This is a genomic window from Streptomyces sp. NBC_00212, from assembly GCF_045206365.1.
Classification (GTDB): domain Bacteria; phylum Actinomycetota; class Actinomycetes; order Streptomycetales; family Streptomycetaceae; genus Streptomyces.
In genome coordinates, this window is sequence record NZ_CP108115.1 from 1473176 (window position 1) to 1529547 (window position 56372).

The window sequence follows — 56372 nt, forward strand, 5'->3', positions numbered from 1 at the left end:
ACCGTTCAGCAGATGCTGCAGCCCCGCGGGATCACGATGGCCTGCGTACTCCGCCAGCTGCCAGCCGTTCTTCCGGCTCACCGGCGCCAGCAGCCCCCGCACGTAATCCCGCATCCGCCACCGCAGATCAGCCCGCCCGAACCGGCCCGCCACCCGAGCGAACACCGACTCCAACTCCGCTGCCCAGCAATCGACTTCACCCATCCCCACCATGACTGGACAACGAGAAGAACCAGCTCAGGACACGAATTCTCACTGGAGTATTAGACGGTGTCCTACGTGGTGAGGCGGACGCATCGCTTGTAGCAGCAGATGGCGGCGGCGAGGCCGAGAAAGGCCAGGTAGTTGCGGGGGCGGCGTTCGTAGCGGGGGCTGAGTCGGCGGTAGCCGGACAGCCAACTCATGGTGCGCTCGATCACCCAACGGTGGCGCCCCAGACGCTCGCTGAACTCGGTGCCCTTGCGTGCAATACGCACGCCAATGCGCTTGCCGCGGACCCATTTCCGCAGGTCGGGCTGGTCGTACGCCTTGTCGGCATGAAGCTTGCGCGGCTTGTAGTACCGTCCCCGGTCGGGGTCGTGTCTCGATTGGAGACCGGCGATCTTGGGCTTCAGCCCTTGACTGTCGTGGGTGTTGCCACTTGAGATACCGACCACGAGAGGCAGTCCCGTCCGGTCGGACAGGACATGCATCTTGGAACCGGGTTTACCCCGGTCCACGGGGCTCGGACCTGTAAGTTCGCCCCTTTTTTAGCCCGCACGTGGGCGGTGTCCAATACGACGCGGGAGAGGTCGAGCAGGTCTTTCTCGGCGAGTCTGTCGAGCACGGCCGGTGCAGCCGGCCCCACACACCCGCCCGCGACCAGACCAGGAACCGACGGTGGGCGGTCGACTTCGAGATACCGAAGCACGGCGGCAGAACCCGCCAGGCGCAACCGCTGACCAGCACATAGACGATGGCCGCGAACAGCGTCTCATCAGGCGTGTCCTGGGTTCCGCCGCCCTGAAGCCGCACCTTGGACAGCGGAATCAACGGCTTCGCGATCTCCCACAACCCGTCCGGAACAATCCAACTCCACGCCCCCTGCCCCATATTGAGGTCCTACCCCGCCCCACCACACAGGACACCGTCTTAGCCATGAACTCGTTGAACCGGTCGCCTCACCCCCCCTTAGAGGTGCACAGACTCGGGGCCCCGCAGCCGTAGCGGGGCCCCGAGTCGTTTCCGGACCCGCCAAGGGCCGCAAGTTGGCCTGGCATCGCGCGGACACCCCGTGGCCGCGCGATCCCGGCATCACAGCTGAGGATCAGGCTGAGCGGGCACTCCCGTTGCTTGGTGGCCTCGTTCCAGTAGGCGTTGGAGGGTGCGGTTGTCGGCTGCTGTCACGGAGATCAGGACAGCGGGGCCGACGAGGGGTGTGAGGACGGCCTCGCCATGGTCGGAGTCGGTGGAGAGAAGCTGGGGTGGTGGTTTGTGGTGGGTGAATCCGGGCGTGACGATGAGGAGTTGGCCGGTCATGCGGTAGTCCGCGAGGACGGCCGGGCCCGACCAGCCGGGGGCGCCGGGGCCGAGAGAGAGCTCCTGGTCGAGCAGGGGGCGTTCGGCCAGTTTGACGGCCAGGCGGGTGCGTAGCCGTCCCGGGGGTTCGCTGGTGCGGCCGAGTACCTGCTCTTCTCGCAGGACCAGTCGGGCTCTGGGGGCCAGTTCGGCTCGGGTGGTCGTCACCAGGTCGCTGCCCTTGACGGAGATCAGGGGATCCGGCTGGTAGTACAGTTCCGCGTCGTCCTCCACGCGGAGCAGTACATCGTTGGTGGCGGTGCCGCCGTGGGGGCCCGGCAGGGCGAGGGTGGAGCCGATCGTGTCGAGGTGCAGGCGTGCGCCGGTACGTACGTCGATGTGGAGGCCGAGCCGGTCGCCGCCGAGAGGTGCGCTCACGGCGCCGGTGAGGGCGACTCGGGCGTAGGTGCCGGAGGCGTTGAGGCGGCGAGGGATGAGAGCCCGTCGTCCGTGCAGCATGGGCAGGGCGGTGCCGCCGCGCGGGTCGGGGACGGCGACGATTCGCGCGACGGAGGTAACCCCAGGAGTGGGTGCGGCAGGTGCGGCCGCGTGATGTGGGGGCTCGGGGGGTGCGAGGGTCATGCGGCGTCCGTGGTCCAGTCGGCCAGGCGTGCGCGCACCCAGTCGGAGACGGGTTGGATGCCCGCTTGGGTGGTGAGCGTGGTGAAGGCGACGGGGAGTTCGCCGCGCTGCGCCTTCGCGTCGCGGGCCATGCCCTCCAAGTCCGCGCCGACGTAGGGGGCGAGGTCGGTCTTGTTGATGACGAGGAGGTCGGCGGTGGTGACGCCGGGGCCGCCCTTGCGTGGAATGTCGTCCCCGCCCGCCACATCGATCACGAAGATCTGGAAGTCGACCAGGCCCTTGGAGAAGGTCGCGGTCAGGTTGTCGCCGCCGGACTCCACCAGTACCAGGTCCAGCGGCCCGACCCCCTCTTCCAGGTCCTCGACCGCCTCCAGGTTGGCGGAGATGTCATCGCGGATGGCGGTGTGCGGGCAGGCGCCGGTCTCCACCGCGCTGATCCGCTCGGGGGGCAGCACCGCCTCTCGCAGCAGGAACTCGGCATCCTCACGGGTGTAGATGTCATTGGTGACCACCGCGATGGACAACTCCTCGCGCAGTGACCGGCACAGCGCCGCAACGGTGGCGGTTTTGCCGGTGCCCACCGGCCCGCCCAGGCCGATGCGCAGCGCCCGGCGGTTTCCGTCGGGGCGCGTGGGGTCGGCGGCGCTGTAGGTGTGCCGCTCGGGGAAGGTCTGCGAGTGGTCGAGGTGCATGGGCGCTCCGATGTTTCGTGGTCGGTGGGGGCGGGGTCAGGAGGCGAAGAGGCGTACCGGCCAGGCCGCGTGCTGCTCGGCCGTGATGTCCAGCAGCGGCACGGATGCGGCAGGCAGCGCGTCGGCTCCTTCCAGCGGGACGCGTTCGGCGGCCTGCGCCGCCTGCGCGGCGACCCGGTCGAGGTCGTCGGCCAGGCGCGCCAGGACGGCGGTGGCCTCGAAGGGGTCCAGGCTCAGCAGGCGTACGACGGCGGTGGCCGGGCCGCTGACGTTCTCGTACGCCACCGCGTACGCGGCGTCCAGCGGTGCCAACCCGGCCGAACGGGCTGCAAGCCCCGTCACGACGGGCTGGTGAGCGCCGCGCGGGCGGGCCGCGGCCAGCGCGTCCAGCTCGGCCGAGGGCCAGGTCGCGCGGGCGGCCCGCATCATCTGCCGCCCCAGCCTGCGGGCCACAACCCGCAGGGCAGGGGCGGGGGTTCGGGCGTCGGCGGCCTCGTCCAGCAGGAGCGGATCGCAGCCGGACGCCGCCGCGGCGGCCAGGCTCGCGCCGACCAGTCCCGCGGTGTGCAGCCGGCCCCGGCAGAATGCCTCCAGGGTGGGGGTGTCCTTGATACGGCCCGCGGTGACGGCCGCTTCGGCGCCCCCGGAGTGCGCATGCCCTCCGGCGGGGAACCGGCCATCGGCGAGCACCAAAAGTGCCGCGCGGCTCATCGCGATTCCCCACGGTGACTGCAGTGGCGGTGGTATCGGTGGTGACTCATCGGCGGGTTCGCCGCAGTCCTCCGCACGGCGTTCACAGCGGCCATCAGACGATGAAGTACCGCTGGGCGAGCGGAAGTTCCTTCAGTTCGTCCTCCGGGCACATCTGCTCCACGTCCTTGCCGTCAATGGTGACCTTGAACGAGTCGGGGTTGACGACGATGTCGGGCCTCGCGTCGTTCTCCTTCATGTCGGCCTTGGTGATGTTCCGGGTGCTCTCGATCTCGTGGAATGGTTTGGCCACGCCGAGCCGTTCCACCAGGCCGTCCTCCAGCGCGAAATGCGTGACGAAGTTCAGCGAGAGCGATGCCGGCGCCCGACCGACCGCGCCGTAGGCGGGACGAGGCAGCACGGGCTGCGGGGTGGGGATGGAGGCGTTGGCGTCGCCCAGCTGCGCGTACGCGATCTGTCCGCCTTTGATGACCAGGTGCGGCCTGACGCCGAAGAACTTCGGCTCCCACAGCACCAGGTCGGCAAGTTTGCCCGCTTCCACCGATCCGATGATGTCGCCGACGCCGTGGGTGATGGCCGGGTTGATGGTGTACTTGGCGACATAGCGGCGTACCCGGTGGTTGTCGCAGGAGCTGGTGTCGCGGGCCGCGGCGCCGATGCGCTCCTTCATGACGTGTGCGAGCTGCCAGGTGCGCAGGATGGTTTCACCCGCGCGCCCCATCGCCTGGGCGTCCGAGGACGTCATCGACATCGCGCCGAGGTCATGCAGGATGTCTTCGGCGAGCATGGTGGCCGGCCGAATCCGCGAACCAGCGAATTTCACGTCCTCGTCGACGTTCGGGTTGAGGTGGTGGGCGACCATGAGCATGTCGAAATGCTCTTCCTCGGTGTTGTACGTGTACGGAATGCTCGGATTGGTGGAGGAGGGCAGCACATTGGAGCAGCGGGCCACAGTGATGATGTCCGGGGCGTGCCCGCCGCCCGCACCCTCGGCGTGGTACACGTGGATGCCCCGGCCGTCGATGGCCTCCAGGGTGCTGCCCACGTAGCCGGCCTCGTTCAAGGTGTCAGCGTGCAGGGCGAGTTGGGCTCCGCTCTCCTGGCACACCTCCAGAGCGGCGTGGATCGCGGCGGGGGTTGCCCCCCAGTCCTCATGGATCTTGAACCCGAAGGCTCCGGCGCGCAGTTGGTCGCGCATCGACTCCTTGTTGACCGTACTGCCTTTGCCCGTCAGGCCGATATTGACCGGGTAGGCATCCAGCGCTTCGAACATCCGGGCCAGGTACCAGGCCCCCGGAGTAACGGTGGTGGCCTTGCTGCCCTCGCCGGGTCCGGCGCCGCCGCCGATGAGGGTGGTGACGCCGGAACCCAGTGCCTCGGGAATGACCTGCGGGTCGACGAAGTGCACATGCGTGTCCACGGCACCCGCGGTGAGAATCTTGCCGTTGCCTGCGATGATCTCCGTCTCGGGCCCGATGACGAGGTCCGGGTGGATTCCGTCCATGATGTCGGGGTTGCCGGCCTTGCCCAGTGCGACGATCCTGCCCTCGCGGATGCCCACATCGGCCTTGATGATGCCCCAGTGATCGACGATCACCACGCCGGTGATGACGGCGTCGGGCGCTCCGTCCTTACGGCTGAGCAGGGACTGTCCCATGGACTCGCGCAGTACCTTGCCGCCGCCGAAGACCGCTTCGTCCCCCGCCCGTCCCGGTCCTCCGGAGAGGTCCTTCTCGATGCGGATCCACAGATTGGTGTCGGCAAGCCGGATGCGGTCACCGGCCGTCGGGCCGAACAGCTCGGCGTACTTCTGCCGGGGCAGCTCCAGCCTGTGCCGGGAATTCTCGGTCATCGCCCCTCCCCCGATTCCGCGCCGCTGTCCACAGCTTCCGCGTTGCCGCCCACCGGTCCCGCGGTCTCGCCACGCAGCCCCGGCACCACCCTCTTGCCCGCGAGCGGTACCAGTTCGATGTCGCAGTCCGTATTGGTCTCGAAGCGCTTCGCCGTTCCCGCCGCGACATGCAGCCGCAGCCCGCGCGCCGCGCTGCGCGGCAGCTCCTCGTCCCCCGAGAAGAACTTCAGGCTGTGATTGACCTCGGCGAAATGGTAGTGAGAGCCGACCTGAACAGGCCGGTCCCCTTCATTCTTCACTTTCAGGACTGTTACCGGCCTACCCTCATTGATGACGATGCCGGGGCCGTCGAACTCGATTTCTCCAGGAATCACGATTGCACTCCTAGAGCCATCGAGGCGGGCTCGGGTTCAGGGCCGGGCAGGTCCACCAAGCTGCGAGGCACCAACTCACGTACGGAGCACAGCTTGCTCCCGTCCGGGAAGGTCGCCTCCACCTGGAGGTCGCGGACCATCTCGAAGACGCCCTCCATCAGCTCCTCTGGCTCGAACAACCGGGCCGCATCCGCGGCCAGGTCCAGCACCGGCTTCCCCCGGCGCGCCCCTTCCATGATGTACCGGCTGATCAGTGCGATCGCCTCGGGGTAGTTGAGCTGTACGCGCTCGGAGTGGTGGAACCTTTCGGGATCCTTCGGCCACCGTTTCTCCGCGATGTCGGCGGCCACGTAAATGAGCAGCTTCTCTTGTTCATGGGGGGTCAGATGCATCCACTCCACCTTGCGGTTCGCCCGGCCCGCCGTGGCTCAGCAGCGGGTGCGCGAACGCTATGGGGAACACACGGGCGCGGCACACCCCACCGGCACGGAAAGTGGTCATACGCCCTACTGGTTCCTCGTCTTCTGCTATGAGTCAAGGCGCCGTGGCCGGTTGGACTGGGAGCGGCTATCGAGACCGCCACCGGCAGGCGTCGGCTCGGGTGGGACCGACTACGGAGCCATGCGTACCCGGCACCCTCCCGGTTAGATGTTCTTTATATCCCTTATCACCGCAATTTTCGGCCGATAGAGATGACCGGTTACCGCCGTCAAACCCGGACCGACTCCCCCACGAACGGGTGAAATTAGCGGGTTGCGCGGCTGGTGTGAAGGGCGGGAGTTCTGGGCGGCCGGCCTGCACGACCAGGGCCTGGAGTTCGACGAACCAGCGCGGGATCTGGTCGGGCATCAGAGCCCAGTCGTTGTCCCAGAGGCAGTGGACGCGGCAGATGTCCTGACCGCCGTAATAGGCATACAGGAACGTCACAGCTGCTCCCCGGATCTACGGAGATGGCGAGGGTCTGCCCCGATGAACGCTGTTGAAAAAGGGCCTGAGCTCATGACGTCGGTCCCATCACCTACAACCAGGGGATGGGACCGACGTCTGTTGGACGGGACCGGTACGTCGAGGACCTCAGCGATGGCGGCGAACAGGTCGGTAACCGGCTCAGGGAGGCCACTCGGGAGATGCGTTCAGTACTCATCGGCGGGCCCCCTTACGGATGACGCCGGTGACGCTGGCCTCAGCGATGTGACGCTGATCTTGAGCCTGATAGCGCCGGTGCCTGGTGAGAGAGGCAATCAGGGGGACGGTGCCGACGAATGCCGGCTTACGCGGCTTGTACGCGGCGAGCAGCGTGCTCACCTGGCCGAGGGCCTAGTGGGCGACGGCCTGAGTGTGACGGCCCCCGGCAGCAGTCCACTGAGGTCCCCAAGCAGCACACGCCCCCGACTGATCCGGATCCCAGACCCTCTCTGGTATGCCTTTGGACGGGTGTGCGGGCGACTGAGCACTGACCGGACGAACAATGCCCTGGAGCCCATGAAGGGTCGCGTACTGGAGCACGGCACCGACGGAGCCCGGGCTCCGTTAAGGCCGAGCGGGAGCTTGCTGAGCGCGGCTCCCGCAGGGGGCCGGCCGAAGCTCCCCGCGACTGGCAGTTGATTCGCTGAGCGGGCGCTGTCTCACACAGCCCCTATGAGCGGGGTCCTGGCCATAGCTGTCTGACCAGGTGGAAGACCTCGCGGGCCGCGTAGCGTTTGAGGCAACGGACGATTTCGCGCCGGGTCTCTCCCTCTTTGATCCGGCGCTCGAAGTAGTCCTGGGTGCGCAGGTCGACCCGCAAGCGGGTGAACACGATGCGGTGGAGCGCGGCGTTGGCCTGACGGTCGCCGCCGCGGTTGAGACGACGGTACTGTCGACTGCCGGAGGAGCGCTCGACGGGGCTGACTCCACACAGCGCGGCGAAGGACGCCTCTCTGTCCAGCCGTTCCGGGTTGTCCCCCACCGTGATCAGCAAGGTGACGGCCGTGTCCGGACCGATGCCCACCAGTTCGAGCAGTTGTGGGGCATGGTGTTCCACGAGCCGGGTCATTCGGTCTTCCACGTCCCGGATCTGCTCGGTAAGCTGGCCGATCCGGGATGCCAGCAGGCCCAGCGTGATCCGGGTGGCCTGCAGCACCGTCTCCTTGCCGACCTCCTCGCGGCTGCTCGCGTCAGCAAATCGCGCACAGGTACGGAAGAGTTCGGCATTGCCCAGTCCGGCCAGATCTTCTCTCAAGGCGGGGTCGGCAGTGATGAGGACGGCCTTGAGCTGGTTGATGGCCTGTGTGCGGGCTTTGACGGCCGACGCCTTCGTGAGTTTATACATTCTCGCGATTTGAACCGGTCCGTCGCCCGTTTTGGCCTGGGCGCGGGCCCGGCCGCTCAACACGGCTCGCGCCGCGTTCTGGGCATCGAGCGGATCCGATTTCCCGCGCCGGCGGCGATCTGCCCGGTCCATCCGATTCACGTCAAACACGTCCACGCCCTGGGCCAGCAGATAGCGCGTCAAGGACGCTCCGTAGGAGCTGGTCCCCTCCACCCCGGCCCGGTCCACCCCGCCCAACTTCCTGGCCCACTTGAGCAGATCGCGATAGCCAGCCGCGGCGGCCGGGAACTCGTCGGTGGCAAGCACTGCCCCCGTCAAGGACAGCACCGCAGCCACATGCGCATCCCGGTGCGTGTCCACTCCCAAAACCACCTCCCCCGCGGGGCGACGACAGCGGGACTTCAGAGCAGGCGACGTACTGGACACGGTCGAACTGGGCATACCCGTTCCCCTTCGGTCCGATGGCGCGTCACGTTGCCGGTACCGGGCCGCGTCGGGCGGTCAGAATTGTGAGGACGCCACAACAATCGGCAGGCCCCTATCGGGACACACCCCGCCAGCCCGGCACCGACAACGCACCATCCCCAGCCAACGGTCGACACTGTGTAAGCGGGACACTTCGGTCAGAAATCTCATGAGTCAGACCCCAGACCCGGGACAGCACCCACCCATCCTCCCGCTCCTCACAACACATGGGGTTCTTGTGTTCAAACCCGATCACCAGTGGGGACTATTCGACAGCCGACGCCCAGTGCCGACAACGAGTGTGCGAACAATCCCCGACGTCGACGCCCGGAGCGCCCTGACTGATGTCGGCAGTACGCATGGGGGTGGGGCTCCACGGTTTCGATGGTCACAGGGGGCGAGGGCGAAAGCACGAGCCGGGTGCCGGGGCCCGAGGAAAACGGCGTGGCTCGCCCCGGACGGTGCGGGATGGGTGGCCGGCGTCCAGTCGGCCACCGCGTAGAAGCAGAGGGCATCGGCAGCCCGGGCCGGGGTGAGCAGCCAGCAGCGGCCGTCCGCCCGGTCCTCGGTCACGGCGTGCAGCAGCCTCGCTCCGAGGCCGGACCCGCGGCCGCGGCCGGCGACCGCCAGTTCGTCGACCTCGCGGGCGCCGCACAGCCACTGCTGGATGCGCTGCTCCCCGAGCACCGCCGCGACCTGCAGATAGCACCGTCCGGAAGGGAAGGGCCGGGGAGTGGTCCAGGCGGTGGCCCAGCCGAGAACCTCCTCGCCCTCCAGCGCCACGGCAGCTGTGAAACCGGGCCGGGTCACATCGGAGCCCAGCCGGTCCATGTAGGCGTCCGCTCGATTCGGCGCCTCGTTCCAGGGTGCGGCACCGAAGGCGCCTGCATAGACCGCCCGCACCCCTTCCCCGTACGACATCAGTCTCTGACCCGTGACGCGTCCGACGACCGCCAGCATCAGGCCGTCCGGGGCTGCGGAGCGGCCGACAGCGTCAGCGCGGCGTACTCCAGGGGCGCGGAAGGATCGATGGACACGTCGAGCGGGGCGGGTTCGGCGCCGGAGCGGGCCAGGGCCAGCAGGTCGCCGACCGCCGCGATCATCGCGCCGTTGTCCGTGCACAGCGTCATGGGCGGCACCCGCAACTCGATCCCCGCCGCCCGGCAGCGCTGTTCTGCCAAGGCACGCACACGGGAGTTGGCCGCCACTCCCCCGACCAGGATCAACGTCTTCACCTCATGGTCACGGCAGGCCCGCAGGGCATTGCGGGTCAGGACGTCGGCCACAGCCTCCTGCAACGCGGTAGCACCGTCGGCGACCGACGCCTCCTCGCCACGGACACGGTGCTGTTCCACCCAGCGGGGCGGCGGCCGTCTTGAGCCCGGAGAAGGAGAACGCGTACGGATCGTCGCCGGGCTTCGTCAGCGGGCGCGGGAACGTGACCGCGGCCGGGTTCCCCTTCCGGGCGGCCCTCGGTGCGACAGGCGGCGCTGGCCCTCCTGGACAGCAGCCTCGCCCGCCATCCCTACGCGCTGGGAACGGAGTTGACGGCCGCGGACGTGGACCTGTGGGTGGCGCTCGAACACCTCGACCGGGACGAGCTGAGGTGTACGTCCCCCCGGCTCGGGGACTACGTGCGACGACTCGGGGAACATCCCGCTTTCCGGAGCGCGATCAAGACGATGTACGACGCGGCGTAGAGCCCGAGCCCGCGCGGGCCGCCCGGGTCACGGCGTCGAGAGCGTCTTGCTGAACGGAGTGGCGGGGTGCTCCAGTCGCTCGCCGTCCACGGTGATGTCGACGGCCTCGTTGTAGAAGGCGAGGAGGCCCTGGACGGCGCCCACCGCGGGCAGCGGATCCGGATAGCTCCAGACGACGCTCGGCGGCACCTCGGCCTCGCCGCTCCACGACCAGTACTCGGCGGTGCCCTTGTACGGGCAGCCCGTGCTGTGGTCGGTCGGTTCGAACAGGTCCAGGCGCACCTCCTCGCGAGGGAGGTAGTAGCGCGTGGGCAGTCCGGTCTCGAAGAGCAGCACCGGGCGGTGTGTTTCGGCCACCGTCGTGCCGCCGATGTCGACCTGGACGTGCCGGCTGCTGGGGATCGCGTCCACTCGTTTGTGCGGGTCGCGGGGGTGGATGAAGATCTCTTCCTCCTCCTCGTACCAGTGGTCCGGGCCGCGGCCGACGCGCCGGAACCACTCGAAGGCGATGTGCGCGGCCAGGTCGTCGGCGGGAAACGTCCAGGCCGCGTTCTCCATCAGTTCGCCATCGGCTTCGAGGTCGTAGAAGATCTGCGAGCCCGTGTGCGTACCCGTCCGTGGGTTCTTCGCCGGGCGGAGCAGGTCCTCGCGGACCTCCTCGCGTGGGAAGGCGTACAGCGGGACGGGCACTCCGGGCTCCCACACGAGGATCGGGTGCCTGCTGTCGACGACGGTGACATCGCCCTTGCGGCCTCGCACCCACCGTTCGCTGGGTTCCCACACGAGGCCCTCCGGGGTGGTTCTGACGTCTCGCGCGGTGGGGAACGTGGTCATCAACGACTCTCCTTCTGCTGGCCCTGCTTGCCGCTTCCAGCCGAGCTCAGGCGGCGCGAGCGATCTGCGACCGAGCGACCGTGCCGAAGACCGTGGGGCCGTCGTGCGGGTGCTCGTGGGCGTTGTTGAACGGCACGGTGAACTCGTCCACGATGCCCTGTTCGAAGGCCAGGGCGATGCTGGAACCGCCGTAGCTGAAGTAATACAGCTCCTGGCCTCGCTGAACGGTGTCGCCGACACTGATCGACAATCGATCGAGGAGGCCTCCTCCATGGCGGCGTCGCGGTGGGCGAGGCGGTGATTCATCTCAGGTTCTGATGCCCCCACCGGTCAGTTGCCGAACCAGCCGGACATGCAACGGACAGCGCACCCCTCCGAGCGGCGGCTGAGATGGCGCGACGGCGCAGGCTTCTCCGCCTCCGGACGGTCACTTGTCAACACGCCATTGAGTGCATATGGGGGGGTATACTTGACATACGACTGCGGTTCCCGGGATGACCCGGTGTGCGGCCGAAACAACGGGTCTCACTCCTGGGATGACGATGCCCCAGTGGATGACTCAGTACGAACGGCACCTGCCTCCGGGTGGGTGCCGTTCGCCGTGCAGGAAGATGTCCACCTCCAGCAAGGCCTCCAAGCCCCCGCACAGAACCGCTCGCACCACGCTTTGGCGTCCTCGATGCAGCCGAACCAGTCAGGGAAGTCATCAATGCCGCGTAGTTAAGCGACCTGCGGCTTCGTCAAATCGTGACGGTATCCGCCTCGTTGCTTCTCATCCAGTCCGGGACGAGTGCGTAGGTGTCCTTCGCGATCTTGCGGAGCATCCCGTCCTTCACCCAGGTCGAGAGCTGTGTCCAGAGGCTCTTGATATTGGAACAGTCGATCGCTTCGGCGATCTCCTGTGACCGCCAGGGTCGTTCGGGATCGGTTCGCAGGAGGTCGAGCACGAGCGTCTTGCGGCCCGGAGTGAGGGACGGGCGGGTAGGAGCGGGCGGTGGCTTGACCGCTTGGTGGACCGCGATGTCCAGGGCGGTGAAGTCCTGGCTGATCGCGGGGCGAGGGTCAGCGGGGTTGCCAGGTATCGGGTCATGGGGCACTTCACCTTGCAGGCGCTGACGCGGGGGCGCCGGGCTGGCAGCAGATTGGCGAGTACGCCAACCGCCTCAACTCCATGGGGGCACAGACTGAGGGACCCCGCTGCCTACCGAGGGACGCGGACATCACAGTTCGGGGGCGCGTGCCGCTCTGTGGGACATCGCCAGCACAACGACGGCAAGGAGCAGCAGGGTGCCCTCGACACCGAGGCTGGCCACGCCCAGGGGTTCGGTCCAGTTGCCCTTGTCGTCGCTGTAGTTGGGGAGTCCTGGCCCTCGGGAGAGCACGTAGCCGAGGAGGGGACCGGCCGCGACCGCGGTCACCAGCAGCCAGTCGGCCGGATACAGCCGACTCCGCCATCCGGCCAGCAGAAGTGCGGCCCCCAGAGCACCGGCGCCTTCGAGAATGTAGTAACCGACGGCAACGTAGTGGGGCGTCTTGTCACCCGGGAAGCCGCCTTGGTCCTGGACGTGTATCCAGGCGACAGCCAAGCACAGCACCGCGGCTGCGGCCCTGGCCACGCCATCCTGCGTGGTGCGGTGAAGGCTCATGCATCGCCCCTCGAATGGCAACCCGGGCACAAGACCGTGTGGGGCTCGTAAAGTCATCGCTGCAGGTGGGAGGCTGCGTGCAGAGTCATCGGCGGTGGCTGGGATGCTGCACGGGTGATCATCTCGCTGCTGTATCGGGCCACCCGGGCGTTGCTGTCCGTGCCGGCGGTGCTGCTGCGCCGGGACACGGCCAAGGATGCCGAGCTGCTGGTGTTGCGGCATGAGAACGCGGTGCTGCGCCGGCAGCTCCCCGGTCCGCTCCGCTACGAGCCCTCGGACCGGTTCTGGCTGGCCGCGCTGTCGTCGCTGATACCGCGTCATTGCTGGAGCGGCGTCTTCCCGGTCACGCCGGGGACGCTACTGGGCTGGCACCGCAGGCTGATCGCCAAGAAGTGGGACTGCTCCGCCCGGCGCCGACGCACCGGGCGCCCACCTACCGCGGCCGCACTCAGGAAACTGGTGCTGCGTCTGGCGCGGGAGAACCCTCGGTGGGGGCACCGCAGAATCCAGGGCGAGCTGGCCCGGCTGGGGCATCCGATCGCGCCGTCCACGGTCTGGGAGATCCTGCACGCGGCCGGCATCGGCCCGGCCCCGCGCCGCACCGGCCCGAGCTGGCGCGAGTTCCTCACCATCCAGGCCGAGGGGATCATCGCCGCGGACTTCTTCCACGTGGACACGATCACCGGCAGACGGCTGCACGCGCTGGCGTTCCTCGAGCACGGCACCCGCCAGCTCCACATCACCGGCGTCACCGCCCACCCCACCGCGCAGTGGGCGACCCAGCAGGCCCGCAACCTCGCCGCTGGGCTGGGCAGCCGTGTCGAGGCCCTGCACTTCGTCCTCCGCGACCGCGACAGCAAGTACACCAGCTCCTTCGACGCCGTCTTCGAAGCCGAGGAGATGGAGGTGCTGCTCACCGCGCCCCAGTCGCCGCGCATGAACGCCCACTGCGAGCGCGTGATCGGCACGATCCGCCGCGAGGCTCTCGACCACGTTCTGATCATGAACGAGACCCACGCCCGACAGGTCCTCGCCGAGTACCAGGACCACTACAACAGGCATCGACCGCACCGATCCCGAGGCCAACGGCCACCCGAGGCCCAGGACCAACCCCCTGCCGTGCACGACTTCGACGCCCTCAGGCTCTTGCGAACCCGCGTCCTCGGCGGAGCCATCAACGAGTACCAATACGCCTCTTGAGCGGCAGCGACGACTTTTCGAGCCCCGCACGGTCAGTTCGAACCCGGGCGAGGCCTAAGGCCACTGACACGCCGTCACTCGTCCCTGTGGCGCATTTCACGGGCCAAATTCTCCTTAGAGGGTAGCCACGCCTGCCCCTTGGAGATGCCTATGGATCAGCCAGTGCGCCCCTCCGCTCCGAGGCAGACCGATCGGCAAGAAGTACCTGCTGAACTCTGCTGCGATCGACAGCCTGTCGCAGGGAGGCACACCGATGGCTTGTCCGCCGTCACGTCGGACCAGTCTCGGCTCCGTCACCCAGCCGCCGACCGGGCAGGCCGCATCAAAGTGGAACTCCCGCATGAGCCTCCCGCTCTCACGCCCACGGTCGCGGCCATGCTCCTGCGGATTCTCGTCTCCGCCTGCGTAAACGGACCCGGAAGCCCCCCCCCACAGCCGCCCTGACCAGCACCCTGGTTTCAGCGGCCCGCGACTGGCCCTCTTCGCCGATCAGAGGTACCACGGACGACCATCGGCCGCTGGTCGCACCACTATCACTGCGGGAGTACGACGTGACCCGATTCGCTTTCGCCGGACGCTGCTCGACCGAGGACCTTCAAGACCCGGAAGCCTCCAAGAACTGGCAACTCCTGCGGGCCAAGGGGCTGATCGAACCAGCCGGCGGCCGGATCGTGGCCGAGTACTTCGACTCCGGCCACTCACGCGCCCTGCCATGGAAGCGCCGTCCCCAAGCCGCCGCCCTCCTCCAGGACCTGCGCAACCCCGAGCGGGGCTTCGACGCCGTTGTCATCGGAGAGCCCCAGCGCACCTTCTACGGCAACCAGTTCGGCAACACCTTCCCCCTCTTCGTCCACTTCCACGTCCCCCTGTGGGTCCCCGAAGTCGGCGGGCCGATCGACCCCGACAACGAAGCCCACGACCTCGTCATGTCCGTCTTCGGCGGCATGAGCAAAGGCGAACGCAACCGCATCAAGATCCGGGTGCGCACCGCCATGGCCTCCCAGGCCCAGCTCGAAGGCCGCTTCCTCGGCGGACGCCCGCCCTACGGCTACACGCTGGAGGACGCCGGCCCCCACCCCAACCCCGCCAAAGCCGCCGACGGCAAACGGCTGCACCGACTCGTGCCCGACCACCCCGTCGCGGCGGCCGTCGTGCAGCGGATCTTCGCCGAGTACCTGCACGGCATGGGCTACCTGGCCATCGCCATCGGACTCACCCACGACGGGATCCCCTGCCCCTCCGCCCACGACCGGGCCCGCAACCCCCACCGGGACGGTCTTGCCTGGTCCAAGAGCGCCGTCGCCGCCATCCTCGCCAACCCCCGCTACACCGGCCACGAGATTTGGAACAAACAGCGCAAGGACGAAGTCCTGCTCGACATCGACGACATCACCCTCGGCCACCGCACCAAACAGTCCTGGAACAAGCCCGACCAGTGGATCTGGTCCGCACAACCGGTCCACGAACCACTCGTCAGCCTGGACGACTTCAAGGCCGCCCAGGCCCAGCGCACCTCACGCCACGAGCGGCGCGATCACCCGCGGCCACCGCGCACCACCACACACACCTACGTGCTGCGCGGACGTATGAGCTGTTCCATCTGCCGCCGCAAAATGCAAGGCAGCTTCAACAACGGCCACCCCCACTACCGCTGCCGCTACACCTACGAATACGCCCGCACCACAGCCCTCGATCACCCGCCAACCCTCTACGTCCGCGAGGACGCCGTGCTCCCCCGGCTCGACGCATGGATCGCCCAGTCCTTCGCCCCTGCCCGGCTCGACCGGACCCTCCACGAACTCCAGCGCAGCCAGGAAAACACCCTCACCACCGCCCCCGCACTCGAAGTCGCCCGCATCACCATCGCCGACTGCGACCGCCGCATCGCCCACTACCGCGCAGCCCTCGACCGCGGCACCGACCCAGAACTCATCACAACGAAACCGACCAGGCACAGCGCACCGTGCTCACCGAGGACCAGATCCGCGAGCTGATCGAACAGCTCGGCGGCATCCACGCCGCCCTCGCAACCGCCGCCCCTGAAGACAAGCAGCAGCTCTACCTAGCCCTCGGCCTCAAGCTGACCTACTATGCAAAAGAGCGGATCGTGACCGTTGAGTCACAACCCGCTCTTCCATGTGAACATGCTCTGTGTCCGAGGGGGGACTTGAACCCCCACGCCCGATAAAGGGCACTAGCACCTCAAGCTAGCGCGTCTGCCATTCCGCCACCCGGACTAGGTGTTGTCTTCGCGGTGTGTTCCCCGCGGCGACATAGAGAACTCTACCAGGGGTTTGAGGTGCTGTTCACCCGCATATTGCGTGGTCAGGCGAGGCGTCAGGCCTTGTTCGCCGCGACCCAGTCCTCGTTCGCCTGCCAGGCGTACAGAGTGTTGCCCTCCATGTACGCGTAGTACAGATCGCAGCGGGCCGCCGCGCGCTGCTCGGCGTGCTTCGGGAACCATGCCGACTTCATGCCCGGCGGCTTCGGGGCCGTGTCCGGCTTGTGGGGCTTGCACGTGGGCGGGAGGGTCGCCGAGGGGAGGGTGGCCTTCAGGAGGCGGTCGCCTCCGGTCGTCTTCATCGCGTACTCGATGCGCTTCGCCCCGTCGGGGAGCCAGCGGGGTACGGAGGCGCGGTCGCCCTTCGCCTCCTTGCCGGAGCTGTAGGAGGCGGCCTCGTCGTGGCGGTTCTGGAACCAGTCCTTCGCGGCCGGCACGGCCACGACCGCGGCGAAGCCGAGGGCCACCGCCACCGAGACGGCGGCGAGCACGATGGTCCGGGTCCTGGTGCGGCCAGCGGGCATGGCTCTTGCTCCCTTGGTCGATGTCGGTTCGGCTGCGTTCGCTTCGTTGTCTTCCATTCTTCTGGCGCGGATGTACGGATTCGTACTCCGTGAGGACCAATGTGTGTACGACTGTGGGACCACACGGCGGCGCGGCGGCATCAGCACTGCGGGGCAGGCCTAACCTCGCCGGGTGATCAAGGGCAAGGGATACCGGCGGCCGCGTGCGCTCTCGCCGTTGCGTGAGCATCTGCGGGACACGTTCTGGTTCGCGCCGACGGCGGCCATGGTGCTGATCTTCGCGTTGTGGGTCGGGACGAACGATGCCGACTCGGCCATCGTCCAGGCGCTCCAGGACCACCAGGAATTCGACGCGGTCGACGAACTCATCCGGATCGTCAACGACGCCAAGCCCGTGATCAACACGGTCAGCTCGGCGATGATGACCTTCATCGGTGTCGTGTTCAGCATTTCGCTCGTGGCCGTGCAGATGGCCAGTGGGCAGTTCACCCCCCGTGTGGTCCGGATCTTCGTGCGGTCCCGGATCACCAAGCTGACCTTCGCCGTCTTCCTGGCCACGTTCACACTGTCGCTGCTCGTGCTGACCTCCTTCGAGAGCGAGACCGACCCCCGGCTCGTGACCACCGTCCCCTTTCTGCAGACCGTCCTTACGCTGCTCCTGGTCGCGCTGAGCCTCTTCCTCTTCATCGCGTACGTGAACTCCACGCTGCGGCTCATGCGGGTCGGACACGTCGTCGACCGGATCACCGGTGAGGCCCTGCGGGTCGTGGACAAGATGCCTCGTGGGGATCTCGGTGGGCTCGGCCTTGGTCCGGAGATCGCTCAGGTCGGGTACAGCGGGCAGGCCGGGGTGCTGCGGGATGTCAATATCGCCCGGCTCGTACGGGCCGCTCAGCGGCAGGGGGTCGTGCTCCGGCTCATTCCCCGCATCGGGGACTTCGTGGTGCCGGGCACCCCGCTGCTTTCGGTGCACGGGAGCGATGCGGGCAAGGTGCCTTCGCGGGGCGCGCTGCGCTACACCGCCTCGGTGGGTGTGGAGCGTACGTTCCACCAGGATCTCGGGTTCGGGCTTCGGCAGCTCTCCGATATCGCGCTGCGGGCTCTTTCGCCCGCCGTCAACGACCCGACCACCGCCGTTCAGTGCCTCGACCGGATCGTGCAGTTGCTCACGGCGCTGGCGCACCGGCCGCTCGGTGCCGTCGGGCACCCGGACGGCAAGGGAGAGGTCCGGCTCGTCCAGGACGTGCCCGACTGGGCCGATCTCGTCGACCTCGCTTTCGCCGAGATCCGGCTCTGCGCGGTCGGGAACCCGCAGGTCACCCGCCGGATCATCGCGGGGCTCGACGATCTGCTCGGGCTCGCCCCCGAACCGCGCCGCGAGCCGCTGCTCCGGCATCGGGAGCTCCTCGCGCAGGCCGTCGAACTCGCGGTCCCGGAGGCGGCCGAGCGCGCTTTCGCGTTGGAGCCGGACCGGCAGGGCATCGGGTGACATTGCCGTGCCGGTCCGGGGTGATCCGTCCGGAGTGATCGGGCCGGAGTGATCGGGCCGGTCGTCACGGGATCAGTTGGTACGCCGGGAAGTTGCCCGGGGCGCGCTCTCCCTCCGGGCCCTCCGTTACGGCGCGGACCAGGAGTTCGCCGCCGACGAACGCCCCGTGCCACGAAGCGCCGAAGCCGCCGAACAGTTCCTCGCGGTCGCCGCGCGAGCGCGGTTTGCCCCGGCCGACCTTGAACGCCCTTATCTGCGGGGCCAGTCGGTCGTACGTCCCCGGGTCATCGGTCGACAGGGTGGCGACCAGCGCTCCGTTGGAGGCGTTCATCGCGGCGAGGAGTTCGGCCTCCGTGTCGACCAGGACGATCGTGTCGACCGGGCCGAACGGTTCCGCGTGGAAGAGGGGCGAGGACGGGGGCGGGTTCAGGAGGGTGACCGGCGGGAGGTAGGCGCTGGTGTCCTGGCCGGGCAGGAAGCGGCCGTCGGCCAGGGACGCGCGGTGCAGCGGGACTGCGCCGCGGTCGATCGCCTCGACCACCTGGTCGCCCAGCTCCTTGGCTTTCGCCGCGTTGATGAGGGGGCCGAAGTCCAGTGCGGGCAGGGCGCCTTCGGGGTGTTCCACCGCCAGGGGGTGACCGATGCGTACGGAGCGTACGGCCGGCAGGTAGGCGGCCAGGAACTGGTCGAACAGGGTGCGCTGGACGACGAACCGGGGGTAGGCGGTGCAGCGCTGCTTGCCGTAGTCGAAGAGTTTGGGGATGGCGGAGGAGAGCGCGTCCCAGTCGGAGAAGTTCCAGACTCCCCAGGTGTTCAGGCCCTCTTGCTCCAGGATGTGGCGCTTGCCGAGGTCGGCTACGGCCGTGGCGATGCGGGCACCGGTGTCGCGGCCGCCGACGAAGGACACGCAGCCGATTTCCGGGGAACGGACGAGGGCCTCGGAGAGTTCGCCCCCGCTGCCACTGACCAGGGTGATCGGGATCCCCTCGCGTACGGCGAGGGCGGCGGCCAGGGTGAGGCAGGCGACGCCGCCGTCGGTCGGGGTCTTCGCGATCACCGCGTTGCCCGCGAGGGCCTGGACCAGCATCGCGTGGACCAGGACCGACATCGGGTAGTTCCAGCTCGCGATGTTGGAGACGGGGCCGGGGAGAGGGGTGCGGCCCTCCAGCATCGTGTCGATGTTGTCGACGTACCAGCGGACTCCGTCGATGGCGCGGTCCACGTCCGCCTCGGCCAGGCGCCAGGGCTTGCCTATTTCCCATACGAGGAGGAGGGCGAGCTGTTCGCGGTGCTCGGTCAGCGCGTCCAGGGTGGCACTGACGCGGGCCCTGCGCTCGGGGAGCGGGATGTGACGCCAGGCGCGGTGCTGGTCCAGGGAGGCGCGTACGGCCTGGCGGGCGGTGGGGGCGTCGAGGCGGGGCGGGCCTGCGATGGGGGTGCCGTCGACGGGGCTGGTGGCGGGGAGTGCGCGGCCGTCGGCATGCCACTCACCGGCCCAGAGGTTCAGGACGCGGTCGTCCTGGAAGGCCTCGGGGGCGACGGCTCGGCTGCGCTGCCAGGCGTCCGACCAGGCTGTTCCGGGCTTCAGGGTGAGGGAGGTGGGGGTGGTGGGGCCGGGGGTGGGTGCCATGAGGGTCTCCGCTCTCGGTGCGATGGCTGTCGGGGCGGGGGTGCGATGGCTTGTGTTACCGGACGGTAGTGAGGTGGTGCGGGGTTGGGTACGTACTCGGCGTGAAGTATGAGTGACGTCACGTGATCGCGGGGCGGGGTGGGTGCGGTGGGAGGGCGCGGGTCGGTGGACGCCTGCGGCGGGCTGGTTCCCCACCCCGCCCCTTCCCGAAAGCCTCCGGCGGTGGGTCGTTGGGCTTGGGGCGGCGGGTGGTGCGCCGGGGCTACGACCCGGAACCCTGCTCTGGCGGGTCGTTCGACCTCGGCCCGGCGGGTGGCACTGGGGCTCCGCGCACCCAGCCCCCTTGCCGGCGAGTTCGTCGACTGCGGGCCGTCGGTGGCTGGTCGCGCAGTGCCCCGCGCCCCTCAGCGGGGCAATCCCAAGCCCCTGTCGGTGCAGGCGAGTTGGGGGCAGCCCCCGAACCCGCCCTTCAGCGGTAGTTTCTTCGGCCTCCGGCCGGGGGCACCGCCCCAAACCCCCGCCCTGGCGGGCCCTTCGGCCGGTGCGCGGTGGACCGAGCCCCCCCCTCGCCCCCAGTACCCCCGCTCCTCAAACGCCGGAGGGACTGCATCAGGCGCCACTGAAGGGAACCCTGGAGCGGCTGAATTGGCGCGCCAGTAAAGGCCGTTGCGCCGACCAGCGGACCTCCCAAGTCCGCTCCAGCGCAGCCCCCTAAAGGAGCGCGGGGAACTCCGCGCCCCGCCTCCGACAGCCCTCAGCCGCGTCGAATCACCGCACCGCCGCCCCTCGGAGCAAAGCTCGGCTACCCCAGCACCCCCACCACCAACCCCGCCGTCTCCGAAGGAGTCGCCCCCACCGGCACCCCCGCCGCCTCCAGTGCCGCCTTCTTCGCCGACGCCGTTCCGGTCGAACCGGACACGATCGCCCCGGCGTGGCCCATCCTTGCCCTCGGGGGCGGTGAAGCCCGCGATGTAGCCGACCACCGACTTCGTCACATGGGCCGCTATGTACGCCGCCGCCCGCTCCTCCGCGTCCCCGCCTACCTCACCTATCTGGACGATCAACTCGGTGTCCGGGCCGCCTCGAAGGCTGCCAGGCAGTCGATGTGGGTGGTGCCTGTCACCGGGTCGCTGCCTATACCCACCGCCCCGCCGACGAGAAGCCGATGTCTCTCAGCTCGTACATCAGCTGGTACGTGAGGGTGCCCGACTTCGAGACCAGGCCTGTGCGGCCCGGCTTCGGGGCTATGTCCGCCGGGATGATGCCCGCGTTGGACTGGCCCGGGCTGATCAGGCCGGGGCAGTTCGGGCCGATGATGCGGGTGGCGCCGTCCCTCGCTCGGGCGTGGGCGTGGAACGCCACCGCGTCGTGCACCGGGATGCCTTCCGTTATCACCACGGCTAGGGCCATGCCCGCGTCCACCACTTCCTCGACCGCCGCTCGCGCGAAGGGCGGTGGGACGAAGACGACCGACACGTCCGCGCCCGTCGCCGCCATCCCCTCCCCCACCGTCGCGAACACCGGCACCGTACAGTCGCCGAAGTCGACCATCCGGCCCGCCTTGCGCGGATTGGCGCCGCCACGACCTCCGTGCCGGCGGCCAGCATCCGGCGGGTGTGCTTCATGCCCTCGGCGCCGGTCATGCCCTGGACGAGGACCTTGCTCTCCTTGGTGAGGAAGATCGCCATGTCAGACTCCCCGCTGGGCGCGTTCGGCGGCGCGGCGGGCCCCGCCGTCCATGGTGGTCACCTGCTGGACCAGCGGGTGGGCGTGGTCGGCGAGGATGGCGCGGCCCTGTGCGGCGTTGTTCCCGTCCAGGCGTACGACCAGGGGCTGGGTCAAGTGCACTGATTCCAGGGCTTGGACGATGCCGTCGGCCACCGCGTCGCAGGCCGTGATCCCGCCGAAGACGTTCACGAACACGGACTTCACGGCCGGGTCGGAGAGGATCACGGTCAGGCCATCCGCCATGACCTGGGCCGAGGCACCTCCCCCGATGTAGGGGAAGTTGGCGGGCCGCGGCCCGCAGCCCGCGACCACGTTTGCCCAGGATCTGGCGGACCGTCAGTTCGGCGCCCGCCGGGTTCGCGGCGAGCTTCACTCCGCCCGCCTTGCCCCTGCCCCCGGTCTTCACCTGCGCCTTGACGACCACCCGGCCGCCCAGCGATTCGGCCGCCGCCCGGGCCTCGCGCGGGGATGCGGCCACGGCCGCGTCGGGGACCGCGATGCCGTGACCCTTGAACAGACCCCTTGCCTCGTACCCGTACAGATCCAATGCCGGCTCCTCTCTGAGTGTGAAAGTGCCGCACGCCCCTGGACAGCGCACCATCGAATGAGAGATAACAAGGTTCATACAGTATTCGTCGACTGTATGCAATCTATCGGAGGGCGCCCCCTGCCCTCGGCGGGCAGAACCGAAGGCGCACCTCAACTCCCCTACGAAGGGACGGACTTCGCCATGCCTCAAGGCTCCGACGACAGCGGTCAGGACCTCATCTCGGGCGGACACCTGGTCGCCAAGGCGCTGAAGGCGGAGGGCGTCGATGTCATCTACACCCTCTGCGGCGGCCACATCATCGACATCTACGACGGCTGCGTGGACGAGGGGATCGAGGTCGTCGACGTACGTCACGAGCAGGTCGCCGCGCATGCGGCCGACGGCTACGCCCGGATCACCGGGAAGCCCGGCTGCGCGGTGGTCACGGCCGGGCCCGGCACCACGGACGCCATCACCGGGGTCGCCAATGCCTTCCGTGCCGAGTCGCCGATGCTGCTGATCGGCGGTCAGGGCGCGCACAGCCAGCACAAGATGGGGTCGCTCCAGGACCTCCCCCATGTCGACATACTGACGCCGATCACGAAGTTCGCGGCGACCGTCCCGGACACTTCGCGGGCCGCGGACATGGTGTCGATGGCGTTCCGCGAGTGCTTCAACGGGGCGCCGGGGCCGTCCTTCCTGGAGATTCCGCGCGATGTGCTCGACGCGAAGGTGCCGTTGGAGAAGGCGCGCATCCCGGCGGCAGGGCGCTACCGGGCCTCCACCCGCAGCCCCGGCGATCCGGAGGCCGTGGAGAAGCTCGCCGACCTGCTCGTACACGCCGAGAAGCCGGCGATCCTGCTGGGCAGCCAGGTGTGGACGAGCCGGGCCACCGACGACGCCATCGAGCTCGTACGCACCCTGAACGTGCCCGCGTACATGAACGGGTCCGGGCGCGGCACGCTGGCGCCCGGGGACCCGCACCACTTCCAGCTGTCGCGCCGGTACGCGTTCTCCAACGCCGACCTCATCGTGATCGTGGGCACCCCCTTCGACTTCCGGATGGGGTACGGGAAGCGGCTCCCGCCGAATGCGACCGTTGTGCAGATCGACCTCGACTACCGCACCGTCGGCAAGAACCGGGACGTCGACCTGGGGATCGTGGGCGACCCGGGGATGATCCTCAAGTCCGTGACCCAGGCCGCGTCGGGGCGGCTCGATGGCGGGGCCGTCAAGCGCAAGGCGTGGCTGGAGGAGCTGCGGACCGCCGAGCAGACCGCGATCGAGAAGAGGCTGCCGCAGCTGAAGTCGGACGCCTCGCCGATCCATCCGTACCGGCTGGTCGGCGAGATCAACGAGTTCCTCACCGAGGACTCGATCTACATCGGGGACGGCGGCGACATCGTCACCTTCTCCGGTCAGGTCGTGCAGCCGAAGTCGCCGGGGCACTGGATGGACCCGGGCCCGCTCGGCACGCTCGGTGTCGGCATCCCGTTCGTGCTCGCCGCCAAGCAGGCCCGGCCGGACAAGGAGGTCGTGGCGCTGTTCGGCGACGGGGCGTTCTCGCTGACGGGCTGGGACTTCGAGACGCTGGTGCGCTACGACCTGCCGTTCGTCGGGATCGTCGGCAACAACTCCTCGATGAACCAGATCCGTTACGGCCAGGCGCATAAGTACGGCCTGGAGCGGGAGCGGATCGGCAACACCCTGGGCGACGTCCACTACGACCAGTTCGCGCGGATGCTGGGCGGCTACGGCGAGGAGGTCCGCGACCCCGCCGACATCGCGCCCGCGCTGCGACGCGCCCGCGAGTCGGGCAAGCCGTCGCTGATCAACGTGTGGGTCGATCCGGACGCGTACGCCCCCGGAACCATGAACCAGACCATGTACAAGTAGAGGAGCCCTGCCATGACAACGGCCCCCGCGAGCAAGGCGCTTGAGGGCGTACGCGTCCTCGACATGACCCACGTCCAGTCCGGCCCCTCCGCCACCCAGCTGCTCGGCTGGCTCGGCGCGGACGTCGTCAAGCTGGAGGCGCCCACCGGTGACATCACCCGGGGGCAGCTGCGCGACCTGCCCGACGTCGACTCGCTCTACTTCACGATGCTCAACTGCAACAAGCGGAGCATCACCCTCAACACCAAGACCCCGCGCGGCAAGGAGATCCTGACCGAGCTCATCCGCCGCTCCGATGTGATGGTGGAGAACTTCGGCCCGGGCGCCGTCGACCGCATGGGCTTCACCTGGGAGAGGATCCAGGAGATAAACCCCCGGATCGTGTACGCCTCGATCAAGGGCTTCGGGGAAGGCCCGTATACCAACTTCAAGGCGTACGAGGTCGTCGCGCAGGCCATGGGCGGGTCGATGGCCACCACCGGCTTCGAGGACGGGCCGCCGCTCGCCACCGGCGCGCAGATCGGTGACTCCGGGACCGGCATCCACGCGGTGGCCGGCATCCTGGCCGCGCTCTACCAGCGCGAGTCCACCGGGCGCGGCCAGCGCGTCCAGGTCGCCATGCAGCACGCGGTCCTCAACCTGTGCCGGGTCAAGTTGCGCGACCAACAAAGGCTGGCGCACGGACCGTTGGCGGAGTACCCCAATGACGACTTCGGCACGGAAGTTCCCCGTTCCGGCAACGCGTCCGGCGGCGGGCAGCCCGGCTGGGCCGTGAAGTGCGCGCCCGGCGGGCCCAACGACTACGTGTATGTGATCGTTCAGCCGGTCGGATGGCAGCCGGTCACCGAGCTCATCGGCCGTCCCGAGCTCGCCACCGACCCCGAGTGGGCAACACCCGAGGCGCGCCTCCCCAAGCTCGGCAAGATGTTCCAGCTGATCGAGGAGTGGTCCTCAACTCTCCCAAAATGGGAGGTACTTGAGCGACTGAACGCGCACAACATCCCGTGCGGCCCGATCCTCTCCACCAAGGAGATCATCGAGGACGCATCCCTCGCCGCCAACGAGATGGTCGTCGAGGTCGAACACCCCGAGCGCGGCCGGTTCACCACCGTCGGCTCGCCGCTCAAGCTCTCCGACTCCCCCGTCGACATGGTCACCTCGCCGCTGCTCGGCGAGCACAACGAAGAGGTGTACGTCGGCGAACTGGGCTTGAGCGTTGACGAACTGCGGCTGCTCAAGACGAACGGAGTGATCTGAGCGATGGTCGGTGTCGAGGCACAGAACCGCGAGGCGGTGCGGGCGCTGCTCGCGGCCGTACGGGCCGAGGGGCGCGCCGCGCTCACCGCGCCCGAGGGCAAGACGATCGCGGACGCGTACGGGATCGCCGTGCCGGGCGAGGCGCTCGCGCGGGACGTCGACGAGGCGGTCGCGCACGCGGCGCGGCTCGGCGGCAGGTCCGTACTGAAGATCGTCTCGCCGGACATCCTGCACAAGACCGACGCGGGCGGGGTCGTGGTCGGCGTGGAGGGCGCGGCCGAGTTGCGGGCCGCCTTCCACCGGATCGTCGAGAACGCCCGCGCCTACGCTCCCGATGCCCGCGTCGACGGCGTGCAGGTGCAGCAGCTCCTGCCGCCGGGGCAGGAGGTGATCGTCGGGGCGGTCACCGACCCCACCTTCGGCAAGGTGGTGGGGTTCGGGCTCGGCGGGGTCCTGGTCGAGGTCCTGAAGGACGTCACGTTCCGGCTCGCTCCGGTCACCGCCGACGAGGCGCTGTCCATGCTCGACTCGATCAAGGCGGCGGAGATCCTGCGCGGGGTGCGCGGCGCGCCGGCCGTGGACCGGTGGGCGCTCGCGGAACAGATCCGCCGGGTGTCCCAACTGGTCAGCGACTTCCCGGAGATCGCGGAGGTCGACCTCAACCCGGTGATCGCCACGCCCGAGGGCGCGGTCGCCGCCGACATCCGGATCCTGCTCGCCACCGAGGTGGCCAAGCCGCGGCGGACGTACACCCGCGAGGAGATCCTGCGCTCGATGCGGCGGCTGATGCAGCCGCGCTCGGTCGCCGTGATCGGCGCGTCCAACGAGCAGGGCAAGATCGGCAATTCGGTCATGCGCAACCTGGTCGACGGAGGCTTCTCCGGGGAGATCCACCCCGTGAACCCCCGGGCCGATGACATCCAGGGCCGCAAGGCGTACAAGAGTGTCACGGACGTTCCAGGTGAGGTGGATGTGGCGGTCTTCGCGATCCCCGCCAAGTTCGTGGCGTCGGCCCTTGAGGAGGTGGGCCGCAAGGGCATTCCGAACGCAGTGCTCATCCCGTCCGGCTTCGCCGAGACCGGCGAGCAGGCCCTCCAGGACGAGCTCGTGGCCATCGCCGAGCGGCACGGAGTGCGGCTGCTCGGGCCCAACATCTATGGCTACTACTCCACTTGGCAGGACCTGTGCGCCACGTTCTGCACCCCGTACGACGTGAAGGGCCCGGTCGCCCTGACCAGTCAGTCCGGCGGGATCGGCATGGCGATCCTCGGCTTCGCGCGCTCCACCAGGACCGGGGTGTCGGCGATCGTCGGGCTCGGCAACAAGTCGGACATCGACGAGGACGACCTGCTGACCTGGTTCGGCGAGGACCCCAACACCCAGTGCGTCGCGATGCACCTGGAGGACCTCAAGGACGGCCGGGCCTTCGTCGAGGCGGCTCGGGCGACCGTGCCGAAGAAGCCGATCGTGGTCCTCAAGGCCGGCCGGACCAGCGCGGGCGCCAGGGCCGCGGGCTCGCACACCGGCGCGCTGGCCGGGGACGACGCGGTGTACGACGACATCCTGCGCCAGGCGGGGGTGATCAGGGCACCCGGCCTCAACGAGATGCTGGAGTACGCGCGGGCCCTGCCCGTGCTGCCCGCGCCGCGGGGCGGCAACGTCGTCGTCATCACCGGCGCGGGCGGATCCGGGGTGCTCCTGTCGGACGCGATCGTCGACAACGGCCTCCAACTCATGGAGATTCCCCCGGACTTGGACGCGGCCTTCAAGGCGTTCATCCCGCCGTTCGGCGCCGCGGGCAATCCGATCGACATCACGGGCGGCGAGCCGCCGGCCACGTACGAGGCCACGATCAGGCTCGGCATGGAGGACCCGCGCATCCACGCGCTCGTCCTCGGCTACTGGCACACGATCGTCACCCCGCCGATGGTCTTCGCCGAGCTTACGGCGCGGATCGTCGAAGAGTTCCGGGCGCGCGGCATCGAGAAGCCCGTGGTGGCCTCGCTGGCCGGTGACACCGAGGTCGAGGAGGCCTGCGCGTACCTCTTCGAGCGCGGCATCGTCGCCTACCCCTACACCACCGAGAAGCCGGTGGCGGTGCTCGGTGCGAAGTACCGCTGGGCAAGGGCCGCGGGGCTGCTCACCTAGGGCCTTGCCGCAACGAAGGGTTTGGACAGGGGGCGCTGGCCAGGTTCTTTCGACGCCAAGGGGACGACCATGAGCGACAGTTCCACACCCGGCGAACCACGGCACGCGCCGGGCGTCGCGTACCGCGAAGTGACGGACAGCAAGGGCCGCGTCTATCGGATCGGCGAGAGCGACCGCTATCTGCTGGGCCACAGCCGCAAGTTGATGGTGTATTTGCCGTGGGTCGCGATGATGGCGATCAGCGTGTCCGAGTACGCCTACGGTTCCGCCGAGGACACCCTCTCCGAGGCCCACGGCTGGACGCAGAGCAACACCTTCTGGATTCTGAGCGTCTGGGTGTTCTTCCAGGCCGGCATCGCCTTCCCCGCGGGCTGGATGCGGGAGAAGGGCATCCTGACCGCACGCCGGGCGATGTACATCGGTTCGGCGCTCTGCCTCGTCGGATTCTTCGCACTGTCCCACCTGCACAACGTGCTCGCCGCGATCTTCGGCGTCGGCGTCGTGGGCGGGGTGGGGTCCGGACTCGTCTACGCGACCTGCATCAACATGGTCGGCAAGTGGTTCCCGGAACGGCGGGGCGCCAAGACGGGTTTCGTCAACGGCGGCTTCGCCTACGGCTCGCTGCCCTTCATCTTCATCTTCAACTACGCCTTCGACACCGCCAATTACCACGAGGTCCTCGACCTCATCGGCGTCTACGTGCTGATCGTGGTCGGGGTCTGCGCCTGGTTCTTCAAGGACCCGCCGAAGAACTGGTGGCCCGCCGAGATCGACCCGCTGAACTTCTCCGGCAACGCCAAGAGCGCGGCGAGCCTCGCGAAGAACCCTCCAGCGGTCAAGCAGTACACCCCGAAGGAGGCCATCAGGACGGGCATGCTGCCGCTGATGTGGATCACCATCGTGATGACGGCGGGGGTCTCCATCTTTGGCATCTCCTTCCAGGTGGACTACGCGAAGGAGGTCGGCTTCGGCCCGCTGGTCGCCGCCTCCTCCATGGGCGTCATGGCGGTCATCAACGGCATCGGCCGGGCGGTCGTGGGCTGGCTGTCCGACCTGTGGGGCCGCAAGGTGACCCTGGTGTTCGTGATCGTGGTCCTGGGTCTCGCGCAGTTCGGCGTGATCTGGGCGGGCCATATCCACAGCCAGTGGCTGTTCCTGTTCTTCGCCTTCCTGTCGGGCTTCGGCGGCGGCGCCTTCTACCCGCTGTTCGCGGCACTGACTCCGGACTACTTCGGCGAGAACTACAACGCCTCCAACTACGGCCTGGTCTACAGCGGCAAGCTGGTGAGCGGCCTGTTCGGCGGCGGGCTCGGCTCGATGGTCGTCGACGCGTGGGGCTACGACGGCGCCTATGCCCTGGCGGGCGGCATCTCGATGGTGGCGGGCTGCACAGCCCTGCTGCTGCACCAGCCCGGCCGGACCAGGGTGCGGGACATCTCAGCCAACCCCCAGCCCATCAGCCGGGAGGTGGTGTAGGCCCCCATGTGCGCGCGGCCGCCCCGGAGCTGAGCCGGTCCGGGCGGCCCTGTGCGTCAGGGCGGCAGGCACGGTGAACGGCCGGGCCGCCGAAGGGCTCCGCGCGGCCGGTGCGACGGCCGCACCGAGCAGTAGCGGTCCATCAGCCCCGCAGCTCTGTCAGGAACTTGACCAGCGCGGCATTCACTTCCTCGGGCCGCTCCTGCTGAGTCCAGTGGCCGCAGCCCGGCAGCATGATCGGTTCGCGGCGCAGGCTGGGCATCAACTCCGGGAGTTTCGCGATGAGTTCGGGCGTCCCCGGGAATGCCGGGACCAGGTCACGGTCGCCGTACACGTACAGTGCGGGCGGACTGACGACCGCGCCGTGCCAGGCGGCGGTGAGCTCCCAGTTGCGGTCCAGGTTGCGGTACCAGTTCAGGGCGCCGGTGAAGCCCTTGGCGTAGCTCTCGGTGAGCTCGTCCAGGTCCTCCTCGGTGAGCCAGTCCGGCAGCACCTCGGGCTCGGTCATGTCCGCGAGCCAGCCCCGGCCCGGATCGGCCACCAGCGCCTGATCGGGGCGGCCCGCATCGGGGGCGTCACCGGAGGCGGAGTAGAACAGCTTGCGCAGGGCGCTTCGGGTGTCCTTCGCGAACTCGGCGTCGGCCACCCCGGGTCGATTGAAGTAGTTCCAGTAGAACCGACCGCCGAACCGCTCCTGCATGGCCGCCAGCGGCGGACGCTCCCCGCGGAACGGCGGCGGCACGCTCAGCCCCGCCACCCCCCGCACGACGTCGGGCCGAAGCAGCGCGGTGTGCCAGGCCACCGGTGCGCCCCAGTCGTGCCCGACGACGAACGCCTCCTCCTCGCCCAGTGCGTGGATCAACCCGACCACGTCCCCGACGAGATGGAGGATGCTGTACGCGTCCACGTCCTCCGGGTGATCACTGCGGCCGTATCCGCGCTGGTCGGGGGCGACTACCCGGAACCCGGCGGCGGCCAGCGGTCCGAACTGGTGGCGCCAGGAGTGCCAGGACTCGGGGAAGCCGTGCAGCAGCAGGACGAGCGGGCCCTCGCCCTGCTCCGCGATGTGCAGCCGGATGCCGTTCACGTCGATCATGCGATGCTCAACCATGGGCCGAGCATACGCCTGCGCGTTGCACGTAATTGCTGAGGCTCTTTCACGTTTAACAAGCCTCAACTTCAAACAATCGGAAGGTAAAGCACAATCGCCGATCAAATGAAGGGCAAGGATTGCCAATGGCGCCGCGCACGGAGTCGACAAGGGAGTCTCTCGTGGCGCATCGGCGATGCAAGTCCCCTTCTCTAGAGGCGTGTTGTGCGCCCCGCAGTGCCACCGTACGCCCCACTTCCCCGGCCACGAAATTGATCAAATGTCCCATTCCTGGGGGATTTTGCAACTATTTCGTCTGCCATAAACAGGCAAAGCGCTGGTAAGGTCTTGGTTGCGGCAGCGAATCCGACTGTGCCGCAGTGGTGTGGCGTATCGCCCCGAGGACGTGGCCCTGAAGAATCGCCGCCGCACCCCTTCACCGCTCTTGACCGACCCGACCACACCGCGCCCCGGCTGAAGCCGCGCAGGCGCAGGAGGCAGGCCATCATGAAGTCACTGATCGACAAGACGCGTTCCTTCTCGGCCACGCACGTGGCCGACCCCCGGCATGCGGAACTGTTCCAGGCCTTCGAGGCCGGGCAGGCCCCGGAAGTCCTGTTCATCACCTGCTCGGACTCGCGCGTCGTGCCAACCCTGATCACCGGGGCGCGCCCGGGTGAGCTCTTCGAACTGCGTACCGCCGGCAACATCGTCCCTGCCTACCCCGGCCGCGGCCGCCCCACGGGTGAGGCGGCCACCGTCGAGTACGCCGTTCGCGTCCTCGGCGTCCGCGACGTCATCGTCTGCGGGCACTCCCACTGCGGCGCGATCGGCGCTGTGGTCCGCGGCGAGGACCTGTCCGCCGTTCCCGCCGTCCGCGGCTGGCTGGAAGAAGCCGTGCCGCCGCACGCCCCCGCCCGCTCGCTGGCGACGGCCTCCGCCGACATCGCGGAAGCCGTACAAGCCCACGCCCTCGCACAGTTGGAGACGCTGCGCGGCTACCCGTGCGTCCAAGAGCGCATCGACGCGGGCACGCTCTCCCTGCACGCCTGGTACTACGAAGTGCATACCGGCGCGGTCAGAGCGCAACAGGCGCAAGACGACGGACTGTCGTTCAAAGCCCTGTGAACCGGCCGGGTACGAATTCGGGGGGACCCTCACTCATGCTGTGCGCTTTCAAGAATCCTGCTGTCCTGCGCCAGGACGCGCTCGCCTCGCTCGTGGTGTTCCTGGTGGCCCTGCCCTTGTGTGTGGGCGTGGCCGTGGCGTCGGGCGTGCCGGCCGAACTCGGCCTGATCACCGGCATCGTCGGCGGGCTCGTCGTCGGCTTCCTGCCAGGGAGCGCGCTACAGGTCAGCGGCCCGGCGGCGGGCCTGACCGTCCTTGTCCTCGAAGCCGTCCGGGAGTTCGGACTGAGCATGCTCGGCGCCATCGTGCTGGCGGCCGGAGTGCTCCAGATCGGCCTGGGCCTGCTGCGGTTCGGCCGCTGGTTCCGGGCGATCTCCGTCTCGGTCGTACAGGGCATGCTGGCCGGCATCGGACTCGTGCTCATCTTCGGGCAGCTGTACACCATGGCCGGCGTCCACCAGCCGCGCTCGGGCCTGGAGAAGATCCTCGGCATCCCGGGACTGGTCGGTGACATCGCCACCAGCCGCTCCGCACTGACCGCCTTCGCGGTAGGCCTCGGCACCATCATCGTGCTCGTGGGGTGGAAGAAGCTGCCCGCCAAGGTGCAGCTGATCCCTGCGCCGCTGGCCGCGGTGGCCCTCGCCACCGCCGGCACGGCGATCGGTGGCCTGGACGTCGCCAACGTGAAGGTGAAGGGGCTCTTCGAGGCCGTCCAGCCGCCCGGTCCGAGCGACCTCGGCTCGTTGGGCAACATCGCGGTGCTCGGTACGGTCCTCGCTTTCGCCCTCATCGCCTCGGCGGAATCGCTGTTCAGCGCGGCGGCGGTGGACCGCATGCACGACGGCCCGCGTACGCACTACGACAAGGAGCTGGTCGCCCAGGGCGTGGGCAACACGGTGTGCGGCGTGCTCGGGGCCCTGCCGATGACCGCGGTCATCGTCCGCAGCTCCGCCAACCTCCAGGCAGGTGCGACGACGAAGGTCTCCCGCATCCTGCACGGCTTGTGGTTGCTGCTGTTCACCGTGCTGCTGCCCACGGTGATCGGGATCATCCCCCTCGCGGCACTCGCGGGCGTACTGGTGCACGCGGGCTGCAAGCTGATCCCCGTCAAGGAAGTACTCCCGCTGTGGCGCGAACACCGCGGCGAGCTCGCCATCCTCACGATCACGGCCGTCGCCATCGTGACGACGAGCATGTTCGAAGGCGTGGTCCTGGGCCTGGTGCTGGCCGTGGCGAAGTCGGCGTGGGAGACCTCCCACGTCCACCTCGACACCCGCGAACTCACCGGTGGCAGGCTGGTGGTGGCCCTCACCGGCAACGCCACCTTCCTCCGGCTTCCCCGCATCCTGCAGACCCTGGAGGCACTGCCGAAGAACCAGCCCATCGAACTCGACCTGACGGCCGTGCGGCACCTGGATCACGCCTGCCGCGCCGCCCTGCAGAACTGGGCCGCCCGCCACCACACCACCGGCACCGAACCCGTACGGATCAGAGTGCAGGCCACGGAGAACGACGCCACCATCGCGTCGGCGGGAGCGGCGGGCCGATCCGTGGCGTAGCCGAGCGCGTTCCGCACCCGCCGGGCAGAACGGGCTCGGACAGCGCGGCCCGGGCTGTCGGCGGGGTCAGCCCCGATCGGTCCGCTCGTGGTAGGTCGTGCGCGTGTGCTCGGTGTGGGCGCGCATGACCTCGGTCGCCCGCTGCTCGTCGCGCGCCGAGATCGCGGCGATCAGATCCCGGTGCTCGATCCAGGACTGCTTGCCGCGCTGGCGGGCGACCGGCGTGTAGTACCAGCGCACCCGCCGGTCGACCTGGCCCGCGAGCTCGGCGAGCACCAGGTTCCCCGCCAGCTCCATGACCTTGGCATGGAACGCGGCGTTGGTCGCCACCGCCAGGTCCACGTCGTCGTCCGCGACGGCCCGCTCGCCCTCGGCGCACAGCTCCTCCAGGGCGGCGATCCCGGCCGACCCGGAGTTGGCCGCGGCGAGCCGGGCCGCCTCGGCCTCCAGGAGCGTACGCACCGAGAGCAGCTGGTCGGCCTCCTCCTCGGTGGGCTCGTGGACGAACGCGCCCTGCGCGGGCCGCAGGTCGACCCAGCCCTCGGTGTTGAGCCGCTGGAGCGCCTCGCGCACCGGCTGCCGGGACACCCCGAGGTGCCCCGCGAGTTCGCTCTCGACCAGGTGCTGGCCGGGGCGCAGGGCCCGGGTGGTGATCAGTTCGAGGAGGGCCTCGTACACGCGCTCACGCAGCGGCCCGGGCCGCTCCAGCTTGGGCACGGTTCCCTGCGGCAGTCCTGCGGACAACATGGGTTCCCCCTCCTGCACCACGAGCGTCGAGCCGGTCATGGAAATTGGCTATCGTCTACAGTCTACCGAGCACAATCCCCCTGTACGTTCCTCGTACGTTCGTCGTCCGAATTCGGTTCCGCAGGTACGGGGATCTGGCCTGGATCTGCCGCGAGGGCCAAGGCGCGGGACCGCTTTCGGGCCGCACTTTTGCGCCTGGGGCGCTGACCCCGCCGTACCGCGGGCCCCTGTCGCACCGCACCGACTGACAAATGTCCCGGCGTTCTCGGGACAGCGATCTCTGCCGCCCAAGTGCCCTGCCCCGGCAGGCTGTTCCCGTCGTCGAGAACTGGACCGGGGAGACCGTGATGAGCAGCAGCCGCAACCCGTTGGTGGACAGCCTGACGCCGTTGGCCGTGGAGGCGGGCGTGCCGCTGGCCTCGTACTACGCGCTCAAGGCCGCAGGGGTGAGCACCTTCGCCGCGCTGGCGCTCAGCAGTGTGCTCCCGGCGGTGCGGACGGTGTGGAGCGCGTTGAAGGGCCGCAACCTCAACCGCCTCGCCGCGCTGGTCCTGGCGGTGAACGTAGGAGGTCTGGCGCTCTCGGCGGTCAGCGGCGATCCCCGGCTGATGCTGGCCAAGGACGGTGCGGTCAGCAGCGTGGTCGGGATCGGCATCCTGCTCTCGGCGGCGGCCGGCCGCCCGCTGATGACGTCCGCGCTCAAGCCCTGGATCACCAAGAACTCGCCGGACAAGGCCGCCGCCTGGGACCGCCTGATGGCCGGGAACGCACAATTCCGCCGCCGCGAAACGCTGTTCTCCGTGGTGTGGGGCGGGGCACTGCTGACGGAGTGCGTGGCTCGTGTGGTGGGGGCATACACCATTCCGGTGGACACGATGGTGGGGCTCGGCACGGTCATCCTGGTCGTCGTCATCGGGGCAGCGGTCGTGATCTCCGGGGCGTTGGCGGTCGGCCCGATGGAGAAGCTGGTGGAGGGGGAGGCTGCGGCTCAAGGGGCCTCCTCCGCAACGGCTTCTGCGAGCTGCTGAGGCCACGAGCCGGAGGCGGTCACTCCACCGGGTGGGCCTCTCTCCAGGCGGCATCGAACGGTTCCACTCGTCGCCCGACAAGGCGGTCAGCGACGCCGGGAACAGGCCGTCCTCCTCACGGCTGATGTGGTGGTGAAGCTCCTGGACCATGAAGGCAACCAACTCCTGGGCCCGCGTCGGCTCGCCCGCGGCAAGCGCCCGATCGGTGCGGCCCTCCCAAGGAGGACGCCGACCGGACCGGAAGGACGTATCCGGCCCGGCAGTTGGGCAGTTGACCTGTGGGGCTTCTCTGCCGGGTGGAACTCGGACGGTCCGCTGATCGTCCTACACACATGCCTTCCACGCTTGTTCTCGGTATCGACCCGCACACAGTCCCCGGCATGGACGGCGACGCCATGCGCGCGGTCCTCGACAAGGAGCTGGCCCGCTTCGGCGAGCACGGCATCGACGCGTCCATGGCCCTGATAGCGCTGGACGAGACGGCCGAGTCCACGGTGATCGGCGCGCTCAACGCGCACGCGTGGGACGTCGTCGTCATCGGGGGCGGCATCCGCAAGCCCGAGGCTCTGCTCGTCTTCTTCGAGCTGGTCGTGAACCTGGTCCGTCAGCACGCGCCGGCCGCCGCGATCGCGTTCAACACCAGCGGGGGCGACAGCGTTGAGGCGGCCAAGCGCTGGGTCTGAGGGCGAGCCCGCGTCAGGGGCGGGCAGTCGGCGCCGATCACGAGCCATCCCGCGGCCCCCATGTCGGCGGCTCCCCGGTAGGCGCAGCAGCCCGCCTCGGTCACCGCGACCGGCTTTCCGTGGGTCAGGTGCTGCCGGATCTCGGCACGATAGTGGGCCGCGTTCCGTCGGCTGCGATAGGCGTCCACCCCGACGATGTCGAAGGGTGTCCAGTCGATGTGCTCGATGGGAATGGACGCATATGAGATCCGCCCGCCGAACCGCGGCCGGACGGCCTCGACCACGTCCCTCAGGAACGCGTTGACCTTGTCGGGGATCTCCCTGAGCGCGGCTTCCCGCACCGGCGGCGCAGCGTGTGCATGCGGTCGTTGAAGGTGCCCCCGGGAAGGTAGCCGCGGGCGAACACACTGATCTCACACCCCGTCACCAGGACGACCTCGGCGCCGGCCCGGCGCAGCGCCTCGGCCCGGTCGGCGCAGTCGACGAAGTAGGGCAGCATCTCCTCGTTCGTCAGCTCGCACGGAAACGGCGAGAACCACACCTCCAACCCGGCCGCGGCGGCGTGCGCGGCCGCCGTGCTCAGCCGCTCGGGGTCGCCACCGGTGACGCGTACCGCGTTGCAGCCCAGGTCCCGGGCGATGACGCCCATGTCACGCGCCACGGCGGAGGAATCAAATGTCTTGCGGGTGCTGTCCCCGCTCGGAAACGTCCCCGTGTCGTACTGCACACCCTTGCCGCGTATCGCTGAACCTCCGCGGTTCCATGGCCCGGCCGGTGCCGGGGCCGACGGCTCGACTCTGGCTCCTCCAGCGGCTGGAGGGTCAAGGGCAACCGCCACAAGGCAGGCGCCCCACGGGTTGTCAGTGCCGCGTGCGACAGTGAACGACATGCTTGCGATCACGGTGGAGACGGAGAACGGACAGCGGCGCCCCAGGGCCACCGCTGATCAACTGGTTTGCCTTGTCCGGCGGATCGGGGGCGAGGGCGACCGGTTCCTGGTGGTCCAGCGGATTCCCGACCTGCCCGGCGTGTTCATCCAGGTGTGGCACGAGGCGGGCGGCGGCTACACGTTGCAGTACCGCGACGGCGCGCACGATCGGCACTTCGAGACCACGCTCGACGAACCCGAGCCGGTGATCGCGGCCATGACCGGGTGGGCGCGGGAGGGAGAGGGGGAGGACTGGCATGCCGGGCTCGACTGGGAGCGGCTGGACTTCGCACCCCCGGCGCCGGTGCCCCCGCTGGAGCTCGACGCCGAGGACCGCGGGCTGCTTGAGGCACGGGTCCGTGAGGTGATCGTGGCCGGCTACGCGACGCGGGGTGAGCTGGCGGAGCTGGCCGAGGACTATCTCGTGACGGGCGGCTCCCGGCCCGTATCGCCGGAGCAGGCAAGGGAGTTGACGGACCGCATGTGGCTGGAGCGCGTGGCGGAACAGGCGGCCTGGGCGGACGAGGAGACGGACCCCGAGCGGATCACCCGGGCCTTCGCCGTCCTGGAGAAGGCCGGACTCACGGCCCGGGAGCACTTCACCTGTTGCCGCTCCTGCGGCCAGTCGGAGATAGGCGGCGCGGGCGCGCCGGACGCCCGCGGCTTCGTCTACTTCCACTCCCAGTCCACCGACGCGGCCGCAGGCGGGCACGGGCTGACGCTGCACTACGGCGGGTTCGACGGCTCGTCCGAGACCACCGCGTCCGTGGGCCGGGAGGCCGTCGCCGCGCTGGAGCGGTGCGGCCTGGCGGTGGAGTGGGACGGCGACCCCGGTCAGGCCATCGACGTCACTCCGCTGGACTGGCGCAAACGCCTCGTCGGCTGAGGCGAGTTGGCGAGGCCCTTCCGTGTGACCCGGGCTCGCGCGAGGAGTGCCCGTCGGCCCGCGTACCTGCGGAGCCGGTGTCCGAACGGGTCGCCCGGGCCCGTCACGGGCAGCGTACGACCTGTCCCGCGTACGAGAGGTTTCCGCCGAAGCCGAAGAGCAGGACCGGGTCGCCGGTGCTGATCTCGCCGCGCTCGACGAGCTTGGACAGAGCCATCGGGATGCTGGCCGCCGAGGTGTTCCCGGATTCGACGACATCGCGGGCGATGACGGCGTTGACGGCACCGATCTTGCGCGCGACGGGTTCGATGATGCGCAGATTGGCCTGGTGCAGCACGACCGCGGCCAGGTCCTCGGGGGTGAGTCCGGCGCGCTCGCACACCTCGCGGGCGATCGGCGGCAGCTGGGTGGTGGCCCAGCGGTAGACGGACTGGCCCTCCTGCGCGAACACCGACGGGGTGCCCTCGATGCGTACCGCATGCCCCATCTCGGGCACCGAACCCCACAGCACCGGGCCGATCAGCGCCTCTTCGCTCGCCTCGACGACCGCGGCGCCGGCTCCGTCGCCGACCAGGACGCAGGTGCTGCGGTCGGTCCAGTCGGTCACCGCCGTCATCTTGTCCGCGCCGATGACCAGCGCGCGCTTGGCGGTACCGGTGCGCACCAGGCTGTCGGCGGTGGCGAGCGCGTGTGTGAACCCGGCGCACACCACGTTGAGGTCCAGCACCGCGGGCGAGCCCATGCCGAGCCGGGCGGCGACCCGGGCGGCCGTGTTCGGCGAGCGGTCGACGGCCGTGGAGGTGGCGACCAGGACCAGGTCGATGTCGGCGGGGCTCAGCCCGGCGCCGGCCAGCGCCTTGGCTCCGGCGTGCGCGGCCAGCTCGTCCACGGGCTCGTCCGGGCCCGCGACATGACGGGTGCGGATGCCGACCCGGCTGCTGATCCATTCGTCGCTGGTGTCGACCAGCTCGGCGAGGTCGTCATTGGTGAGCACCTTGGCGGGCTGGTAGTGCCCGACGGCGACAACGCGCGAGCCTCGCATGCCGGTCATGACGGATCTCCTCGGTACGAGCGTGGACGGCTGATCGGTACGAGCATGGACTGCTGACATCCGGAGCCATCCAGTCTTCGTGGCTACTGATGGGTACAGGGGCGCGAGATCCCACAGGATTCACTGCCGCACCTTTGGAGCCTTGTGTCAGCGTTTCGCCCGAGCAGAGCCCGAGCCGAGTGCGTCAGGCGTCTTGACCCCTCGGAAAGGCATACTGTAGACAATATTTTGTCGACCAAACCGGATCCGGGTCCGGGTACCAGGCCTCCGCACCGACCCCAGCCGCACCCGGCCGCACCTCTGCCAGGAGAGCCACCCCCGGAAACCACGCCGGCGCGGCCTCCACCTCACCGACGGCCCCTCCACCGACCCGGTCCCTCCACCGAACGGAGAGTCCCGTGAAAGTCGCAGTAGTCGGCGCCGGAGCCATCGGCGCATATGTCGGGGCCGCGCTCCACCGCGCGGGCGCCGAGGTCCACCTCATCGCCCGCGGGCCGCACCTGGCGGCCATGCGCCGCGACGGGGTGCGCGTCATCAGTCCGCGCGGCGACTTCACCGCCCGGCCCGCCGCCGCCGACGACCCGGGCGAGGTCGGCCCGGTCGACTACGTACTGCTCGGCCTGAAAGCCAACTCCTATGCGGAGTCAGGTCCGTTGGTGAACCCGCTGCTGCACGAGAACACCGCCGTCGTCGCCGCCCAGAACGGCATCCCCTGGTGGTACTTCCACGGGCTGCCCGGGCCGCACACCGGCCGCCGGATCGAGAGCGTCGACCCGGGCGGCGCCGTGAGCGCGACCCTGCCGCCCTCCCGCGCCATCGGCTGCGTGGTGTACGCGGCCACCGAGATCGAATCGCCGGGCGTCGTACGGCACTTGGAGGGCACCCGGTTCTCCATCGGCGAGCCCGACCTCACCATCTCGCGGCGCTGTCTCGACTTCAGCGAGGCCATGCAGGCCGGCGGCCTCAAGTGCCCCGTCGAGCCGGACCTGCGCAACGACATCTGGATCAAGCTCCTCGGCAACATCTCCTTCAACCCGATCAGCGCGCTGGCCCGCGCGACCATGGCGCAGATCTGCCGCCACCGGGACACCCGCTCGCTCGTCGAGTCGATGATGCGCGAGACCCTCGCCGTCGCCGGAGCCGTCGGCTGCCATCCGAAGATCTCCTTGGAGCGGCGCATCGCGGGCGCCGAACGCGTCGGCGAGCACAAGACGTCCACCCTCCAGGACCTGGAGAAGGGCAAGCCCCTCGAACTCGACGTGCTGCTCACGGCCGTCGTCGAACTCGCCGCGCTCACCGCGACCCCGGTCCCGACCCTGCGCTCCGTGCACGCGCTCGCCGACCTCCTCGCCCAGACGTCCGGCACCCGGAGCGCCGCATGAAGAAGAACAGGCAGCCCAAGCAGTACCCGCGGCTCACCCACCCGCTGGTCCGCGACACCAACGGGCAGCTGTGGAAGGGGAGTTGGGAGGAGGCGTTGGAGCGGGCCGTGGCCGGATTCCGGCGCACCCGGGACGCGTACGGGCCCCCAAGAATGCCTGCCGGGTGTGTGTCGTGGAAGTCGAGGGCGGCCGCACCTTGGCGCCCGCGTGCTCGCGGCGGGCGCCAGGATATGTCGGTGCACACCGACACTGAGCGCGCCCGCAGCAGCCGCAAGGTGGTGCTCGAACTGCTCGCCTCGTCCGTCGACCTCTCCACGACCCCGCGCGCCGAGGAGTGGATCAGGGAGTGCGGGGCCGGAGACAACCAGGGTGTGCGCGTACTGCGGCGTCGGCTGCAACCTCACCCTCCACGTGCAGGACAATGAGATCGTCAAGGTCACCTCGCCGCACGACAACCCGGTGACCCACGGCAACCTGTGCATCACACGGCAACCTGTACATCAAGGGACGCTTCGGCTTCCGGCACGTACAGACACGAGACTGACCAGACTGACGATATCGACCAGAGCGATCGAGGGACTGAGGACATGGGACGGGTCACCGAGCGCCGCCGCGTCATCCGCATCCGGGACGGGGTGGTCTCGGCCCGCCCGGACACCCTGGTCGCCGAGGAGCCCTTGGAGATCCGGCTCAACGGCAAACCCCTCGCGATCACAATGCGCACACCGGGCGACGACTTCGCGCTCGCGGCCGGGTTCCTGGTCAGCGAGGGGGTGCTCGGCGCCGCGTCCGAGCTGCAGTCGATCGTGTACTGCGCGGGCGCGACGGCGGACGGGCACAACACCTACAACGTGGTCGACGTGAAGCTGGCGCCGGGCGTCGTGGTGCCCGACATCACCCTCGAACGCAACGTGTACACGACGTCGTCGTGCGGCCTGTGCGGCAAGGCCAGCCTGGACGCCGTCCGTACGCAGGCCCGCTTCCCGATCGCCGACACTCCCCCGGTCCGCGTCGAGCCCGAACTGCTCGCGAGCCTCCCCGACCGGCTGCGCGCGTCGCAGCGGGTCTTCGAGCGGACCGGGGGTCTGCACGCGGCGGCGCTGTTCTCACCCGAGGGCGAACTGCTCGACATACGTGAGGACGTGGGCCGTCACAACGCGGTCGACAAGCTGGTCGGCCGCGCCCTCCGGGACGACCGGCTTCCGCTGTCGCGCTGCATCCTGCTGGTGTCGGGCCGAGCCTCCTTCGAGCTCGCCCAGAAGGCGGTCATGGCGGGCATCCCGGTGCTCGCCGCGGTCTCCGCACCGTCCTCGCTCGCCGTCGACCTGGCCGCCGAGTCCGGACTCACCCTGGTGGGCTTCCTGCGCGGCAGCTCCATGAACGTGTACACGGGGGACGAGCGCATCGCCCTGCGCTCGGGCGTCTGAGAGCCTGTGTCTAAACCCCGCCCGGGCCCGCCGCGACCGAGCGGCCCGGCCGGCGGGGAGCGCCCCCTGCGCCGGCCGGGCCTTGTGCCACCTGCGCCGATCCACCGCGAAGAGGCCCGCCACCGCCCCATCGGACACCCCGCTTAGGCTGATCAAGTGCGGCGAGCAGCGCTGCCTCGATCGGAGAAAGCGGCGCGATGAACGTGAGTCGGCGTACGGTCCTTGTGGTGGCGACGGGTGGACTCCTCACCGGCTGCTCAGGACCGGCGAAGCCCGCCCCGGCCGCCCCCGCTCCCACTCCCCCGCCCTCCTCGCCGGCAACGGGTTCACCTGCGCCCTCCGCACCACCGGCCGGGCCGACCAGGGCCGAGATCGTCGCCCGGTACGGCAGACACACACCCACCAGCTGGGGGCTGACCGTGCCGGGAGCGCTCTCCCGGCTGCCGGCCGGCGGGAAGACGGCCGCGCTGACCTTCGACGCATGCGGCGGCAAAGGCGGCAACGCGTACGACAGCGCGCTCATCGAGTTCCTGCGCGGGCGCTCAGTCCCCGCAACGCTGTTCATCAACTCCCGCTGGATCGACGAGAACCCGTCGGTCTTCAAGGAGCTCGCCGCCGACCCGCTCTTCGAGATAGCCAACCACGGCACCCGCCACCTCCCGCTCTCCGTCTCCGGACGCTCCGCCTACCGGATACCCGGCACGCGGAACGCGGGCGAGGTCTTCGACGAGGTCTCGGGCAACCGCGCCAAGCTCACCGGCCTGCTCGGCCACCCGCCGCGCTTCTTCCGCTCCGGTACGGCCTACTGCGACGACGTGGCCGCCAGGATCGTCACCGACCTCGGGGAGCGGTTCGCGAGCTTCGACATCAACAGTGACGGCGGGGCGACGTTCACGCCCGCACAGGTACATCAGGCCATGCAAGGCGTACGCCCGGGCTCGGTCGTCATAGGGCACATGAACCATCCGCACGGCGGCACCGCACGCGGAATCAGCGGCGCCGTCCCTCAACTCCTCGACAAGGGCTACGAGTTCGTGCGCCTGTCGGACGCCGTCAAGGCCTGAGAACGTGTCCCACGGGGCCGTGATCTACGTGTGACGCTACGGTTGTCCCGTCCCGCCAGACGTTCTCCCCTCACACTTGATCTTGATGGTTCGGCTGCCCCGGCACCTCATTGGCACCTCACTGCCGAGGGCAGCCGCTTGTTACTCTTCCCGATCATGCGAGCCCTCTTCCCAGGATCCTTCGACCCGGTCACTCAAGGGCACCAGGACATACTCCGGCGCGCTGCCCTCCTGTTCGACGAGGTCGTCGTGTGCGTGATGTTCAACTCGAACAAGACCGGCCGCTTCCCCATCGCGGAACGGCTGGACCGGCTCCGTGCGGCAGCAACCGACTTGAGCAACGTCACGGTCGACTCCCACACCGGCGGCCTGCTGGTCGACTACTGCCGCCGAGCCGGAATCGACGTCGTCGTCCGCGGCGTCCGCGGTGTTCCCGACCTGGACTACGAAATGCCGATGGCCCGCATGAATCGCGAACTGGCCGGAGTCGAAACGTTCTTCATCGCTGCGGACCCCGCCCTGGCCCACATCTCGTCCACCCTCGTCACCGCGATGGGCCAACAGGACCGTGTACCCCGATTGGTGACTTGAGCGGCGGACTGCACACAGGGCGCCGTATGAGTAGACGCGCGCATCGCGTCATCAGTACCGCACGTTCCCTGGGTCCGACCGGCCGGGCAGCGGATATGCCAGGTTCGCGCCTGTCCAACGAGCTGCCCACATAGCCCTACCGGCGACCCACGCACCACCACACCGGCACCAACTCACGCCGCACGAGATGAGCCACCAGCTTAAGGTGCACTCGGTCAACCTCCTTCCAGCAAAAGGGTGTTACATGCCGATCGCGCGCAGATCAGTACTGACCGGTTCGACGGCGGCCGCGGCCGCCACCGCTCTCGGCGCCGCGGGGCGCGCCGAAGCCGCCGGTCAGTCGGAGCCCGCACCGCTCCCCTTGCTCCAGCGCACTCCGGGCCGCATCGGCGCGCCCGGCGTGGCCGGACTGCACCTCCAGTTCGGCGCGGACCCCGCCACCGAGATGACCGTGTCCTGGATCAGCCCCCAGTCCGTGCGCCGCCCGCACGTGCGCCTCGGCTCCCCCGACGGCGGCACCGGCCGGGTGGTCGATGCCGAGACCCGCACGTACCGCGACGGGCTCTCCCACGAAGAGGTGTACGTCCACCACGCCCGCCTCACCCGGCTGCGGCCGGACACCACCTACCTGTATGCGGCCGGGCACGACGGCGCCGCACCGGAGACCGGTTCGTTCACGACGGCGCCGCGCGGGCGCACCGCATTCACGTTCACCAGCTTCGGCGACCAGGGCGCACCCAATCTGCGCCGGGCCGTCAAGTGGCCGACGGGCGGGTCCCCTTCGCCCTCGGGACGCTTCCCGCTCTACACCAGCAGCCAGGCCGGCACCGCGGCCTCCGCCGACATCGTGGCCGCGGTCGAACGGGTCGAGCCACTGTTCAACCTGGTCAACGGCGACCTGTGCTACGCCTCCGCGGCCGGTGTCTTCGGCCAGAACCGGGTGGCGACGTGGGCGGACTGGTTCATCGGCAACAGCCGCTCGACGCGGCTGCGTCCGTGGATGCCCTGCGTCGGCAACGGCGAGAACGAGCAGGGCAACGGCCCCCTGGGGGTGACCGGCTACCAGACCTACTTCACGCTGCCCGGCTCGACGGCCTCCGCCGAGCCGGAGACCGAGGGCCTGTGGTACGGCTTCACGGTCGGCGCGGTCCGGTTCCTCAGCCTGGCCAACGACGACGTGGCGATCCAGGACTCCGGCGACACGTATGTACGGGGGTACTCGGGCGGGGCTCAACGACGTTGGCTGGAACGGGAGTTGAGGACGGCACGCGCGGATGCCGGCATCGACTGGATCGTCGTCTTCATGCACCACCCGATGATTTCCAGCAGCCGCAGCGGAAGCGGCAGTGACCTCGGGATCCGGGAGGCGTGGGGCCCGCTCTTCGACGCCTACGGGGTCGACCTGGTACTCAGCGGCCACGAGCACTACTACGAACGCTCGCTGCCCGTGCGCGGCACCCTGCCCAACGAGGCCCGCACCCCGGTCCCGGTCTCCACGAGCACCGATGTGGCGAACACCGCCAAGGGCACCGTCCACATGATCATCGGGAACGGCGGCAACTTCGCGACCACCCAGGACGACCTGTTCGAGGAGCCCAAGGGGCGCGTCGTGGTCGATCTGAGCAAGGAGACCGAGGGCCGCCACCGCAAGCCGGTCTTCATCACCGAGGACGCTCCCTGGCGCGCCGTCCAGGACCGCGTCCACACCCACGGTCTCGCCGCCTTCGATGTCGACCCGGGAGACACCCGCACCGGCCGTACCCGTATGCGGGTCACGTACTACACCTTCGACGGCCCCTACGGAGACCTGACCCCTGTGGACACCTTCACCCTGGAACGTCCCCGCGGCGACGTCCGACGCTGAGTCCCCGCGGGACGTCCGACGCCGAGGGAACGAGGGGTCCGGGCCGCGGCCGGGAGACGCGGGGCGGGGCGGGCGGGCGGCCGTCGTCCGCCCCGCGTATCGCCACGCGGCATCGACCGGGACCCGTCCACCGCGCTCCAGGAATGTAGGGAAATCCCTGGCCGCCTGGGCGAATTGCCCCGAGTCCCAGGGATTTGCCCGCGCACTGGTTTGTATTCCCGTCCCGCCATGGGGCCGAATATGGGACATGTGCGACCCGGTTCGATTTCTGCATGCCTGAGTGGAGTGTCCGCGCACCAGGGGTTGCGGTTTCAACCGCTGCCGGTATGGTCTAGTCCGACTCAGAGGAATGACCAACTCCGCAGTCCGGAAAGAAAGGTGGGGAAGCCCACGAATCGTGCGGCAGGGTGCCGCGAAGCCGGGTTTTCCGGCCGTGTGCCGACACCGTGAGCCATGTCGGCCGGCCCGGGACGAGAGCCCGACACCCATCACCTGACGTAGCATTTGTCCACTTTGGGAGATTTTACTGGCGCGGCGAAGGCTGTTCCAGAATTCAAAGGCAGCTCAAGGCTTTCCGAATTCCTTCCGCATCACGGAATGCGAAGACGACCGAAAGACGTGCGAGGCGAGGCAGATCATGGACGCTCCCACGACGACGGGCGACAACGGCTCTTCCGGCGGCAGCAATGGCGAGCGGGGCTGGTTCACTCCGCCGAACAAGTCCTCTGCCAGTCCCAGCGGGTTGCGGCAGGATGAACGCGATGGTGATGCGGGCAGTACTGCTCCTGTCGATACGCAGAACGGCAAACCCCGCAGCGTGCCAAATCCCGTTCGCCCGGTCGGGAACGCGGCCGAGCGAATACGCAGACCGGCGCCGCCCGAGCCGGCTTCCCCTTCCCGCCGCGAAGACGGCCCGGGGTACGGAGGGAACCACGCTCCCGCGCGGGATGCGGCGACGGCCGACGAAGCCGGGACCCCGCCCAACGAGGCCGAGCCCACGGACGCGAGCTCAGACCCCGCCTCCGGCAGCTGGCCCGCGGCGGCGCTTCACCACACACCTTCACCGGCCGCGTCGGACTCACCGGAGCCCGACCCGGAAGCCGACCCCGAAGCCGACGCCCAAGCCAGGCCCGAAGCCGACGCCGCCCCAAGGGCGGCCTCCCCCACCGCCGTCCTCATCCGGCGCACCATGGCGGAGATCGAGCCGGTGGCCGACAAGGTCACGTCGTACTTCTACGCGCTGCTCTTCGTCCGGCACCCCGATCTGCGCGCCCTCTTCCCCGCCGCCATGGACACCCAGCGCGACCGCCTCTTCAAGGCCCTGCTGACGGCGGCCGAGCACGTCGACGACGCGGACACCCTCGGCGACTACCTGTCCCACCTCGGCCGCGGCCACCGCAAGTACGGCACCCGGCCCGAGCACTATCCGGCCGTCGGAGAGTGCCTGCTTGGCGCGCTCGCCCGCTACGCACCCGACACCTGGAACGCGGACGCCGAAGCGGCCTGGATTCAGGCCTACACCGCCATCTCGCAGATCATGATCGATGCGGCCGCCGCGGACGAGGCCCTCTCCCCCGCCTGGTGGCACGCCGAGGTCGTCTCCCACGAGCTGCGCACCCCCGACATCGCGGTCGTGACCGTACGCCCCGACCAGCCCTACCCCTTCCTCGCCGGGCAGTACACGACCCTGGAGACCCCCTGGTGGCCCCGGGTGTGGCGGCACTACTCCTTCGCGTCGGCCCCCCGCTCCGACGGCCTGCTCTCCTTCCACGTCAAGGCGGTTCCGGCCGGCTGGGTCTCCGGAGCCCTCGTGCACCGCGCCCGCCCCGGCGATGTCATCCGCCTCGGCCCTCCGGCCGGTTCCATGACCGTGGACCACACCACTGACAACGGCTTGCTGTGCCTGGGCGGCGGCACCGGCATCGCCCCGATCAGGGCGCTGGTCGAGGACGTCGCCGAGCACGGCCGCCGGCGCCTCGTGGACGTCTTCTACGGGGCCCGCAGCGGAAGCGACCTGTACGACATCGACCCGCTGCTGACCCTGGCGCGGAAGCACCCCTGGCTGTCCGTGCGTCCGGTCGTCGCGACCGGCCCGGCGGGCGGCGAGGCGAACAGCATCAGCGGTCAACTGCCCGACGCGGTAAGGCAGTACGGGCCGTGGCGGGCGTACGACGCGTATCTGTCGGGACCGGCGGCAATGGTTCGCAGCGGGGTGGACGCACTGGTGGGAGCCGGCATGCCGTCGAACCGCATACGGCACGACTTCATCGAAGAGCTGGTCATGGCGGGAGACTGAGGACTTGGCGACAGAGATCGAACACGGCAGGCACGCGGAGCGCGGAGGGGTGCGGTCCGGCAGCGACGGCGAGCACCTGATGCAGCGTCACCTGGGCACCATCGAGCGGGCCGACCGCTTCTACGACGAGCAGGTCATCGACCAACTCAACCCGCGCATGCGGGAGTTCATCGCCCGCCAGGAGATGTTCTTCCTGGCCAGCGCCGACCGCCGGGGCGAGTGCGACTCCACCTTCCGGGCCGGCCCGCCCGGCTTCGTCCGGGTCCTTGACGACCGCACCCTGATCTACCCCGAATACCGGGGCAACGGCGTCATGGCCTCCATGGGCAACATCGCGGAGAACCCCCAAGTGGGCATCCTGATGGTCGACTTCACCCGGGACCGCATCGGCCTGCACGTCAACGGCCGGGCCCGCATCCTCCTGGACGAGGAAGTCCGCGCACACCATCCAGAAATCCCCCCGGACCCGGCCCCCGGCCGCCGCGCCCGCCTATGGGTGGAGGTATCGGTCCAGGAGGCCTACATCCACTGCGCCAAGCACATCCCACACCTGCAGAAGGTCCCCCCACAGCAACGCGCGGCCCGCGACTGGGGCACGGACGACTACCGCCGCAAGGGCGGAGACTTCTTCGGCGCGGCAGAACAGCGGCGCTCGTCCGAGAGTGCGCGGCGGGCGGACACCGTCCCCACCTCGGAGGGGTACTGAATCGGACTCACGCGTGGCAGTCAGGGAGCAGGGGTGGTTCGGCGCCGCCTCAGCGGGCCCGCTTCCGGGCCTCGGACGGGGGCGAGATCATTTGGAGGGCCAGGGTGGCCGGGGGGTCGGCGAGGCCGGGGCCGCCCTGTTCCGCCCAGGTCAGGATGTCGTCGGTGGCGTCGTCGTCGAGGATCCAGCCGAGCCAGGTCGCGCGGGCGCCGCGCTGGCGGGCCCGGGCCGAGGGCTGGACCACGATCACGTTGGCCTGGCCGCAGGGGCCGAGGCAGTCGGTGGTGCGGACGGCGAGCCGGCCGCCGGACTCGGCAGCCGCCGTACGCAGCCGTTCCAGCTGGCGGGCGTGGTCGGTGCCGGGATTCTTACCGGCGTCGCCGCAGCAGCACCCTCGGCACACGACGAGCGTGCAGGGGCGTGAACCGGCCGCGGATATCGAGAACTTGGGCATGTGATCAGCCGAACCCGATGGCGGAGGCGGTGACGACCGTTCCGAGGCGGGGGAAGTTCAGGGCCACCGCGGCCCGGTGTTCGTCCTCGGTCAGCGCGGCCATCGCGTCCTCCGCGAACAGCAGCTCATAGCCGAGGTCGGCGGCGGCGCGGGCCGTCGACTCGACGCCGAGGTTGGTGGCGATGCCGCCGAACACGAGGGTGCCGATGCCGCGTTCCGCGAGCAGTTCGTGCAGGCCCGTCCGGTGGAAGCCGCCGATGGTCCGCTTCACCACGATGAGGTCGTCCTCGGCCGCGAGGCCCGCGACGAGCTCGCTGCCGGGCGGCTGGGCGGGCACCCCGGGGCGTTCGACCCGTACGAGCACGACGGTCGCGCCCGCCGCGCGGAAGGTGTCTGCCAACTCCCTTGCCACGGCTACCACTTGCTCACCGGAACGCGGGGCGAGCGGCAGCGCCGTGATGCGGTCCATCAGATCGACGAGGACGAGCGCGGTGCGCGCGGGGTCGAGGGTGGCGGGCTCGCCTTCGAGTGCGGTCATGGCGGCACCGTACCGGCCCTGATGATCTAGACCGTACGCCGGGGACCTCTTCAGGCCACGGGCAGGCCGGGAGCGGGCCCGAAGCGGGTCCGTCACGCCTCGTGCAAGCGCGTCAGGAGCGCCATGAGGCGGCGCGCTTCGGCCGGGGCGAGGGGGGCGAGGAGCTGTGCATTGGCCGTTTCGGCCACGGCCGCGCAGCGTTCGAGGAGGTCCCGGCCGGCCGGGGTGACCGTGACCGCGTTCTTGCGGCGGTCCCGGGGGTCGGGTTCACGGACGGTGAGGCCGTCGGCCTGGAGGTCGTTGAGGATGCCGACCAGGTCCTTGGGGTCGATGGCCAGCCTGCGGCCGAGGTCGGCCTGGGCGATCGGGCCGAGTTCGGACACCGCGGCCAGCACCGCGTGGTGCAGCATCTTCACGCCCTGTTCCGCGAGCGCCTCGGCAACCAGGCCCCGGCCACGCGCCGCGACCCGGCCGATCAGCCAGCTCGGCAGCGACTGGATGTGCTGGAGCGGGGGGAGGGCCGCCTCGGATCCCTCCGCGGCGGGTACGGGAAGCGCAGCCCCGGCCCCTGCGCCTTCCGGCTCGGCGGCGTCGGGCTCGGCGGCGTCGGGCTCGGCGGCGTCGGGTGACGCAAGCGCGGCCTCCAGCCCGCCGTCGTCGGGAGCGCCATCTGCCGACGCCTGGCCGAGAGCGCTCTCAGGCGCCCGAGTCCTACGAGTCATGCGGGCCATGTGCACACCCTAACCCAAAACATTGGGCTTCCCAACGATTCATTTTGCGTCTACCGTTGGGACTCCCAACGAATTCTCGACCCCGGGAGGGTGCCATGCGTCGCGTTCGGTATGAGATCAACGGCGGTCCCGAAGTCCTGTTCGTCGAGGACGTCGCCGCACCGGAGCCCGGGCCGGGCGAGCTGCTGGTCGACGTCGAGGCGATCGGGGTGACCCTGCCGGCCGTCCGCAAGGTCCGCGAGGGCAGCGAGCCGGTTCCGCTGGGCGGCGAGGTCGCCGGCACGGTGGCCGCACTCGGCGAGGGCGTCACCGGATTCGCGATCGGCGACCGAGTGACCGGGCTCTGCTTCTCCTACGGCTATGCCGAACAGGCCGTCCTCCACACGGTGATGGCCTCACACATACCCGCTCACGCCACCTTCGTGGACGCCATCGCCCTGGTCCGCAGCGGCCTGGTGGCGCGCGGCGCCTACGAGTCGGCGCGCCCCGAGCCCGGCGAGGCGGTCCTGGTCACGGCCGCCGCGAGCGCGATCGGCACGATGGCCCTGCAGCTCGCCAGGGCGGGCGGTGCGAAGCGAGTCGTAGCCGCCGTCGGCTCGCCCGAAAAGGCGGACTTCGTAAGGGAGTTGGGGGCGAATGAGGTCGTCCTGTACGGGGACGAGTCCTGGGGCGATCCGGTCGACGTGGTGATCGACGCGGTCGGCGGCGAGCTGCTCACCCCAGCAGTGAGAGCGCTCTCACCCGGTGGGCGCCTCGTCGCGTTCAGTTCGGGCGGCGGCACCATCGAGGCGTACGACCTGCTCGTGGGCGGCAAGTCGGTCATCGGCTTCCAGATGGCCGTCATCGCCCGCAACAAGCCCGCGCTGTACGCCCGTTGGCTCGACGAACTGTGGGAGCTGCACGCCGCGGGGAAGCTGCGAACCTCCGTCGCGGCCGAGCTGCCACTCGCCGACGCGGCCCAGGCCCACGAGCTGATCGAGTCCCGCCGCAACCTCGGGAAGGTGGTGCTGGTCACGAGGCGGGCCTGACACCGAATGGGCCGCCGGGCGAGAGCGCTCTCACGCCTGAAGCGGGCATCCGACAACTGACCGGCCCGAACCGCGAGAGCGCTCTCACGGCTGGCGCGCGCATCCGACAACTGACCAGCCCGAACGGTGGTTGACCCGGCGAACGGCACCCCCCCTCACCGGCCGGGGTCGACAGCCCGCTCGTTCCAGTCGATCCGGTACGAGTACTGCCAGGCCATCCGCTTCTCCGGCTTCAGGAGTTTCATCATCGGCGGCATCAGCAGATCCCGTACGACCCGACCGACCGGTCCCGCCGCCTTGTCGTTGTTGATGCGGGCCGTCTCCGCGATGATCCGCTCGACGCGCGGCCGGCGCAGCTTCTCGTACGCCGCGAAAGCCTGCCGGTAGGGCAAGTCCCTTGCACAGCGCGCGAGTTGGACCGCGCTCTCGGCGGCGAGCGAGGCGCCCTGGCCGGAGCTGGGCGAGGCGGCGTGCGCGGCGTCACCGATCAGCACCATCCGGCCCCGGCTCCAGTGCGGCACCTTCAGCATGGCTTCGACCGGTCCGGTGAGGGCGAGCTCCGCGGGATCGGTGCGGGCCAGCAGCTCCTTGGCGGGCGTGCGGTCCTCGGCCACGAGAGCGCTCAGCTCGGTCAGCCACTTCTGGGCACCGAGCTCTGCCGCACGGGCCGCGGAGACCGGCTCCGGGCTCGGCAGATTGACGAACCAGCCGCCCGAGGAGTCGTCGAAGACCTGGTAGCCGAAGAACACCCGGCGGCCGTATGTCATGTGCATCCTGCCACCGCTCGACGGGAGCCCGGTGCCCTTCACGCCGGCCCCGATGCCGATCAGGCCCGCGTAAGTGGGCCCGGGTGCGGCCGGGTCGATCAGGGTGCGGGTGGTGGAGCGTATGCCGTCCGCGCCGATCAGGATGTCGGCGGTGGCGCTCGATCCGTCGGCGAAGTGCGCGGTGATCGAGTCGCCGGACTCCTCGGCGCTCACGAGCCGCTTGCCGTGGTGGACGCGCACACCACGCCGGGCGGCCTCGTCGTACAGGGAGGCATATAGCTCGGGGCGCCATACGAACTGGCTGGGTTGTGTGTCGGCGGGGGTGCCGAACTCGGCGAGCCGCCTGCCGTTCCAGCTGTGCACGACGATCGCGTGCACCGGGGCGCCGACGGAGCGGACCACGTCACCGGCGCCGATCGCATCGAGCGCGGCGATGCCGTTGGGGGCGATGCTCATGCCCGCGCCGACACCGTCCGACCTGCTGTCGTACGCCTCGTACACATCGGCGTCGATGCCGGCCCTGCGCAGGGCCATCGCCGCGACCGGTCCCGCGATGCCGCCGCCGATGACCAGGGCGCTGCGAATGCGGGTTCTGGTACTCATGACCGCTGCCCCTTCGCGGCCTCGTGGGCGCGGCGCATCTCCTGGCGGTGGGCGCGGTCGGTCAGCGCGGCCAGGATCGCGATGCCGCCGCGGTTGACCCGGATCTCGCCGGAGTCGACACAACCGACCAGCGTGACACGGCGGTTGGCGCTCGCGCCCTGCGACGTGGCCGGGCCCTGGGCGTCCTTGACCTTGCCCCGGCCGGTCCAGTTCAGGTCCCAGTGCTCGATGACGGCGTCGGCGTCGACAAGCAGCCTGACCGTCGCGCGGCGCAGGTCGAGGCGGATCTCGATCTCCTCGGGCAGGCGGTCGGAGCGCAGGTCCAGAACGACGAGGCCGGACCGGGCGCGGATCTCGAAGCGGCCCGAGGTGGTCCAGTCACCTATGTGCTTCACAGCCATGTGGTCGGCGTGGATGTGTTCGGCGGTTGCGGTGCGCTTGGCGAGCGAGGTGGCGGTCATGGCCGTGGCCTTCTTCCGGTGGGTTCGAGGCTGTCCGACCTCTCTATAGTTGCACTGCAACTAGTATCACGTCAACTAGTTCCGCCGGGAGTATCATCCGGATCATGACGTCGCTCCCCCGCAGCTCCCCGCTCGCCCTGACAGTCCTGGCCCTGCTCCACTACAAGCCGCTGCACCCGTACGGAATCCAGCGGCTGATCAAGGACTGGGGGAAGGAGCAGGTGGTGAACGTCGGCCAGCGCGCGAGCCTCTACCGGACCATCGAGCGCCTGCTGGCCGCCGACCTGATCGCGGTCCGCGAGACGGGACGCGACCAGCAGTACCCCGAGCGGACCGTGTACGAGGTGACCGAGGCGGGGCGCGAGGTCACGCGTGCCTGGCTCGACGAGATGCTGGCGGTACCGAAGGCCGAGTTCCCGCAGTTCCCGGCGGCGCTGTCGCACGCGCTGATGCTGGCCCCGCACGAACTCCTCGACGCGTTGGAGCGCCGGCTGACCTCCGTCGGCAGCACGCTGAAGGCCCTCGACGCGGGCCTCGCCGCGGAGTCCGAGTCCGGCCTGCCCAGGATCGCGTCGCTGGAGAGCGAGTACCTGCGGGCGATCACGGCCGCGGAGGTGAAGTGGCTGCGCGCGGTCACCGACGACCTGCGCGAGGGGCGCCTGCCCTGGTCGGCGGAGGACCTGATGGCGTTCGCGGCGCAGCAGGAGAGCGGGGGCGCGGCCCGGAAGGACGACGCCTGACGGACGTGATGAGGCGGGCGTGAAACCAGCCGGTCCGCCCGGAACCGGAACCGGCCCTAGCTTCCGACCCGTACGCCCCGCTCGCGGTCGGCGTCTTCGCACGCACCCGCCGAGCCCGGTACGGCCTCCGGCAGCACCTCGCGGGCGCGGCGCTTGGCGATCACCGCGCAGACCATCAGCTGCATCTGGTGGAACAGCATCAGCGGCAGCACCGCCAGCGAGGCCTGCGGGCCGAACAGCACGCTCGCCATGGGGAGGCCGGCGGCCAGGCTCTTCTTCGAGCCGGCGAACTGGATCGCGATCCGGTCGCCCCGGTCGAAGCCGAGCCGCTTCGCCCCGTACCAGGTCAGCGCGAGCATCGCGGCCAGCAGCACGGCCTCGACGGCGAGCAGCGCGCCGAGCCTGGCCACGCTCACCTGGTGCCAGATGCCGCGCACCATGCCCTCGCTGAACGCGCTGTAGACGACGAGCAGGATCGAGCCCCGGTCGACGTACCCGAGCACCTTCTTGTTCCGGACGAGGAACCCGCCGACCCAGCGCCGCAGGAACTGCCCGGCCAGGAACGGCACAAGGAGCTGCAGGACGATCTTGAGGAGCGAGTCCGCCGAGAAGCCGCCGCCGCTGTTGCCGAGGAGGCCCGCCGCGAGCAGCGGGGTGAACAGGATTCCCGCGATGCTGGAGAAGGAGCCCGCGCAGATCGCGGCGGGTACGTTGCCGCGGGCGATCGAGGTGAACGCGATCGACGACTGGATGGTGGAGGGCACCAGGCAGAGGAAGAGCAGACCCTTGTAGAGGTCCGGCGTCAGAACGAACGGGACGAGCCCCCTCGCCGCCAGGCCGAGCAGCGGGAACGCCACGAACGTGCAGGCCAGGACGGTGACATGGAGCCGCCAGTGACGCAGCCCGTCCATCGCCTCGCTGGTCGAGAGCCGGGCCCCGTACAGGAAGAAGAGGAGCGCGACGGCTCCGGTCGAGGCGCCGCTCGCGACGTGGGCCGCGGACCCGGAGGCCGGAAGCAGGGCCGCGAGTCCCACCGTGCCGAGCAGCGCCAGTATGTACGGGTCGACCGGCAGCCAGGACGGCAGCTTGGGGGTGCGGCGGCTCATGTGCTCCACTTACGGTGCGTTTATGTGTGTCCGGCGTCGTACCGGCCCGGAACGTGCCCTCTCGATGGTCCTCCTGTTCCGCCTGATCGGGAATCCCGCACACCACTCTCACTGTCATCACGTTCCGCGATGAGCAGCGCTACGGTTGAGGCATGTACGACGCGAACCAGCTGCGGACTTTTCTCGCTGTCGCCCAGACCCTGAACTTCACCCAGGCCGCGCGGCGGCTCGGACTGCGGCAGTCGACGGTGAGCCAGCACGTGCGCCGCCTGGAGGACGCGGCCGGGCGGCAGCTGTTCAGCCGGGACACGCACAGCGTGCGGCTGACGGAGGACGGCGAGGCGATGCTCGGCTTCGCGCGGACGATCCTGGCCGCGCACGAGCGGGCCGCCAACTACTTCACCGGGACGCGGCTGCGCGGCCGGCTGCGGTTCGGCGCCTCCGAGGACTTCGTGCTGACCCGGCTCCCTGAGATCCTCCAGTCGTTCCGCCGCGACCACCCGGAGGTCGACCTGGAGCTGACGGTCGAGCTGTCCGGGACCCTGCACCGGCGCCTGGAGGCGGGCCGCCTCGACCTGGTGCTCGCCAAGCGGCGGCCCGGCGACAGCCACGGCGAGCTGGTGTGGACGGACGAGCTGTGCTGGATCGGGGCGCCCGGGCTGCGGGTCGACCCGGAGCGGGCGGTGCCGCTGATCCTGTTCCCGCCGCCCGGCATCACCCGGGCGCGGGCGCTCGAAGTCCTTGAGGAACACGGGCGTTCCTGGCGCATCTCCTGTACGAGCGGCAGCCTGAGCGGCCTGATCGCGGCGGCCCGGGCCGGCCTCGGCGTGATGGCCCACACCCGCGGCCTGATCCCGCCCGGCCTGGACCCGCTCCCGGCCCGGGCGGGCCTGCCGGAGCTCGGCGGGGTGGACTTCGTGCTGCTGCACAACCGGCGGGGCTCGGCCGCGCAGGAGGCGGCGGGCGCGCTGGCCTCCGCGATCCTGGCGGGCGGCGACCGGCTGCACGCGGGGCGCCGGACGGGCTGAGCGCTAGCGGGTCGGCGCTGGGAGGCTCAGCTGTTTGATGCGGCGCAGCTTCGCCGTCGTCTCGATGTGCTGGACGCCGTCGAGGGTGCCGAGCCGGCCGCTGAGGTAGGCGTAGAGCTCGGCCGTGCTGCGGGTCAGGACCGTCGCGACCAGGTTGGACGGGCCCGCGGAGGCCGAGACGAAGGCGGCCTCCGGGTGCCGGGCGATGGCTTCGCCGACGCTGTGCAGGGCGGCGGGGGCGGCCGTGATCCACAGCGTGGTGCCGACCGGGAAGCCGATGTGCTCCGGCCGGTACTCGACGTCGATGTACAACGCGCGCGAGGCGAGCAGTGCGGCGAGCCTGCGTTTGACCGCCGACTCCGAGCGTCCGGTGGCCCGTTGGAGCTCGGGGTAGGTGGCGCGGCCGTCCCGCTCCAGGGCCTGGACGAGGGGCTCGTCCTCCGGTGTGATGCGGGCGGGGACGGCGGGCCGCGACAGCTTCGGGCGGAGCTCGTCGGCCTGCGCCCGGCTGAGCGCGCCGGACTTCATGAGCAAGCCGTCGCTGCCCCCGAAGAACGTGTGCAGCATCTGGTAGGCGCGGATCTCGACAATGCGCGGGGTGCGCGGCAGCTTGCCGAGCATCAGCTCGTCGCGTTCGCCGTCACTGCGCGGCCGGGTCATGCAGATGACCTCGGTGCCGCCCGCGGCCAGCGCGATCCATGCCGTGTCGGGGCGGCGGGCCAGCGCGCTCGCGATGGCCTCGGCGCTGTCCGGGGTGCAGCGAAGGCGCAGCATCCACTGGTCCTGGCCGAGCCGCCCGCCGTTGCGGACGGCCATGACCTTCAGGCCGACATCGGCGCACAGCCTGCGGTAGCGGCGGGCAACGGTCTGGTCGGAGACGCCGCGCACGGCGGCGATCCGGCTGAACGCGGCCCGTCCGTCCCGCTCCAGCGCGTGCAGCAGCTGCCGGTCGAGTTCGTCGAGACTGTGGGATTCCATGCGCTGAAACCGCTCTCCTGTCGAATTCCGGCGGACTTGCACCGCCAACCGTCCGGATCGTCCGGTGACCACCGATCGCACGGAGGTACACGCACTGACCGGAAGATCTCAGGGAGTTGGGGACATGCGTATGTGGGGGCCACTGACGGCCGTGTGCCTGGGGACGTTCATGTTGTTGCTGGACGTGTCGATCGTGGTGGTGGCGCTGCCGGACATGGCGCGGGCCCTGAACGCCTCGCTCAGTGATCTGCAGTGGGTGATCGACGTGTACGCGCTGGCGCTGGCCGCGCTGCTGCTCGGCGCGGGGGGCAGCGGCCGATGTGCTGGGCCGGCGGCGGGTGCACGTGGCGGGAACGGTGGTGTTCGCGCTCGCCTCGCTGGGCTGCGGGCTCGCCTCGAACGCGGGGCTCCTGGTGACGGCCCGAGCGGTGCAGGGTATGGGTGCCGCCGCCATGTTCGCCACCACACTGCCGTTGCTCGGCACCATGTATCAGGGCAAGCAACGCTCCGTGGCGCTCGGCATGTGGGGTGCGGTCAGCGGCGGCGCCGCGGCGGTCGGCCCGGTCGTCGGCGGGCTGCTCACGGAGGGGCCCGGCTGGCGTTGGATCTTCTTCGTCAACCTGCCG

Annotated in this window: 48 protein-coding genes, 1 tRNA gene and 8 pseudogenes (2 of these 57 running past the window's edge); 25 read left to right on the top strand and 32 right to left on the bottom strand. The window is 69.7% G+C overall.

Annotated features, from left to right (window positions below; all coding sequences use genetic code 11):
• From OHA17_RS06775 to OHA17_RS06825, 11 genes and pseudogenes are all read right to left on the bottom strand, one after another.
• Positions 1 to 204, bottom strand: the beginning of a protein-coding gene (locus OHA17_RS06775; protein ID WP_406503360.1) for an IS701 family transposase. 1041 nt of this gene lie to the left of the window's left edge; only the first 204 of its 1245 coding nucleotides appear in the window; the start codon lies at positions 202 to 204; its stop codon lies beyond the left edge, outside the window.
• 71 nt (positions 205 to 275) lie between these two features.
• Positions 276 to 1092 (bottom strand): annotated as a pseudogene (locus OHA17_RS06780) (IS5 family transposase).
• Positions 1093 to 1293: 201 nt separating this feature from the next.
• A complete protein-coding gene (locus OHA17_RS06785; RefSeq protein WP_406504956.1) occupies positions 1294 to 2139 on the bottom strand; it encodes an urease accessory protein UreD in 846 nt (281 codons plus the stop codon).
• Entirely contained in the window at positions 2136 to 2831 is a 696-nt protein-coding gene (gene ureG, locus OHA17_RS06790) for an urease accessory protein UreG (protein WP_406504957.1), read from the bottom strand. The genes OHA17_RS06785 and ureG overlap by 4 nt, the downstream gene beginning before the upstream one ends.
• 36 nt (positions 2832 to 2867) lie before the next feature.
• The gene (locus OHA17_RS06795) at positions 2868 to 3542 is read right to left on the bottom strand and encodes an urease accessory protein UreF (protein WP_406504959.1); all 675 of its coding nucleotides are present in this window, start codon (positions 3540 to 3542) and stop codon (positions 2868 to 2870) included.
• Positions 3543 to 3636: 94 nt separating this feature from the next.
• Positions 3637 to 5394 (bottom strand): urease subunit alpha, encoded by a 1758-nt coding sequence (locus OHA17_RS06800; RefSeq protein ID WP_406504961.1) that lies wholly within the window; start codon positions 5392 to 5394, stop codon positions 3637 to 3639.
• Positions 5391 to 5768 (bottom strand): urease subunit beta, encoded by a 378-nt coding sequence (gene ureB / locus OHA17_RS06805; protein ID WP_406504963.1) that lies wholly within the window; start codon positions 5766 to 5768, stop codon positions 5391 to 5393. Before ureB ends, OHA17_RS06800 begins: the two co-directional genes overlap by 4 nt.
• A gap of 74 nt (positions 5769 to 5842) precedes the next feature.
• A pseudogene (gene ureA, locus OHA17_RS06810) lies at positions 5843 to 6160 on the bottom strand (urease subunit gamma); the annotation flags it as partial.
• Positions 6161 to 7404: 1244 nt separating this feature from the next.
• Positions 7405 to 8439 carry an IS110 family transposase gene (locus OHA17_RS06815; RefSeq protein WP_406504965.1) on the bottom strand — a complete coding sequence of 345 codons (1035 nt, stop codon included), beginning with the start codon at positions 8437 to 8439 and terminating at the stop codon, positions 7405 to 7407.
• Positions 8440 to 8796: 357 nt separating this feature from the next.
• On the bottom strand, positions 8797 to 9465 hold the full coding sequence (locus OHA17_RS06820; protein ID WP_406504967.1) for a GNAT family N-acetyltransferase: 669 nt from the start codon (positions 9463 to 9465) through the stop codon (positions 8797 to 8799).
• A gap of 38 nt (positions 9466 to 9503) precedes the next feature.
• Positions 9504 to 10047 (bottom strand): annotated as a pseudogene (locus OHA17_RS06825) (tRNA (adenosine(37)-N6)-threonylcarbamoyltransferase complex transferase subunit TsaD); the annotation flags it as partial.
• Between OHA17_RS06825 and OHA17_RS06830 the strand changes: the two are divergent.
• Positions 10020 to 10244, top strand: coding sequence for a glutathione S-transferase C-terminal domain-containing protein (locus tag OHA17_RS06830; protein WP_406504969.1), 225 nt, complete (start codon positions 10020 to 10022; stop codon positions 10242 to 10244). The pseudogene OHA17_RS06825 and the gene OHA17_RS06830 overlap by 28 nt on opposite strands.
• 27 nt (positions 10245 to 10271) lie before the next feature.
• Here the strand turns inward: OHA17_RS06830 and OHA17_RS06835 are convergent, their stop codons facing one another.
• The 4 genes from OHA17_RS06835 to OHA17_RS06850 all read right to left on the bottom strand — a co-directional run bounded on the left by OHA17_RS06835 (position 10272) and on the right by OHA17_RS06850 (position 12724).
• Positions 10272 to 11078 carry a DUF427 domain-containing protein gene (locus tag OHA17_RS06835; protein WP_406504971.1) on the bottom strand — a complete coding sequence of 269 codons (807 nt, stop codon included), beginning with the start codon at positions 11076 to 11078 and terminating at the stop codon, positions 10272 to 10274.
• 46 nt (positions 11079 to 11124) lie between these two features.
• Entirely contained in the window at positions 11125 to 11328 is a 204-nt protein-coding gene (locus OHA17_RS06840) for a hypothetical protein (RefSeq protein WP_406504973.1), read from the bottom strand.
• 490 nt (positions 11329 to 11818) lie between these two features.
• The gene (locus OHA17_RS06845; protein ID WP_406504975.1) at positions 11819 to 12175 is read right to left on the bottom strand and encodes a hypothetical protein; all 357 of its coding nucleotides are present in this window, start codon (positions 12173 to 12175) and stop codon (positions 11819 to 11821) included.
• A 123-nt stretch (positions 12176 to 12298) separates the two neighbouring features.
• Positions 12299 to 12724: a hypothetical protein gene (locus OHA17_RS06850; RefSeq protein ID WP_406504976.1), complete on the bottom strand. Its 426-nt coding sequence runs from the start codon at positions 12722 to 12724 to the stop codon at positions 12299 to 12301.
• A 114-nt stretch (positions 12725 to 12838) separates the two neighbouring features.
• Between OHA17_RS06850 and OHA17_RS06855 the strand changes: the two genes are divergently transcribed.
• Complete coding sequence (locus OHA17_RS06855) at positions 12839 to 13924, top strand: integrase core domain-containing protein (RefSeq protein ID WP_406504978.1); 1086 nt, start codon at positions 12839 to 12841, stop codon at positions 13922 to 13924.
• Between the two features lie 551 nt (positions 13925 to 14475).
• Entirely contained in the window at positions 14476 to 15918 is a 1443-nt protein-coding gene (locus tag OHA17_RS06860; protein WP_406504980.1) for a recombinase family protein, read from the top strand.
• A gap of 158 nt (positions 15919 to 16076) precedes the next feature.
• On the opposite strand, the gene OHA17_RS06865 is transcribed toward OHA17_RS06860, so the two are convergent.
• Together OHA17_RS06865 and OHA17_RS06870 are read right to left on the bottom strand one after the other, a co-directional pair.
• Positions 16077 to 16161, bottom strand: a tRNA-Leu gene (locus OHA17_RS06865).
• A gap of 100 nt (positions 16162 to 16261) precedes the next feature.
• Positions 16262 to 16729 carry a hypothetical protein gene (locus OHA17_RS06870; RefSeq protein ID WP_398878916.1) on the bottom strand — a complete coding sequence of 156 codons (468 nt, stop codon included), beginning with the start codon at positions 16727 to 16729 and terminating at the stop codon, positions 16262 to 16264.
• A 175-nt stretch (positions 16730 to 16904) separates the two neighbouring features.
• On the opposite strand from OHA17_RS06870, the gene OHA17_RS06875 reads away from it, so the two are divergent.
• Positions 16905 to 18218 (top strand): DUF2254 domain-containing protein, encoded by a 1314-nt coding sequence (locus tag OHA17_RS06875; protein ID WP_406510650.1) that lies wholly within the window; start codon positions 16905 to 16907, stop codon positions 18216 to 18218.
• A gap of 64 nt (positions 18219 to 18282) precedes the next feature.
• Here the strand turns inward: OHA17_RS06875 and OHA17_RS06880 are convergent, their stop codons facing one another.
• The 3 genes and pseudogenes from OHA17_RS06880 to OHA17_RS06890 all read right to left on the bottom strand — a co-directional run bounded on the left by OHA17_RS06880 (position 18283) and on the right by OHA17_RS06890 (position 22123).
• Positions 18283 to 19848 (bottom strand): aldehyde dehydrogenase family protein, encoded by a 1566-nt coding sequence (locus OHA17_RS06880; RefSeq protein WP_406504983.1) that lies wholly within the window; start codon positions 19846 to 19848, stop codon positions 18283 to 18285.
• An 802-nt stretch (positions 19849 to 20650) separates the two neighbouring features.
• Positions 20651 to 21536, bottom strand: a pseudogene (gene sucD, locus OHA17_RS06885) (succinate--CoA ligase subunit alpha).
• 1 nt (position 21537) lies between these two features.
• Positions 21538 to 22123: pseudogene (locus OHA17_RS06890) on the bottom strand (ATP-grasp domain-containing protein).
• A gap of 183 nt (positions 22124 to 22306) precedes the next feature.
• Between OHA17_RS06890 and OHA17_RS06895 the strand changes: the two are divergent.
• The 4 genes from OHA17_RS06895 (at position 22307) to OHA17_RS06910 (ending at position 28882) form a co-directional block, all read left to right on the top strand.
• Positions 22307 to 24001, top strand: coding sequence for a thiamine pyrophosphate-binding protein (locus OHA17_RS06895; RefSeq protein ID WP_406510651.1), 1695 nt, complete (start codon positions 22307 to 22309; stop codon positions 23999 to 24001).
• A 12-nt stretch (positions 24002 to 24013) separates the two neighbouring features.
• Complete coding sequence (gene frc, locus OHA17_RS06900; RefSeq protein WP_406504985.1) at positions 24014 to 25258, top strand: formyl-CoA transferase; 1245 nt, start codon at positions 24014 to 24016, stop codon at positions 25256 to 25258.
• A gap of 3 nt (positions 25259 to 25261) precedes the next feature.
• Complete coding sequence (locus OHA17_RS06905; RefSeq protein WP_406504987.1) at positions 25262 to 27406, top strand: acetate--CoA ligase family protein; 2145 nt, start codon at positions 25262 to 25264, stop codon at positions 27404 to 27406.
• A gap of 69 nt (positions 27407 to 27475) precedes the next feature.
• Positions 27476 to 28882, top strand: a complete 1407-nt coding sequence (locus OHA17_RS06910; RefSeq protein WP_406504989.1) for an OFA family MFS transporter — start codon at positions 27476 to 27478, stop codon at positions 28880 to 28882.
• Between the two features lie 142 nt (positions 28883 to 29024).
• On the opposite strand, the gene OHA17_RS06915 is transcribed toward OHA17_RS06910, so the two are convergent.
• A complete protein-coding gene (locus tag OHA17_RS06915; RefSeq protein ID WP_406504990.1) occupies positions 29025 to 29993 on the bottom strand; it encodes an alpha/beta fold hydrolase in 969 nt (322 codons plus the stop codon).
• A 486-nt stretch (positions 29994 to 30479) separates the two neighbouring features.
• Here OHA17_RS06915 and OHA17_RS06920 point away from each other — a divergent pair, with 486 nt between their 5' ends.
• Positions 30480 to 31100, top strand: coding sequence for a carbonic anhydrase (locus OHA17_RS06920; protein WP_406504992.1), 621 nt, complete (start codon positions 30480 to 30482; stop codon positions 31098 to 31100).
• Positions 31101 to 31135: 35 nt separating this feature from the next.
• Positions 31136 to 32659 carry a SulP family inorganic anion transporter gene (locus OHA17_RS06925; protein WP_406504994.1) on the top strand — a complete coding sequence of 508 codons (1524 nt, stop codon included), beginning with the start codon at positions 31136 to 31138 and terminating at the stop codon, positions 32657 to 32659.
• Between the two features lie 66 nt (positions 32660 to 32725).
• Here OHA17_RS06925 and OHA17_RS06930 read toward each other — a convergent pair whose 3' ends face one another.
• Positions 32726 to 33406: a GntR family transcriptional regulator gene (locus tag OHA17_RS06930; RefSeq protein ID WP_406504996.1), complete on the bottom strand. Its 681-nt coding sequence runs from the start codon at positions 33404 to 33406 to the stop codon at positions 32726 to 32728.
• Between the two features lie 347 nt (positions 33407 to 33753).
• Here OHA17_RS06930 and OHA17_RS06935 point away from each other — a divergent pair, with 347 nt between their 5' ends.
• Entirely contained in the window at positions 33754 to 34434 is a 681-nt protein-coding gene (locus OHA17_RS06935; RefSeq protein ID WP_406504998.1) for a VC0807 family protein, read from the top strand.
• Positions 34435 to 34766: 332 nt separating this feature from the next.
• The gene (locus OHA17_RS06940; RefSeq protein ID WP_406505000.1) at positions 34767 to 35117 is read left to right on the top strand and encodes a hypothetical protein; all 351 of its coding nucleotides are present in this window, start codon (positions 34767 to 34769) and stop codon (positions 35115 to 35117) included.
• On the opposite strand, the gene OHA17_RS06945 is transcribed toward OHA17_RS06940, so the two are convergent.
• Both OHA17_RS06945 and OHA17_RS06950 read right to left on the bottom strand, forming a co-directional pair.
• On the bottom strand, positions 35039 to 35458 hold the full coding sequence (locus OHA17_RS06945; protein WP_406505002.1) for a hypothetical protein: 420 nt from the start codon (positions 35456 to 35458) through the stop codon (positions 35039 to 35041). The two genes, OHA17_RS06940 and OHA17_RS06945, sit on opposite strands and share 79 nt — an antisense overlap.
• Positions 35407 to 35778 carry a hypothetical protein gene (locus OHA17_RS06950; protein ID WP_406505004.1) on the bottom strand — a complete coding sequence of 124 codons (372 nt, stop codon included), beginning with the start codon at positions 35776 to 35778 and terminating at the stop codon, positions 35407 to 35409. The genes OHA17_RS06945 and OHA17_RS06950 overlap by 52 nt, the downstream gene beginning before the upstream one ends.
• A 226-nt stretch (positions 35779 to 36004) precedes the next feature.
• Between OHA17_RS06950 and OHA17_RS06955 the strand changes: the two genes are divergently transcribed.
• Positions 36005 to 36931: a DUF6891 domain-containing protein gene (locus OHA17_RS06955; RefSeq protein WP_406505006.1), complete on the top strand. Its 927-nt coding sequence runs from the start codon at positions 36005 to 36007 to the stop codon at positions 36929 to 36931.
• 103 nt (positions 36932 to 37034) lie between these two features.
• Here the strand turns inward: OHA17_RS06955 and OHA17_RS06960 are convergent, their stop codons facing one another.
• Positions 37035 to 37973, bottom strand: a complete 939-nt coding sequence (locus OHA17_RS06960; protein WP_053731132.1) for a beta-ketoacyl-ACP synthase III — start codon at positions 37971 to 37973, stop codon at positions 37035 to 37037.
• A gap of 386 nt (positions 37974 to 38359) precedes the next feature.
• Between OHA17_RS06960 and OHA17_RS06965 the strand changes: the two are divergent.
• The 8 genes and pseudogenes from OHA17_RS06965 to OHA17_RS07000 form a co-directional block, all read left to right on the top strand.
• Positions 38360 to 39364: pseudogene (locus tag OHA17_RS06965) on the top strand (2-dehydropantoate 2-reductase); the annotation flags it as partial.
• A gap of 130 nt (positions 39365 to 39494) precedes the next feature.
• Positions 39495 to 39908 (top strand): annotated as a pseudogene (locus OHA17_RS06970) (Fe-S-binding domain-containing protein); the annotation flags it as partial.
• A 43-nt stretch (positions 39909 to 39951) separates the two neighbouring features.
• On the top strand, positions 39952 to 40791 hold the full coding sequence (gene fdhD / locus OHA17_RS06975; RefSeq protein ID WP_406505008.1) for a formate dehydrogenase accessory sulfurtransferase FdhD: 840 nt from the start codon (positions 39952 to 39954) through the stop codon (positions 40789 to 40791).
• A 197-nt stretch (positions 40792 to 40988) separates the two neighbouring features.
• The gene (locus tag OHA17_RS06980; RefSeq protein ID WP_406505010.1) at positions 40989 to 41855 is read left to right on the top strand and encodes a polysaccharide deacetylase family protein; all 867 of its coding nucleotides are present in this window, start codon (positions 40989 to 40991) and stop codon (positions 41853 to 41855) included.
• 156 nt (positions 41856 to 42011) lie between these two features.
• Complete coding sequence (coaD, locus tag OHA17_RS06985) at positions 42012 to 42446, top strand: pantetheine-phosphate adenylyltransferase (RefSeq protein WP_406505012.1); 435 nt, start codon at positions 42012 to 42014, stop codon at positions 42444 to 42446.
• Between the two features lie 244 nt (positions 42447 to 42690).
• Positions 42691 to 44310, top strand: a complete 1620-nt coding sequence (locus OHA17_RS06990) for a purple acid phosphatase family protein (RefSeq protein WP_406505014.1) — start codon at positions 42691 to 42693, stop codon at positions 44308 to 44310.
• A 637-nt stretch (positions 44311 to 44947) separates the two neighbouring features.
• Positions 44948 to 46606, top strand: a complete 1659-nt coding sequence (locus tag OHA17_RS06995) for a globin domain-containing protein (RefSeq protein ID WP_406505017.1) — start codon at positions 44948 to 44950, stop codon at positions 46604 to 46606.
• A gap of 4 nt (positions 46607 to 46610) precedes the next feature.
• Positions 46611 to 47312: a pyridoxamine 5'-phosphate oxidase family protein gene (locus tag OHA17_RS07000; protein ID WP_406505019.1), complete on the top strand. Its 702-nt coding sequence runs from the start codon at positions 46611 to 46613 to the stop codon at positions 47310 to 47312.
• Between the two features lie 49 nt (positions 47313 to 47361).
• Here the strand turns inward: OHA17_RS07000 and OHA17_RS07005 are convergent, their stop codons facing one another.
• The 3 genes from OHA17_RS07005 to OHA17_RS07015 form a co-directional block, all read right to left on the bottom strand.
• Complete coding sequence (locus tag OHA17_RS07005; RefSeq protein ID WP_406505021.1) at positions 47362 to 47766, bottom strand: (2Fe-2S) ferredoxin domain-containing protein; 405 nt, start codon at positions 47764 to 47766, stop codon at positions 47362 to 47364.
• A gap of 4 nt (positions 47767 to 47770) precedes the next feature.
• Positions 47771 to 48304, bottom strand: coding sequence for an isochorismatase family protein (locus tag OHA17_RS07010; RefSeq protein WP_406505023.1), 534 nt, complete (start codon positions 48302 to 48304; stop codon positions 47771 to 47773).
• A 92-nt stretch (positions 48305 to 48396) separates the two neighbouring features.
• Positions 48397 to 48804, bottom strand: a complete 408-nt coding sequence (locus OHA17_RS07015; protein ID WP_406510652.1) for a MarR family winged helix-turn-helix transcriptional regulator — start codon at positions 48802 to 48804, stop codon at positions 48397 to 48399.
• A gap of 326 nt (positions 48805 to 49130) precedes the next feature.
• Here OHA17_RS07015 and OHA17_RS07020 point away from each other — a divergent pair, with 326 nt between their 5' ends.
• Positions 49131 to 50063, top strand: a complete 933-nt coding sequence (locus OHA17_RS07020) for a zinc-binding alcohol dehydrogenase family protein (protein WP_406505025.1) — start codon at positions 49131 to 49133, stop codon at positions 50061 to 50063.
• A gap of 155 nt (positions 50064 to 50218) precedes the next feature.
• Here the strand turns inward: OHA17_RS07020 and OHA17_RS07025 are convergent, their stop codons facing one another.
• Positions 50219 to 51433, bottom strand: coding sequence for an FAD-dependent oxidoreductase (locus OHA17_RS07025; protein ID WP_406505027.1), 1215 nt, complete (start codon positions 51431 to 51433; stop codon positions 50219 to 50221).
• A complete protein-coding gene (locus tag OHA17_RS07030; RefSeq protein ID WP_406505028.1) occupies positions 51430 to 51894 on the bottom strand; it encodes a hypothetical protein in 465 nt (154 codons plus the stop codon). Before OHA17_RS07030 ends, OHA17_RS07025 begins: the two co-directional genes overlap by 4 nt.
• 104 nt (positions 51895 to 51998) lie before the next feature.
• Here OHA17_RS07030 and OHA17_RS07035 point away from each other — a divergent pair, with 104 nt between their 5' ends.
• Entirely contained in the window at positions 51999 to 52634 is a 636-nt protein-coding gene (locus tag OHA17_RS07035) for a PadR family transcriptional regulator (RefSeq protein WP_406505030.1), read from the top strand.
• A 56-nt stretch (positions 52635 to 52690) separates the two neighbouring features.
• Here the strand turns inward: OHA17_RS07035 and OHA17_RS07040 are convergent, their stop codons facing one another.
• A complete protein-coding gene (locus OHA17_RS07040; protein WP_406505032.1) occupies positions 52691 to 53740 on the bottom strand; it encodes a bile acid:sodium symporter family protein in 1050 nt (349 codons plus the stop codon).
• Positions 53741 to 53892: 152 nt separating this feature from the next.
• Here OHA17_RS07040 and OHA17_RS07045 point away from each other — a divergent pair, with 152 nt between their 5' ends.
• A complete protein-coding gene (locus OHA17_RS07045) occupies positions 53893 to 54768 on the top strand; it encodes a LysR substrate-binding domain-containing protein (protein WP_398878970.1) in 876 nt (291 codons plus the stop codon).
• 3 nt (positions 54769 to 54771) lie between these two features.
• On the opposite strand, the gene OHA17_RS07050 is transcribed toward OHA17_RS07045, so the two are convergent.
• On the bottom strand, positions 54772 to 55746 hold the full coding sequence (locus tag OHA17_RS07050) for an Lrp/AsnC family transcriptional regulator (protein WP_406505034.1): 975 nt from the start codon (positions 55744 to 55746) through the stop codon (positions 54772 to 54774).
• Positions 55747 to 55870: 124 nt separating this feature from the next.
• On the opposite strand from OHA17_RS07050, the pseudogene OHA17_RS07055 reads away from it, so the two are divergent.
• A pseudogene (locus OHA17_RS07055) lies at positions 55871 to 56372 on the top strand (MFS transporter); it runs 987 nt beyond the window's last position.

Bases quoted from the DNA above. Each gene is read 5' to 3' on its own strand.
- OHA17_RS06785 (WP_406504956.1), bottom strand. From the start codon at position 2,139: ATGACCCTCGCACCCCCCGAGCCCCCACATCACGCGGCCGCACCTGCC.
- ureG (WP_406504957.1), bottom strand. From the start codon at position 2,831: ATGCACCTCGACCACTCGCAGACCTTCCCCGAGCGGCACACCTACAGC.
- OHA17_RS06795 (WP_406504959.1), bottom strand. From the start codon at position 3,542: ATGAGCCGCGCGGCACTTTTGGTGCTCGCCGATGGCCGGTTCCCCGCC.
- OHA17_RS06800 (WP_406504961.1), bottom strand. From the start codon at position 5,394: ATGACCGAGAATTCCCGGCACAGGCTGGAGCTGCCCCGGCAGAAGTAC.
- OHA17_RS06820 (WP_406504967.1), bottom strand. From the start codon at position 9,465: ATGTCGTACGGGGAAGGGGTGCGGGCGGTCTATGCAGGCGCCTTCGGT.
- OHA17_RS06835 (WP_406504971.1), bottom strand. From the start codon at position 11,078: ATGACCACGTTCCCCACCGCGCGAGACGTCAGAACCACCCCGGAGGGC.
- OHA17_RS06850 (WP_406504976.1), bottom strand. From the start codon at position 12,724: ATGAGCCTTCACCGCACCACGCAGGATGGCGTGGCCAGGGCCGCAGCC.
- OHA17_RS06870 (WP_398878916.1), bottom strand. From the start codon at position 16,729: ATGCCCGCTGGCCGCACCAGGACCCGGACCATCGTGCTCGCCGCCGTC.
- OHA17_RS06880 (WP_406504983.1), bottom strand. From the start codon at position 19,848: ATGGCACCCACCCCCGGCCCCACCACCCCCACCTCCCTCACCCTGAAG.
- OHA17_RS06895 (WP_406510651.1), top strand. From the start codon at position 22,307: ATGCCTCAAGGCTCCGACGACAGCGGTCAGGACCTCATCTCGGGCGGA.
- frc (WP_406504985.1), top strand. From the start codon at position 24,014: ATGACAACGGCCCCCGCGAGCAAGGCGCTTGAGGGCGTACGCGTCCTC.
- OHA17_RS06905 (WP_406504987.1), top strand. From the start codon at position 25,262: ATGGTCGGTGTCGAGGCACAGAACCGCGAGGCGGTGCGGGCGCTGCTC.
- OHA17_RS06910 (WP_406504989.1), top strand. From the start codon at position 27,476: ATGAGCGACAGTTCCACACCCGGCGAACCACGGCACGCGCCGGGCGTC.
- OHA17_RS06915 (WP_406504990.1), bottom strand. From the start codon at position 29,993: ATGGTTGAGCATCGCATGATCGACGTGAACGGCATCCGGCTGCACATC.
- OHA17_RS06920 (WP_406504992.1), top strand. From the start codon at position 30,480: ATGAAGTCACTGATCGACAAGACGCGTTCCTTCTCGGCCACGCACGTG.
- OHA17_RS06925 (WP_406504994.1), top strand. From the start codon at position 31,136: ATGCTGTGCGCTTTCAAGAATCCTGCTGTCCTGCGCCAGGACGCGCTC.
- OHA17_RS06930 (WP_406504996.1), bottom strand. From the start codon at position 33,406: ATGTTGTCCGCAGGACTGCCGCAGGGAACCGTGCCCAAGCTGGAGCGG.
- OHA17_RS06935 (WP_406504998.1), top strand. From the start codon at position 33,754: ATGAGCAGCAGCCGCAACCCGTTGGTGGACAGCCTGACGCCGTTGGCC.
- OHA17_RS06940 (WP_406505000.1), top strand. From the start codon at position 34,767: ATGCCTTCCACGCTTGTTCTCGGTATCGACCCGCACACAGTCCCCGGC.
- OHA17_RS06955 (WP_406505006.1), top strand. From the start codon at position 36,005: ATGCTTGCGATCACGGTGGAGACGGAGAACGGACAGCGGCGCCCCAGG.
- OHA17_RS06960 (WP_053731132.1), bottom strand. From the start codon at position 37,973: ATGCGAGGCTCGCGCGTTGTCGCCGTCGGGCACTACCAGCCCGCCAAG.
- fdhD (WP_406505008.1), top strand. From the start codon at position 39,952: ATGGGACGGGTCACCGAGCGCCGCCGCGTCATCCGCATCCGGGACGGG.
- OHA17_RS06980 (WP_406505010.1), top strand. From the start codon at position 40,989: ATGAACGTGAGTCGGCGTACGGTCCTTGTGGTGGCGACGGGTGGACTC.
- coaD (WP_406505012.1), top strand. From the start codon at position 42,012: ATGCGAGCCCTCTTCCCAGGATCCTTCGACCCGGTCACTCAAGGGCAC.
- OHA17_RS06990 (WP_406505014.1), top strand. From the start codon at position 42,691: ATGCCGATCGCGCGCAGATCAGTACTGACCGGTTCGACGGCGGCCGCG.
- OHA17_RS06995 (WP_406505017.1), top strand. From the start codon at position 44,948: ATGGACGCTCCCACGACGACGGGCGACAACGGCTCTTCCGGCGGCAGC.
- OHA17_RS07005 (WP_406505021.1), bottom strand. From the start codon at position 47,766: ATGCCCAAGTTCTCGATATCCGCGGCCGGTTCACGCCCCTGCACGCTC.
- OHA17_RS07010 (WP_406505023.1), bottom strand. From the start codon at position 48,304: ATGACCGCACTCGAAGGCGAGCCCGCCACCCTCGACCCCGCGCGCACC.
- OHA17_RS07020 (WP_406505025.1), top strand. From the start codon at position 49,131: ATGCGTCGCGTTCGGTATGAGATCAACGGCGGTCCCGAAGTCCTGTTC.
- OHA17_RS07025 (WP_406505027.1), bottom strand. From the start codon at position 51,433: ATGAGTACCAGAACCCGCATTCGCAGCGCCCTGGTCATCGGCGGCGGC.
- OHA17_RS07030 (WP_406505028.1), bottom strand. From the start codon at position 51,894: ATGACCGCCACCTCGCTCGCCAAGCGCACCGCAACCGCCGAACACATC.
- OHA17_RS07035 (WP_406505030.1), top strand. From the start codon at position 51,999: ATGACGTCGCTCCCCCGCAGCTCCCCGCTCGCCCTGACAGTCCTGGCC.
- OHA17_RS07040 (WP_406505032.1), bottom strand. From the start codon at position 53,740: ATGAGCCGCCGCACCCCCAAGCTGCCGTCCTGGCTGCCGGTCGACCCG.
- OHA17_RS07045 (WP_398878970.1), top strand. From the start codon at position 53,893: ATGTACGACGCGAACCAGCTGCGGACTTTTCTCGCTGTCGCCCAGACC.
- OHA17_RS07050 (WP_406505034.1), bottom strand. From the start codon at position 55,746: ATGGAATCCCACAGTCTCGACGAACTCGACCGGCAGCTGCTGCACGCG.